The following is a 55,976-nucleotide window of genomic DNA, read 5'->3' as shown; positions in this document are numbered from 1 at the left end:
ATCGACCAGGCCGTCACGAGGAACTTGTAGCCCGGCGCGTTGGCCGGGTTCCCGTGGTGCTCGTGGACCGCCTCGTTGGCGTTGACCGCGGCGTTGGCGAAGAGCCGGTCGACGAGGACGTCGACCGCGCCGGCGATGCCGTAGACGCCGCCGAGGCGCTCGTACAGGGACTGCTCGGCCATGGGGACCCCCTCCGTCGTCGCCGCCGGTGACGTGGTGGGTCGGCGGCGTGATCACGTTCACTCTGGCGGGCCCGACGCGCCGCGGTCAATGGCGCACAACCGATCAGCCGGGCACGACCCAGCCCTTGACGAACGCGAAGTGCTCGTCGAACCGCAGGACCGGCTCGTCGCGGTAGGCGTGCCGGAACTGGGCGATGCCCTCGCGGAGCTCGTCCTCCGAGAACTCCCCCAGCACGGAGAGGTAGCGCGCCTCGAGCAGCCGGACGTAGCGCTCGCGGTCGATGGTGGTGTGGAAGGTCCGGTAGCTGACGCTGGTGCGCAGGCCCACCGCCGCGGCCGTGTCGACGATCTCCGCCGGCTCGGGCTGGAGCTGCGCGAAGCGCTCGTGGGCCTCGCGGAACAGCGGGTGGTTGATCGTCCGCGGGAGCATCACCACGAGGATCCGGCCGTGGCGTGACAGCAGTCCGACGAGCCCGTCGAGGGTCGCCCGTGGGTCGCGGACGTGGTGGATCGACTCCTTCATGACGATGGCGTCGAGCTGCTCGCCGCCGGGCAGCGGGACCACCCCGGTCGCGAGGTCCTCGGCCCCCGCGACGAGGGGCTGCAGGGCGGCCAGCTTCGGGAGGCGCTCGAGCATGGCCGGCACGGGGTCGACGCAGAGGATCGGCCGGGTCGGTCGGACGGTCTCGGCGATGCGCCGGGTGTAGAGGCCGGTGCCGCAGCCGACGTCGGCGATGGCGTCCGAGGACGTCAGCCGCAGCGCGTCGGTGATCGCGTCGGCGAAGCGGCGCACGTAGTCCGGGTCGTAGGACCAGTGCTCGTCGTAGTCGGCGGCGACGCGCTCGTAGTGCTCGGCGGTCCGGTCGGTCATGGCGGCCTCCCCGCGTGCGCTGTGACGGCGGTCTCGTCGTCGCGTCAGGGTGGCACGCGTGGACCGGACGGAGCAGGGGTGGTGGAGATCGGATTCGTCGGCCGGCGCCCGTGTCGGTGCCGCGGTCGGTGGGGTGATCCCCGTCCCGGAGCGGCCGAGCGGGTGGTGTCGCCGCCGTCTCCTCCCGCGGAGGCCTGCTCGTCTGGTGCCGGGACGCCGGACGTGCCAGCGTTCCCGTCATGGACATCGGCCCCGTCCGCCGCCGCCTCACCGCCGAACCGATCAGCTCGCCCGTGCCGGGTGACGCCGTCGAGGTCGACGGGTCCGACGACGTCGTCAGCACCACCGTCCCCGGCGACACCACCGCCCCCGACGACTCCGTGCCGCAGCCCGCTCGGTGACGACCCCGGTCGACCCGCACCGCCCCGGGCCCGCCGAGCTCCTGGGCGTCCCGGACCTGCCCGCGCCGATCCTCGGGTGGCGGACCTGGCGCGTGGGGCGCCGGGCCCAGCGCCGCGCCGATCTCATCGCGCCGCTGGCCGGCGTCGTGTGGCCGGCACGTCGGCCGATGATCGCCCACTGCGGGTCGGCGGGGCACTCGCCGCCCGGCGACCGCTGCCGCTGCGGCCTCTACGCCGTCGCGGACCCCGGCACGCTGGAGTGGGGCCCGTCCGACGTCGAGGTGCTGGGTGTCGTGGCGCTGTGGGGGCAGGTCGTCGAGGGGACGCGCGGCTGGCGGGCGTCGCACGGCTACCCCCGGGTGATCGTCGCGGGCCCCGGCGTGCCCCCCGAGCAGCGGGCCGCGCTGGCCCGCCGCTACGGGGTGCCGGTGCACGGCGCGGACCTGCCGGCCAAGGCGCTCGCCACGCAGCTCTCCGGCGACCGGGCCGTCGCCGACCGCCTCCGCCACCGCCCGGTGGACGAGACCGAGGCCCTGCTCGCCGAGCGGATGCCCGAGTGGACGCGACGCTGGCAGGCACGGCAGGCCTGCACCGCGCGGCGTCCCGGGACCCTCGGCCGGCTCTGGCGACGGCGCTGACGCGCTCTGGCGCGGACGGCGCGGCCGGAGAGAAGTGAGACCTCTTCGTGACCTCCAGCAGGCCCTCGTCGGCCCTCGACGGGGCCGCCACTGTCGGAGGGCACCTCTAACGTCGTCCCCGTGAGCATCGACCACGACCTCCGGCCCGGCCTCGCCGCCGAGCTGGACGCGCTCGCCCCGGGCGCGGAGCTGGTCGCTGCTCTCGAGCGCCTCTCGCCGGCCGCGCTCACGGGCGAGGACCTCGCGGCCTACCTGCGGGCCTGCCAGCGCGCGACCAGCCGCGGCGCCGCCCGCCTGCTCGACGCGATGCACCACCTGGGCCGCGCGCAGGCCGACCGGGTCGACCGCCGTGCCGGGCTCGACGAGTTCTCCGGCGACGAGGTCGCGGCGGTGCTCGGGTGGGGCCGCACCATGACCAGCCGGAGGCTGGAGCTCGCCGACGACCTGCAGGATCGCCTGCCCGACCTCGGCGACGCCCTGTGGCACGGGGTCGTCGACGAGCACAAGGCGACCCGCTTCAGCGAGGGCACGCGCGACCTCGCCGACGACCTCGCCCGCCATGTCTGCCAGGTGCTCCTGCCCGAGGCCGCCGAGCTCCCGCCCGCCGAGCTCGTCCGGCGCATCGAGCAGGTGGCGACGGCCCTCGACCCCGAGTGGGCGGCGCGCCGCGCCGCGCGGGCGGAGAAGAACGCCCGGGTGATCCTCACCCCCAACCCCACGGGCACCGCGACCTTCTCGGTGTGCGACGTCGCCGCGCCCAGCGGGCTCGCCATGCGCGACCGGTGCGACGCCCTGGCCGCCGCCGTGCGCCACCTCGGGGTGCTGACGCCCATCGGCGCCCTCCGGGCGCAGGTCGCCGAGCGTCTCCTCGACGGGTCGGTGGCGGGTCTCGACGACCGGGAGGTCGCCCTGCTCCTCGCCGCCGAGTTCCACGAGCACAACCGCCCCGACGCGGGCACGACCGGCGACGAGGCCGGCCCGGGTGACCGCTCCGGCCGGGGCTCGGACGACCCGGACGGCTCCGACGGCTCCGACGGCTCCGGCGGCTCCGGCGGCTCCGGCGGCTCCGGCGGCTCCGGCGGCGCCGACGGCGCCGACGGCGCCGACGGCGCCGACGGCTCCGACCAGGGACCGGACGACGACCCCGACGACGACCCCGACGACGACCCGGACGACGACCCGGACGACGACGGTGGCGGCCGGGCCGACGACGGTCTCGACGGCCCCGATGACCGGCCGGGCGGTCCGGCGGGCGGCGCACCCACACCCGCGGACCACCCGAGCGAGCAGGGCGTCCTCGACCTGCCGGACCTCCCCGACGAGCACGAGCCGGCCTCCCCGCCGACGATCGCGGGGGCGGACCCGGGGTCCGGGCGTCCCCGGTGCGGCACGTCCGAGCTCCGGCTGCGGCTCACCACCGCGCTCGGCCTCGACGACCTGCCCGCCACCGTCCCCGGCTACGGCAACCTGCTCGCCCACCACGCCCGGACCATGCTCACCGGCTACCGGAGCGGCGAGTGGCGCATCGTCCTCACCGACGACGAGGGCCGCCTCCAGCACGTCCTGCTCGCCCGACGACGACCAGGGCCACCACGACGATCTCCACGACCAGGCGAGCCCCCGGAGCCACCGGACCGGGGGCGGGTCGAAGCGTGCACCGCGATCGTCGAGCTCCAGGTCCCGACGACGCTGGCGGCCGCCCTCGACCCGCGCGCCCACCCCGGCTGGTCCGGTCTGATCGCCGAGATCCAGCGCCGCCTCGACGAGCTCGGCGCGCAGCCCGACGCGCCCTCACCCGCCCGCCCCCACGAGACCCTCGCCGACCACCGACGGCGGCGTCCTCGGATCGAGATCGACCGGTGGGTGCGGGTCCGCGACCGGCACTGCGTGGCGCCCTGCTGCCGGCGATCCGCGCGCCGGGCCGACCTCGACCACACCCGCGACTGGGCCCTCCTCGGCATCACGTCGCACACCAACCTCGGGGTCCTCGACCGACACCACCACCGCGCCAAGCACCTCGCCGGCTGGCAGGTCGCCCAGCCGTCACCCGGGTTGTTCACCTTCCGCACCCGCGCCGGCGTCCGCCACACCACGCGCCCGAAGAAGATCATCGAGCCGCTCCCCCGCCCCCGCCCGGCGGCACGGCCCCGACCGCTCCCCTTCGACGGCCCGGTCGTCGACCCCGACCCGGAGGCCGATGCCGCCGAGGAGGACGCCTGGCGCCGGAGCTTCCTGCGCCGCACCGGGATGATCACCGAGACCACGCCGACCCCGCCCTCGCGGTACGCGGACGACGGCCCGCCGCCCTTCTGAGCAGGCCCGGGCACCGAAGAGGTCAGTCCTGTCAGGACGAGCCAGCCCCCGGCCGCGCCCGCAGGTGCAGGAACAGCGGCACCCGCTGCCAGCGCCGGTCGGCGCCGTCCCGCACGAACGCTCGCGTGTCGTCGCCGAGCGGGTGGTGGAGCGAGCGGAAGGTCATCCCCAGCCCGGCGCGCTCGATCGCACCGGCGTGCCGTCCACGCCCGCAAGTCTCAGCCATCGAAGAGGTCGCCGGCGAGGTACTTGATCCCCGTGTCCACGGCCACCGTCACGACCGTGCCGCCCGGGCCGACCTCCCGCGCCAGCTCCAGCGCGCCCGCGACGTTCAGCGCCGACGACGTCCCGACGAACAGCCCCTCCTCCCGGGCCAGCCGCCGGGCCAGCTCCCGCGCCCCGTCCTCGTCCAGCGCCCGCGCGTCGTCGTACGCCCCTGGGTCGTCCGGAGAGGAGGGCGCCAGCAGCGGCGGGACGAATCCCGGTCGCCGTCCCCTCCACCCGGTGCGGCCCGCCCGTCCCGGCCGTCAGCGTCGGCGAGCTCGCCGGCTCCAGCGCCACCACCCGCGTCGGCCCCGCCCCGTGCAGCACCCCGGCCACGCCGGCGAGCATCCCGCCCGTCCCGACGGCCGCGCAGAAGACGTCCACCGCCGGAGCCTGCGCCAGGATCTCCCGCCCGAGCTCGGCGTAGCCGACGAGGGCGTCGGCGTTGTGGAACTGGTCGGTCCAGAAGGCGTCCTGCTCGGCGACGATCCGGTCGACCTCGGCCCGCATCCGCACGAACAGGTCCGGCGTGATCCGCCCCTCGCGGCTCGGCACCACCGTCAGGTCCGCGCCGAAGGCCCGCATCGTGCGCAGCTTCTCCGGCGAGAAGGCATCGGAGGAGACCACCGACAGCGGGTGCCCGAGGACCGCGCACACGAAGGCCAGCGACGACCCGGTGCTCCCGCCCGTGAACTCCACGACACGCCGCCCCGGCCGCAGCTCCCCCCGCGCCCGCGCGCCCGCCACGATCGCCGTCGCCATCCGGTCCTTGTAGCTGCCCGTCGGGTTCGCGCCCTCGAGCTTGACCAGCACGTCCGCGGCCCCCGCGGGCACGACCCGGCGCAGCCGCACCATCGGGGTGCCGCCGACCGCGTCGAGCACCGACGGCGCCACCCCCGCGTGTCCGGCCACGCCCGACAGCATGCTCCGGGAACGGCCGGTCCTGCGACGACGGACCTGCGACGATGAACCGATGGGCTCCGACCGGCTCGCCGCGCTCCCGCCCGTCCGCGAGGTCCCGGCCGAGCGGGTGCGGGAGGCGCTGGTCGGCACCCCGACCGTCGTGGTGCTCGACGACGACCCCACCGGCACCCAGACCGTCCGCGACCTCCCCGTCCTCACCCGGTGGACCGCCGAGGACGTCGACTGGGCCCTCGCCCAGGACACCCCCGCCGTCTTCGTCCTCACCAACACCCGCAGCCTCGGCCCCGACGACGCCGCCGCGCGCACCCGCGAGGTCGTCCGTACCTGCCTCGCGGTGGCCGGCCGCCGCGGCACCGACGTCGTCTTCGCCAGCCGCAGCGACTCCACGCTGCGCGGGCACTTCCCGCTCGAGACCGACGTGATCGCCCGGGAGGCCGGCGCCTCCGACGCGGTGATCCTCGCGCCCGCCTTCCCCGACGCCGGGCGCATCACCCTCGACGGCATCCACTGGCTGCGCGACGCCGACGGGCTCACCCAGGTCGCGGACAGCGAGTTCGCCGCCGACGCCACCTTCGGCTACCGCTCCTCGCGCCTCGCCGCCTGGGTCGCGGAGAAGAGCGGCGGCGCCGTCCCGGCCGCGGACGTCGCCGAGGTCGGCATCGAGGAGCTCCGCAGCAGCACGATCACCCTGCCGCGCGGACGGGTGATCGTCCTCGACGCCGTCGTCGACGACGACCTGCGGGCGGCCGTCCTCGCGATCCTCGCCGCCGAGCGGGCCGGCGCCCGCTACGTCTACCAGGTCGGGCCCTCGTTCGTCCGCGCTCGCGCGGGCCAGGACGCGCAGCCACCGCTGACCGACGCCGAGCTCACGCAGGCGATCGGAGACGGCCACGGCCTGCTCGTCGCCGGCTCCCACGTCGGGCGGACGAGCCGCCAGCTCGAGCGCCTCGCCGCCCGCCGCGACCTCGCGCGCGTCGAGCTCGACGTCGCGGCCGTGCTGGACGGCGAACCCCTGGACGACGTCGTCACCCGCACACAGGAGGCGCTCGCGCACCGCACCACCCTCGTCAGCACCTCCCGCACCCTCGTCACCGGCCGCGACGAGGCCGAGAGCCTGGCCATCGCCCGCCGGGTCAGCGCCGCGCTCACGACCGTCGTCGGGCAGGTCGTCGGGGCGCTGGAGCCCGCCTACGTCCTCGCCAAGGGCGGCATCACCTCGTCGGACGTCGCCACCGGGTCCCTGCGCGCCGACCGCGCCTGGGTGCGCGGCTCGATGCTCCCCGGGCTCGTGTCGCTCTGGGCCCCGACCAGCGGCCCGCCGCTGGTCGTGTTCCCCGGCAACGTGGGTGACGACGAGGCCCTCGCCGACGTCGTCGACCGCCTCGAGGAGGCCGCATGCGCGTGATCGTCACCGGCGGGTCGGGGTTCCTGGGGACGCTGCTGTGCCGTCGGCTGCTCGCCGGCCCGGTCGGGATCGGCGGCGCGGCGCCGGCCGACGTCGAGCGGCTGGTCGTCGTCGACCTGGTCCCGCCCGCCGACGACGTCGCCACCGACCTCCGCGTCGAGCACGTGCAGGGCGAGCTCAGCCGCACCCTCGGCGAGGAGGCCGACGCCGTCTTCCACCTCGCGGGGGTGGTCAGCGGCGCCGCCGAGGCCGACTTCGACGCCGGTATGCACACCAATCTCGACGGCACCCGCGCCGTGCTCGAGTACACCCGCGGCCACGCGACGCCGCCGGTGCTGGTGTTCACCAGCTCACTCGCGGTGTTCGGGAGCGACCCGGCGATCGGGCCGGTCGGCACCGTCGACGACGACACGCTCCCCCGCCCGCAGTCCAGCTACGGGATCCAGAAGTTCATCGGCGAGCAGCTCGTCGCCGACTACACCCGCAAGGGCTTCGTACGCGGCCGCTCGGTGCGCCTGATGACCGTCTCGGTGCGCCCCGGGCGTCCCAACGCCGCGGCGTCGAGCTTCCTGTCGGGCATCGTCCGCGAGCCGCTCGCGGGCGAGCGCGCCGTCTGCCCGGCGCCGCCCGACATGGCCGTCGCGCTGTCGTCGCCGCCGCGCACCCTCGACGGCATCGTGCGCGCCGCCGAGGTCGACGACGCCACCTGGGGCAGCCGCACCGCGATGAACCTCCCCGCGTTGACGACCACCCCCCGCGCGATGCTCGCCGCCCTCGATCGCGTCGCCGGGCCCGGCACCAGCGACCTCGTCGACTGGGCCGAGGACCCGGCGGTCGTCGCCGTCGTCGGCAGCTGGCCCGACCGCTTCGAGACCCCCCGCGCCCACACCCTCGGCCTCACCGCCGACTCCTCGTACGACGACGTCGTCCGCGCCTACGTGAGGGGCTGACGCGGACGACGTCGCCGGGGCCGGGGAGCCCGTCTCAGGCGCGCGACACCGGCACGCCCTGGCCCGGGTCGATCCTCGTGGGCCCGTCCTTGCCGGGCTTGACGTCGAAGTCGAAGATCCCGGTCGGCAGGTAGACCGTCGAGCACGAGTTCGGGATGTCGACGACGCCCGACAGGCGCCCCTCGATCGGCGCCGCACCCAGGATCATGTAGGCCTGGATGGGCGAGTAGCCGAAGGTCGTCAGGTAGTCGATGGCGTGCAGGCAGGCCCGCTGGTACGACAGGTGCGAGTCGAGGTAGCGCTGCTCGCCGTCGAGGGTGACCGACGTGCCGGAGAAGGCGATCCACTCGCTGTACTGCGGGTCGGTGTTGCCCGGGACGAAGATCGCGTTCTCGGAGACGCCGTACGTCTGCATCCCGCCCTTGATCAGGTCGACGTGCAGGTCGATGAACCCGCCCATCTCGATCGCGCCGCAGAACGTGATCTCGCCGTCGCCCTGGGAGAAGTGCAGGTCGCCCATCGACAGGTTCGCGCCGTCGACGAACACCGGGTAGAAGACGCGGCTGCCCTTGGTGAAGTTCTTGATGTCCTGGTTGCCGCCGTTCTCGCGTGGCGGTGCGGTGCGGGCCGCCTCGTTGCGGGCCCGCTCGAAGTCGTCGCCCGACAGGGAGCCGAGGATCGCCGCTTCGGGCTGGGGCGGCAGGGCCAGCGGCGGCACCCGCTGCGGATCGGTGTCGATGAGGGCCTGCTCGCGGGCGTTCCACTTGCCCAGCAGGTCGTGCGACGGCGCGGTCCCCATGAGGCCGGGGTGGACGATGCCGGTGAACTCGACGTGCGGGACGTGGCGCGAGGTGGCCTTGCCGCCGCGGAAGTCCCAGATGACCTTGTAGGCGTCCGGGAAGTGGTCGGTGAGGAACCCGCCGCCGTTGGTCTTGGCGAACACGCCGGTGTAGCCCCAGCCCTGGCCGGCCAGTGGGCCGGAGTCCTCCTGCGGGATCGGGCCGACGTCGAGGATGTCGACGATGAGCAGGTCGCCGGGCTGCGCGCCCTCGACCGCGATCGGGCCGGAGAGCACGTGCACGTTGTTGAGCGGGGCGTGGAGGATGTCGTCGGCCGAGTCGTCGTTGACGATCGCGCCGTCGAACCACTCCCGGCAGTCGACCCGGAACACGTCCCCCGGCTTGACGTGCACCTGGGCGGGCACGTCGGGGTGCCAGCGGTTGTGGCCGACGATCTGCTGGTCGGTGAACTTCTTGCTGCTGTCGAGCGGGAAGATCTTCTTGGGCATCGGGCTCTCCTCGGGATGTGGGTGGTCAGGCGGGGACGCGCTCGCCGGAGGCGGCGGGCGCGGGCGGGGCGGGCTGCTGCCGACGCGCCCACGGGACCAGGGCGGCGTAGACGACGACCCCGAAGATCGCGAGGCCGGTGGCCAGCGGGACGCCGATCTCGGCGTAGACCCCGGTCAGGAGCAGGAGCGCGGGGATCCAGGCGGTCACCCACCCCTGGATGGCGCAGACCGCGCCGGTGTAGCGCCCGATCCCGTCGCGCCGCCGGCCCAGCAGCACGAAGAAGAGCGACCAGAGGAACGCCCAGTGGAGCCAGATGACACCGAAGGCCGGGTCGGCGAAGCGGGTGAAGTTCAGCGCGGAGAAGACGAGCGCGGTGATGGCGACGAACAGGCAGAAGTAGCCGAGCCCGGTGCCGTCGAGGTCCCAGGTGAGGTTCACCGCGACGTAGAGGTAGGTGAACGAGAACAGGAACAGGCCGGACGCCGCCAGGATGACGTCGGCGTCACCGTCCGCCGTGAAGATCAGGTAGAGCGGCGTGATGATCTGCAGCCCGCCGACGAAGAAGTTCATCGGTGCGGCCGAGCGGGCGTCGATCCACCCCAGCAGCATGACGCCGTTGATGAACAGCACGGCGCCGACGAAGAGCAGGCCGACGCTAGCCACGGGGCGGCGCCGATCGGGGTCGCAGCACGGGACGTCCTCTCTGTCGTGGTCCCGCCCGAGGAGGAGGGCAGGAGGCATCGCGGCCCCGGGACGACCGGGGCGGACGGGGTTGCGGTCAGGGACGGCGGTCAGGAGCGGCGGTGAGGGCCGCGGTCAGGGACGGCGGTCAGGGGCCGGTCAGGGGCGCGGTCAGGGGCGCGGTCAGGGGCGCGGTCAGGGGCGCGGTCAGGGGCGCGGCAGCGCCGCGGTGCGGGGGTCGAGGGGGCGCGACGGCCCGACGGGCCGGGGTGGTGGCGCGCTGACGACGGCGGGCTCGGTGCGCGAGGCCTCGGCGCGGTCGATCGCCGCGACCTTCCCGCGGTCGGCGAGCGCGAGCCGCGGCGCAGTGATCATCTTGGCGGCGTCGGCGCCGCAGGTCGGGCACGGGACGACCGCGGGCGCCGTGCCCATCGGCCGCATCACGTCCACGGGACCGTCCGCACCGCAGCGGTACGCGTAGAGCGGCATCGCCGGGCTCCTCCTTCGTCGAGGCCTCGACGGCGAGGCGGGTGTGACCCAGGAATTCCTTTCCCAGGAAACTAGCGACGCCCCGGTCGGGCGTCAACAGTCAGAGCTGCTGCACGACGTCCCAGGTCAGGCCGTCGGCGACGGCGAGGAAGACCCGCTGGCGCAGGTGCCGGTCGCGCAGCTCGACCGTGCCGCGCGGGCTCTCGTAGGCCAGGCCGTCGGCCACCGACATCATCGCCGGCACCTGCGTCGACCCGGCCCGGCGCATCAGCTCGGCGAGCAGCCGGACGCCCTCGTAGCAGGACTCGCCGAGGCTGTTGAGCACCGGCGCGTCGTCGCCGAACTCGCGGAAGTAGGTGGCGGCGAACTCCAGCCCGGAGCTCGTCGCGAGGTCCTCGAAGTAGCCCGCCGACGTCATGAGCCCCCGGGTGCTCTCCGGCCCGGAGGCGAGCAGGACGTTCTCCTCGATGAGCGAGCTGAAGCGCAGGATGTCCCGGTCGAGCCCCGCCGCGGCGAAGGCCCGGTTGAAGGCGACGGCGTCGTCGCCGATGAGCAGCATCAGCACCGCGTCGCAGCCGCTGGCCTCGACGCGACCCAGGACGGCCGAGAAGTCGGAGGTCCCGAGCGGCACGAACATCTCGTCGCAGACGGTGCCGCCGATCCGGCGGAGATAGCGCGCCGCCGTCGTCGCCGAGCGGCGGGGCCAGACGTAGTCGTCGCCGACGATCGTCCAGCGCTGCACGCCGGCGGTGCCCGCGAACCAGTCGAGCGTCGGCCCGAGCTGGAGGTCCGGCGTCTCGCCGGTGAGGAAGAGGCCCGGCCGGTCCTCGCCGCCCTCGTAGAGCGCCGTGTAGGCGTAGGGGACGCGGCCGCGGATGCGCGGGGCGACCGCCTCGCGGACCGCCGAGATGTGCCAGCCCGTGACGGCCTGGACCGCGCCGGCGCTGACCAGCGCGTCGACCTCGATCGCCACCTCCTCCGGGCCGCGGCCCCCGTCGACCGGCACGAGGTTGAGCTCCCGGCCCAGCACCCCGCCGTCGGCGTTGATCTCCTGCACCGCGAGCGCCGCGCAGCTCTCGCAGGACGGCCCGAAGATCCCGGCGGGGCCCTGCAACGGGATCACGAGGGCCATGTCCAGCACGTCGCGTCCGCGGGCGCGGTATAGCGACTCGGCCATGAGAAGACGCTAGCGACCGCGGCCACGCCTGGTGCTCCTCCGATCGGACGAGCCGCGCAGGCCTCCCCGCCGAGACCGGTCCCGCGGCTACGATCGAGCGGTGCCGACCAGTGCCGGAAGGCCCTCCGGGGAGGGCGACGAGGCCCTTCGGCTGCTCTCGCTCGTCGAGCGCACCCTCACCGGACGGCTCGAGGAGGCGCTGCGCGCCTGCGGGTCGAGCCTCGACCAGTGGCGGATCCTCAGCCTGCTCGCCGAGCGCGGCGGCTGCCCCATGAACGTGGTCGCCGACCACGTGCTCCTGCTGGCGCCCAAGCTCAGCAAGCTCGTGGACCGCATGGTGTCGGCGAACCTCGTGCTGCGCCGCCGCGACCACGCCGACCGCCGGCGCGTGCTCATCGTCGTCTCCCCCCGCGGGCGGCAGGCCCTCGCGGAGTGGGACGCGGCGACCGCCGGCATCCGCGGCCAGTTCCGGGACGTCCTCGGCGCGGACGCCGAGCTCTTCGACGCCCTGCTGCGGCGCCTGCAGGAGGGCCTGACCCCGGCCCGGCTCGAGACGCCGCTCCAGGCCTGACGCTCAGCAGCTCGCCACGTACCTCTCGTCGTCGGGGACGGCCGTGGCGATGACGGCGTCCAGCCCGTCGCGGGCGGCGGCGAGCTCGTCGATCATGGCGGTGAGCCGGTCGCGCTCGCGGTGCAGGTCGTCGAGCAGCTCCGGGCAGCTCGCCACCAGCCGCGGGCCGTCGGCGCCCATGCACGGCAGGAGCTCGGCGATGGTGGCCGTCGAGAGCCCGGCGGCGAGCAGGGTGCGCACGTGGTGGACGACGTCGACGTCCGCCTCGGCGTACTCCCGGTAGCCCGACGCCGCCCGCCGCGGGCGCAGCAGGCCCTGCTCCTCGTAGTAGCGCAGGAGGCGCGGCGCCACCCCGACCCGACGCGCCAGCTCACCGATCCGCACGTCCCCGACCTCCGGGCTTGACCTTCACACCGGCGTCAGACTCTAGCGTCCCGGGCCATGGAGCACGACGCCGTCACCGTCCTGGGCCTCGGCGCGATGGGCACCGCCCTCGCCCGCGCCCTCCTCGCCGCCGGACACCCCGTCACCGTCTGGAACCGCACGCCCGCCCGCGCCGACGCCCTGCTCGGCGAGGGCGCCCGCCCGGCCCCCGACCCCGCGAGCGCCGTCGCCGCGAGCCCGCTGACCATCGTCTGCCTGCTCGACGACGACGCCGTGCGCACCGTCCTCACCGGGGTCGACCTCGCCGGCGCCACGCTGGTCAACCTGACCTCGGGGACGCCCGAGCACGCCCGGGCCACCAGCGCGTGGCTCACCGATCGCGGCGCCGAGGTCCTCGCCGGGACGATCATGGTGCCGACCCCGCTCGTCGGCCCCGACGAGGGCCTGGTCCTCTACAGCGGGGCGGCCGCGGTGCACGAGCGGCACCGCACGACGCTCGAGGCGCTCGGGCGCACCGACCTCCTCGGGGACGACCCCGGGCGCGCCGCCCTGCTCGACCTCGGGATGCTCGACGTCTTCTTCGCCGGCCTGGCGTCGTTCCTGCACGCCGCGGCCGTGGTGGGCCGGGACGGCGTCCCGGCCGGCGAGTTCGTGCGCTACGCCGAGGAGGTCGTCGCGATCCTGCCCGCCACCTTCCGCGGGCTGGCGGAGGACGTCGACGCCGGGACCCACCCCGGCGACGAGGACAACCTCGTCATGGACGCCGCCGCCCTCGCCCACGTCGTCGCGACGAGCCGGGCGCGGGGCGTCGACCCGGCGCTGCCGGAGCTGGTCCACGGACTGGCGCGGCGGGCCGTCGACCGGGGCCACGGCGGGGACGGGTTCTCGCGGGTGGTGGACGAGCTCAGGTCGCCGCGTCGCCCGGATGGCGCGGTCGTCCCCGCAGCCGCCGGCGGACGTTGACCACCAGCTGCGTCGTCGCCAGCAGGGCCAGCACGGCCCACAGCGCCGCGGCCGCGGTCACCACGAGCACCGCCACCGACGGGACGGTGCCCGCGGCCGCGAGCGCGACGCCGCCGATGACCAGGCGGCTGGGGCGCTCGGCGATGGTCACCACGCCGGTCTCGGCCATCCCCGCCGCGCTCGCGCTCGCGCGGATCGACTCGTCGAGCACGGTGAGGACCGCGGCCGCCGCGCACACCGGTCCGGGCGCACCGAGCAGCCACAGGGCGGTGACCATGCTGACGTCGCCGACGCGGTCGACGATCTGGTCGAGCACCCGGCCCCACGCGGTCGCGGCGCCGGTGAGCTCGGCGACCGCCCCGTCCACGCCGTCGAGCAGCGCGACGAGCACGACGAGCCCGGCCGCGAGCAGCGCCCACCGCCCGCCGAGCGCGGCGACACCGGCGATCGCGACCGCCCCGACCCCGCCCACGCCCGTCACCCACGACGGCGGCACCCCGCGGCGGGCGAGCGGCGCCGCGAGGACGTGCGACACGCGCAACCAGGCGCGCGCCGGGCGGGAGCCGGCCACGTCGTAGTCGCCGTGCGCCCGCGACCAGCGCGCGACGTAGTCCTCGTGGTCTTCCTCGTGGTCGTCCACGTGCACCCCGAACCCCCCGGCCGACGGTCGACAGGTCCGAACAGCCTACTGGCGATCAACCCCCGGACCGGGCCGTGGCGACGAAGCAGTAGCGGTTGACGCTGAAGAGGTAGTCGGTGCCCCGGGAGCGGAGGTCGTCGGTCCAGCGCGCCGCGTCCTCCGCGGTGAGTCCGTCGCGCCCGGTCACGTAGTCGGCGATGGTGAACATGGTGTGCGCGCTGTAGGTGTCCTCGGCGAGGACCGGGTTGAACAGCGGCACGAGCACGCGCTCGGCGACGTCGAACCCCGCGCGCTCGAGCAGGCCCGGCAGGGCCCGGGGCAGGTGCGGATCGACGAGGTGCTCGTCCCACGCCGCCATCACCCGCCGGTGCAGGTCACGGTCGGCGGCGTGCCAGACCACCGAGTCCCAGTCGGTGTCGAGGACGACGACCCGCCCGCCGGCCCGGAGCACCCGGTGCACCTCGCGCAGCGCCCCGAGGACGTCGGCCACGTACTCGTACACCTGGGTCGACACCACCGCGTCGAAGGACCCGTCGGCGTACGGCAGGGCCTCGGCGCCGCCCTCGTCGATGCCGACCCACGGGAGGTCCGCGACGTGCTCGGCGGCGACGGCGTTCATCGCGGTGCTGGGGTCGACGCCGCGGACCGAGCCCTCGGGCCCGACCGCCTCGGCGATCGACCGGACCAGGAAGCCCGGCCCGGACCCGACGTCGAGGACGTCCTCGCCGGGCAGCGGGCGGAGCAGCGCCAGCACCCGCTCGCGCTGCCCGACGACGTCCGGCGTGGCGTAGACGGCCTGGATGCGGCGGGCGGCCTCCTCGCCGAACGGCAGCATCCGTCGAGCCTCCCGCGGCGCCGGGCCCGGGACAAGGACGTCGCCGCGGCCGCGCTGTCGGGGGTCGGTGCCATCCTCGGCGCATGGCGAGGTGGCGCGAGGTCGAGGCAGCGGTACCGGAGTTCGCGGCGCGGGTGCGGGCGCTGTTCGACGCCCACCGGCACAAGACCCTCGCCACCCTGCGCGCCGACGGGTCACCGCGGATCTCCGGCATCGAGACCGTGTTCGACGACGGCGAGCTGGCGTTCGGCTCCATGCCCGGCGCGCGCAAGGGCGCGGACCTGCGCCGCGACCCCCGCTTCGCCCTGCACAGCGCCACCGTCGACCCCGTCGAGGGCGAGGAGGCGCGGTGGCCGGGCGAGGGGAAGATCGCGGGGCGGGCGGTCGCGGCGGTAGCGGCGGGCCCGGTCGGCGGGGAGGCCGAGGGCGACCTGTTCCACGCCGACGTCACCGAGGTCGTCCACACCCACCTCGACCCGGCGGCGACGCTGCTCGTCGTCGAGTGGTGGACCCCGACGGCCGGGCTGCGCCGCGTGGAGCGGGCGTGACCCGGCTCAGACGGCCCGGAAGTCCGCGGGCCGCTCCGGCGACGCCGCGGCGAGGGCCCGCCGCACCCCGTCGGCGTCGAGGTCCGCGGCGTAGACCGGCGTGCCCGGCTGCTGGCGCCAGGACTCCTCGAGGGGTCCGGCGTCGACCGGGTCGAACCCGAGCTCGTCGACCAGCGCCATGACGGTGTCCTTCGCCGGGCCGTCGGCGCCCGCGACCGGCAGCGCGATGCGTCCGGCCGTCCCCCGCGACGCCCCGCGCTCGAGGAGGTGCCGCCAGTGGATGCCGTTGAACACCTTGTAGACCGGCGTCCCGAGCTGCTCGGCGACCCAGACGCTTTCCGGCGTCCCGCCCTCCAGGGCGTCGATCCGCCCGTCGCGCTGCCGCGGGTAGTAGTTGTTCGTCTCGATGACCGGGGCGCCCGGCTTCGCCCCGGCGACGAGGCCCGGCCCCAGGTCGGGGGTGTTCCTCTGCGGGATGCTGACGATCACCACGTCTGCGTCCGCCGCCGCCTCCCGGGCCCACACCGGCGTCGCGCCGGTCTCCGCCGCCAGCTCCGCCAGCGTCTCCGGGGCGCGCGAATTGGCGACGCGGACCTCGTGCCCCAGCGCCGTCAGCCGCCGCGTCAGCGTGGCGCCGATCAGGCCCGTCCCGATGATCCCGATCCTCATGCGCGGAGCAACCCCGGGATGCTCGACGGTGTTCCGGCGTGCCGCCGCGCCTCCCGCCCGGATGGCGGTACACTCGATGACGAACCGTGGCACGCCGCGCGGGAACCTTCCTGCTGCGGCCGCTCGACGTGGACCGTTCGGTGTCCGCGACGGCGTTCTGCCGTTCCCGCCGCGGCTCAGCTCGCCGTGCGCGGGGCGCGTCCGCCCCGCCGGCGACACCAACACACGCCGCACGCAGGCCCGGCACCACCGCCGGGCGTCCCGGAGGAGGTCCATGGCTCGTCGAGGCCAGCCGCAGAACAGTGCTCGCCGTGGTGGTGCCCCCGGGCCCCGCCGGCGGGGCGGGCGGCGGCGCGAGGACGTGACGGCGGTGCTCACGCGCGCCGTGCAGGAGGTCCGCTCCGCGCTGGGCAACGGCCGGGTGACGTCGTCGACCCGGACGAAGTTCCAGGCCGTCGCCCTGGCGCTGCGCGACGAGCGCGCTCGGGTGCGGGCCGACGAGGAGCTCACCGACGCCCGCCGGAACGACCGCCTCAAGCGCCTCGACGACATCGCGACCGACCTCGCGAAGACCGCCGTCCGGCACCCGGCGCTCCTGGCGCTGCTCAGCGAGGACGCGGTCGTCTCCGACGACGCCCGCTCGCTCGAACGCGAGATGCTGCGCCGCGCGGGGATCGAGGCCCCCGCCGAGCCGGAGCCCGAGGCCGAGGAGCCCGAGGCCGAGCCCGCCAAGCCGGGCGTCGTGCCGCAGTCGGTCGTCTCGCGCCGGCTCGCGAACCCGTTCCTCGAGCCCGACTTCTCCGCCGCCCGCCCGGCCCCGGCGCGCCCGACCCCGCTGAGCAGCTGGGAGCTGCTCGACCCGTTGCTGCGCTCCTTCGAGCGCGCGAGCGACGGGGTCTCGACGAGCATGGCCCTGCCCGGGCCCGGGAACGTGCGGGTCCCCGGCGGCCGCGAGCTCATGCCGCACCAGGCGAAGCTGGTCGCCGCCGCCTCCGACGGCCACCGGACCTTCCTGCTCGCCGACGAGCCCGGCCTCGGCAAGACCGCCCAGGCGCTGCTGGCCGCCGAGGCGGCAAAGGCCTATCCCCTGCTGGTCGTCGTGCCCAACGTCGTCAAGACCAACTGGGTCCGCGAGGCCGGGCTCTGGTCGACGCGGCGCACCGCCACCGCGGTCCAGGGCAACGGCGAGTCCGTCGACGGCTTCGCCGACATCGTCGTCGTCAACTACGAGGTCCTCGACCGGCACATGGGCTGGCTGCGCGACTTCGGGTTCCGCGGGATGGTCGTCGACGAGGCCCACTTCATCAAGAACAAGACCTCGCAGCGCTCCCAGCACGTCCTGGCCCTGTCCGAGCGCATCCGGGCCTTCACCGCGCGCCCGCTGCTCATGGCGCTGACCGGCACCCCGCTGATCAACGACATCGAGGACTTCCTCGCCATCTGGGAGTTCCTCGGCTGGATCGACGAGAAGAAGCCGCTCGCCGAGCTCATGGACGCGCTGACGGCCACCGGGCTGACGCCGGCCGACCCCGGGTTCTCGTCCGCGGCCCGCCAGGCCGTCGTGGACCGGGGCATCGTCCGACGCCGCAAGGTCGACGTGGCCGCCGACATCCCGGCGCGCCGCATCGCCGACCTGCCCGTCGAGCTCGACGGCCCGACCGGCCGCTCCATCCGGGCCGCGGAGCGCGACCTCGCCCGCCGCATGGTGGCGCGCTACCGCGACGCCCTCGCGGCACGGGGCTCCGACCCCGGCGAGGGCCCGGACGGTGTAGACCACGAGCTGGTCGCGCGCGTCGCCACGTGGGAGCAGAAGGACGCCGCCAACTCCCCGGGCGGCGACAACGTGTTCTCGATGATGCGGCGCATCGGCCGGGCCAAGGCCACGCTCGCCGCCGACTACGCCGTCCAGCTCGCGCGCAGCGCCGGCAAGGTCGTCTTCTTCGCCAAGCACATCGACGTCATGGACGCCGCCGAGGAGACGTTCGCCCAGGCCGGCGTGCGCTTCTCGTCGATCCGCGGCGACCAGCCGCCCGGCGTGCGGCAGCGCAACATCGACGCGTTCGTCGAGGACCGGGGCGTGTCCGTCGCGGTGTGCTCGCTGACCGCGGCCGGGGTCGGCATCAACCTGCAGGTCGCGTCGAACATCGTGCTCGCGGAGCTGCCGTGGACCGCGGCGGAGCAGACGCAGGCCATCGACCGCAGCCACCGCATCGGGCAGACCGAGCCGGTCACGGCGTGGCGCATCCTCGCCGCGCAGACGATCGACGCGCGGATCGCGGACCTCATCGACGACAAGGCGGGCCTCGCCGCGGCGGCGCTCGACGGGTCCGACGAGCAGGTCGGCTCGTCCACCGACGCGCAGCACGCGACCCTGGTCGCGCTGCTGACGGAGGCGCTCCGGGCCGGCGATTAGGGTGGCCGCCGTGCCGATGACCGCCAAGTACGCGACCACCTGCGGGGTCTGCGCCGCGCCCGTCACACCCGGCGAGGAGATCGCGCGGTCCGGGGAGCGGTGGGCGCACGCGGGGTGCGCGTCGACGGCGGGGAACGGATCCTCCTCGAAGGCTGCCCCCAAGCCTGCGGCCAAGGCCAAGAAGCCCCCGCGCCCCGACATGCCCGCCGCCGAGGGGGCGCTCGAGGTGTGGACCGACGGCGCGTGCTCCGGCAACCCGGGGCCCGGCGGCTGGGCCTGGGCCACCCGCGACGGCCGGCAGGCCAGCGGTGGCGAGCCCGCCACCACCAACCAGCGCATGGAGATCCGCGCCGCGCTCGAGGCGGTGCGCGCGCTGGACGGCCCGCTGGTCGTGGTCAGCGACTCCACCTACGTCGTGAACTGCTTCCGCGACGGCTGGTGGAAGGGCTGGCTCGCCCGCGGCTGGGTGACCAGCGCGAAGAAGCCGGTGGTCAGCCGCGACCTCTGGGAGCCGCTGATCACGATCGTCACCGAGCGCGGCGACATCTCCTTCCGGTGGACCAAGGGCCACTCGGGCGACGAGATGAACGACCTCGTCGACCGCCTCGCGGTGGAGCAGTCGAAGGCCGTCGCGAGCTGACGCGACCCCCCGGGCGACACCGCAGGGTCGGCACGTCTCCCCCTCGCCACGCGGGCCGGCCTGCTTTCGGGTGAACATCGCCCACGAGCAGCGGCAGTGGCGTGACGATGCGCCGGTGACTTCCTCAGCACCGACGGCCCGGCGGCTCGCGATCGCGGTCGGGGCCGCCCTGGCGTCGGTCCTGACGCTCGCCGGCTGTGGCGGCAGCAGCGGGCCGCAGTCGTACCCCGACCTCAGCGGGGTCATTCAGAACGGCGGCCTCGTCGTGTGCTCCTCGCAGCCCGTCCCGAACCCGCCGGAGACCCAGGCCCAGGAGACCCAGGCCCTCACGGTCGGCTCGACCGACGCGGGCGAGCTCTCCGCCCAGGGCCAGGACGGCGACGGCGACCTCACCTGCGCCCCGAGCGCGGTCACCGTCGCGACCGCGTCGCGCTACGACGACCAGGACGCCCGTGACCAGGCCGCCCAGTCGCTGCAGGGCACGGTGCCGCCCGGGAGCGGCACGACCGTGCACAGCACCGGCTCCTTCGTGGTCGTCGTCGCGAACCCGAACAACGACGGCCCGACCGACCGCCTCAACGAGGTCCTGACGCAGGCGTCGTCGTGAGCGGCGACACGTAGGCTCCGGGCGGCCCCGGTCGACCAGCCCCTGGAGGAGCCCGTGTACCTCGCCATCGCCACCGACGGTGTCGAGCTCCAGCAGCCCGAGAGGACCAACGAGTTCTACGCGTCCTACTGGGAGCGGCTCGGGCCCGACGAGATCACCAAGCTGCTGGCCGAGCACGACGCCGGCGTGCTCCTCGACGACTTCAACCACGTCATGGTCCCGGTGGCCACGCTGCGGCGCCTCGCCGCCGGCCGTGTGCCCGAGGGCTGGGAGGACGACTTCGCCGGCATGCTCGCGTACGCCCGCGAGAAGGGATGGCTCAGCGAGGACGGCGAGGCCGTCCGCGCCCACCTCGAGCGCGAGCGCTGACCGTCACCGGCTTGACCATGCCGCGACGGCACGGTGTTGCGTGGTCTCCGTGACCCCCGAGCCGGAGCCGAGCATGACCGCCGCACCGCTGATCGACGTCGAGGAGTTCTTCGCCGACCCGGAGTTCGCCGCCCCGACGATCTCCCCGGACGGCACGCGGATCGCCTACCTCGCGCCGCACCGGGGCCGGCGCAACGTCTGGGTGCGCGGGGTCGACGAGACCCACGACGACGCCGTCCCCGTCACCCACGACGAGCGGCGCGGGATCACCAGCTACTACTGGACCGACGACCCGCGCTGGCTGCTCTACCGCCAGGACACCGACGGCGACGAGGCGTGGCACCTCCACCGCGTCGACCTCGGCGATCCGGACGCGCCCGCCGTCGACCTCACCCCGCTGGCGGCAGGCTCGCGCGTCTTCGCCGTCGACCCCGAGACGTCGGTGCCCGGCACGGTCATCGCCTGGATGAACCCGCGGCCGCTGTTCGTCGACGTGTTCCGCATCGACGTCGCCACCGGCGAGACGACGCCGCTGGTGGAGCGGACCGACCCCGCCGAGACGTTCCTGGTGGACCGGACCGGACGCGCGACCTGGTTCATCGCGCAGGACGACGACGGGACCCACGAGATCTCCGCCGCCGACCCCGACACCGGGGACCGGCGGCTCGTGCACCGGGCCGGCGGGCCGGAGCACCCGATGGGGGTCTTCCTGCTCCCCACCCCGGACGGCCGCGGCGTGCTGCTCGGCGACTACCAGGACTCCGACGACCTGCGGTTGATCCGGGTCGACCGCGACACCGGGGAGCAGACGGTGGTCGCGGCGGTGGACGGGCACAGCCTGGACACCTCGAGCGCGGTCGCCGAGACCCTGCCGCCCACCGTGTTCGTCAGCCGGCGCACCGGCGAGGTCATCGCCGCCCGCTTCACCGGCGACCGGCCGCGCGTCGTGCCGGTCGAGCCCGGGTTCGCCGACGTCGCGGCGGCCCTGGAGAAGCTCTCCGACGGCGTGCTGGACACCGTGTCCTCCGACCTCGCCGAGCAGCGCTGGGTCGCCACCTTCGTCCACGACCGCGAGCCGGGCACGGCCTGGTTCTACGACCACGCCACCGGCGAGGCCCGCCTGCTCCACCGCGCGACGCGCCCGGACCCGTCCCTGCTCGCGCCGATGACCTCGATCGCGCTCACCGCCCGCGACGGCCTGCCGCTGCACGGCTTCCTCACGCTGCCCGTGGGGGTCGAGCCGTCGCGCCTGCCGCTGGTGCTGCTGGTGCACGGCGGGCCGTGGTGGCACGACAGCTGGGGCCACCTCGCCGCCGTGCAGTTCCTGGCCAACCGCGGCTACGCGGTGCTGCGGGTCAACTTCCGCGGCTCGACCGGGTACGGCCGGCGTCACCTCACGGCCGCGATCGGCCAGTTCGCCGGGAAAATGCACGACGACCTCATCGACGCCGTGGACTGGGCGATCGCGCAGGGCTACGCCGACCCCGACCGCGTCGCGATCGTCGGCGGGTCCTACGGCGGCTACGCGGCCCTGGTCGGCGTCACCGTCACCCCCGACCGTTTCGCCGCCGCCGTCGACTACGTCGGTATCTCCGACCTCGCGAACTTCCTGGCCGCGCTGCCACCGTTCGTGCGCGCGAACATGACCAACAGCTGGATCCGCTACGTCGGCGATCCCGACGACCCCGCGCAGCTCGCCGACATGCGGGCCCGCTCCCCGATCACCATGGTCGACCGCATCCGCACCCCGCTGCTCGTCGCCCAGGGCGCCAACGACGTGCGCGTCGTGCAGGCCGAGTCCGACAACATCGTGGCGCCGCTGCGGGCGCGCGGGGTACCGGTGGAGTACCTGGTGGCCGACGACGAGGGCCACGGCTTCGAGAACCCGGAGAACCAGGTCCTGCTCTTCCGCGCCATCGAGCGGCACCTCGCCGAGCACCTCGGCGGGCGGTCCGGGCAGGCCTGACCGAGCACGGCGGAAGGGGACACCGATGGACCGGCCGACGACCGCGGTCACGGGGGCGACGGGGCGTCTCGGCGGACGGGTCGCGCGCCTGCTCGCCGGGCGCGGCGTCGCCCAGCGCCTGGCGGTGCGCAGCCCCGACCGCGCACCCGCGCTGCCCGAGGCCGTGCCCGTGCGCTGCGCCTACGACCGGCCCGACCAGGTCGCGAGCGCGCTCGACGGCGTCGAGACCGTCCTCATGGTCTCCGGCTCCGAGACCCCTGACCGCGTCGAGCAGCACCGGACCTTCATCGACGCCGCCGCGGCCGCCGGGGTGCACCGGCTCGTCTACGTCTCGTTCTACGGCGCCGCACCGGACGCCACGTTCACGCTCGCGCGCGACCACCACGCCACCGAGGAGCACCTGCGCGCCAGCGGCCTCGTCACCGTCGTCCTGCGCGACAACTTCTACCTCGACTTCCTGCCCGAGCTCGTCGAGGCCGACGGCGTCATCCGCGGGCCCGCCGGCACCGGGCGCGTCGCCGCGGTGGCGCAGGACGACATCGCCGAGGCCGCCGCCGCGGTCCTCACCGAGCCCGGCCCCCACGACGGCGCGATCTACAGCCTCACCGGACCCGAGGCCCTCACCCTCGCCGAGGCCGCCGAGGCCATCGGCCGGCGCACCGGCCGGTCGGTGCGGTTCCAGGACCAGACCCTCGACGAGGCCTACGCCTCCCGCGCCGGCCAGGCCCCGGACTGGCAGCTCGACGCCTGGGTGAGCACCTACACCGCCATCGCCGCCGGCGAGCTCGCGAGCGTCACCGACGACGTCCCCCGGCTCACCGGCCACCCGGCCCGGTCACTCGACGACCTGCTCGCCGCGCAGCGCTGACTCCTTGCCCGCCGCGACGCCCCGGGCCGATGATCTCGGGGGACCCGGGGTGAGGAGCAGCGGATGGACGATCGCGACCGGCACCCGCGACCGCCGACGGTGAACCGGCGCAGCGCGCTGATCGCCACCTCCGCTGCGCTGGGGCTGGCGGGATGCGGTGCCCCGGAGCCCGAGCCCGCGCCCCGCCCCCGCGGCGGCGGCCTCCCCTTCACCGCCACGCCGGGCCCCGGGTCGGGGGCGACCGGCACCGTGGTCGGCCCGGCCGCGGAGGTCCCGGTGGGCGGCGGGAAGGTCTTCCCGGCGCTCGAGGTCGTCGTCACCCAGCCGAGCCCGGGGCGCTACGAGGGCTTCTCCGCCGTGTGCACCCACACCGCGTGCATCGTCGCCGAGGTCGCGGACGGGACCATCAACTGCCCCTGTCACGGCAGCCGCTTCAACCTCGACGGCTCCGTGGCTCGCGGTCCCGCCGAGCGGCCACTCACCGTGAGATCGGTCCGGGTCGACGGAGGACAGCTACTGCTCGAATGATGTAACGTCCTCACCCAGAGTGGCGACGATCACGGTGTCGGCGTCGGTGTGGCGAGACACCGCGGGCGCTCGGGGGGAGAAATCGTGAAGCGGTTCGGCCAGTACGAGATCCAGTCGCTGATCGGCCGCGGCGGGATGGGCGAGGTCTACCTCGCCCACGACGGCCGGCGCGACCGCGAGGTCGCGCTGAAGCTGCTCCCCGAGGCGCTCGGGAAGGACCCCGACTACGAGCGTCGCTTCCGCCGCGAGTCGTACCGCGCCGCGCGGCTCCGCGAGCCGCACGTGATCCCCATCCACGACTACGGGGAGGTCGACGGGCGCCTGTTCATCGACATGCGCCTGGTCGACGGCCAGGACCTCGCGACGCTGCTGGCCGCCGAAGGTGCGCTGCCCCCGGAGCGGGCCGTCGCGCTCGTCGGCCAGGTCGCGGACGCGCTGGACGCCGCCCACGAGGCCGACCTCATCCACCGCGACGTCAAGCCGGCCAACATCCTCGTGACGCCGAACGACTTCGTCTACGTCGCCGACTTCGGCATCGCGCACAGCGTCGGCCAGACGCAGTCCACCGCCACCTCGAACGGCGCCGCCGCCGGCACCCTCGACTACATGGCGCCCGAGCGCTTCACCAACGGCACCATCGGGCCCCGCACCGACGTCTACTCGCTGGCCTGCGTGCTGTTCGAGTGCCTGACCGGGACCAAGCCGTTCCTCGGCGGCGACTTCCCCACGCAGGTGTACGCCCACGTCTACCTCGAGCCGCGGCGCCCGAGCGAGGTCACCCCCGGGCTGTCCACCGCGCTCGACGACGTCGTCGCCCGCGGCCTGGCCAAGGACCCCGACGAGCGCTTCGCCAGCGCCGGCGAGCTCGCCCGCGCCGCGCGGGAGGCCCTGCACGGCGGGCAGACGGTCGGGTTCGCCACGGCGGCGCCGACGACGGCCGCGACCACGGCGGCTCCGGTCGCACCGCCGGCCGCGGCCACGACGGTCATCGCCGCGCCCGCGACGCCGGCGACCGCCGCCGTGCCCACCACGACCGTCCCGGCGCCGCGCACGAGCGACAGCAACCCGAACCACGGGGCGCCGTCGGGGTCCGCCCCGGCCGCGCCCCCGACCCCTCCGCCCCCACCGCCCACACCGCCGACGCCGCCCGCGCGCCCCGAGGGCGAGGGCGCCGGGGGCCTGGCGCCGAAGCGCCGGACGCGGACCCTCACGACGGTGCTGGTCGCGGCCGTCGCGGTGCTCGCGGTCCTCGCGACGGTCGGCGTGGTGGCCCTGCTCGGCGGCGGCTCGAGCTCGCCGGGCGGGGCGTCGGTGGGCGTGCCGTTCGACCCGGACGCGGGTCCGCGCCCCGTCGCCAGCAGCGTCGCCCGCCCGACGGTCGGCCCGACGGTCCAGGTGGGCTCGACACCCGGGTACATGGAGATCGCCCCGAGCGGCGACTACGGCTACATCGCCAACCGCGCGGCCGGCGTCCTGACCGTGTTCGACACGACGCGCAACCAGCCCACCGGCGTGATCCCCGTGCCCGACGGCGGCCCACAGTTCATCGCGTTCTCCCCCGACGGGACCCGCGCCTACGTCAGCATCTTCAACCAGGACTACAGCCTCAACGAGGTCGGCGTCCTGGACACCGAGAACGGCACGTTCGTCGCCCGCGTGCCCACCGGCAAGCGTCCCTTCGCGCTCGACGTCAGCCCCGACGGGCGCAAGGTCTACGTGCCCAACCACGACTCGGGCTCGCTGACGGTCATCGACACCGAGACCAACACCGTCGTGAACACGATCGCGCTCGCGCCCAACCCGCACTGGGTCGACTTCTCCCCCGACGGCACCCGGCTCTACGCGGCCAACCACGAGTCCAACGTCATCACGACGATCGACCCCAGCACCGACACCATCCTGGGCACGGTGGCGGTCGGCAAGAGCCCGCACTCGATCATCCGGCACACGACCCGTCCGCTGGTCTTCAACGCGAACTACGACGACAGCAGCGTCTCGGTGACCGACGTGGACACCAACCGGGTCGTCGCCACGATCCCGACGGCGAGCCACCCGCAGGACATCACGCTCAGCGCCGACGGCAAGCACGCCTACCTGGCGACGGTGGACGCGAACTTCATCCAGGTCATGGACACCACGACCTTCCGGATCACCGCGGAGGTCCCGACGGGCCGGGGCCCGACGAGCATCGCGGTGTCGCCGGACGGGCGGCAGGGCTACGCCACCAACCTGCTCGACGGCAGCGTCACGGTCATCAACCTCGCCAGCACGGCCTGAGCCGGTGAGCGTGCTCAGCGCCGAGCGTGCCGTGGCCGCCCGTCGCCCGCTGCCGGCGGCGGGACGGCTCGTCGTCGTGACCGGCGCCCCGCGGTCCGGGCGGACGGCCGTCGTCAACGCCCTGCTCGGCGCGCCCGCCGTGCCGGAGGGCCGGCTGCCGTGCACCGACCCCACCGTCCTGGTGCGGTGGGGCGACCGGCCGGGCGGCCACCTGTACCGCAGCCCGGACGACCGTCCCGACTGGTTCAGCCTCGACCAGCTCGCCGGGTGGGCCGCGGCCTCGGTCGCGCCGTTCATGGCGTTCGCCGACGTCCTCCACCCGAGCGAGCTGCTCCGGGAGGTCACCCTCGTCGACGGCGGCGACCCGGCCGCGGTCGCCGGCGGGGCGCGGGTGCACGTCGTCGACGTGACCGCGGGTCCCGGCCCCGACGCGGGCGCCGCTCCGGGGCTCCTGGTCCTCACCAAGCTCGACCTCGTGGCCGACGACGAGCGCGACGCGCGCCGCGCCGCGGTCCTCGAGCCGTGGGGGGACGTCCCGCACGTGGTCGTCGACGCCCCGCGGACGCTGCGGGCGCTCGCGAAGCGCAACGGCCGGGCCTACGTCGCGTCCGGTGGCGCCGGCCTGCGCCACGCCGTCCGGCGCGTCGCGCAGGGCCAACGGGCCGTCTGACCGGGGCGGGTCACCGGTGGAGCCGCGGCGGTTCGGGCCCTACCGCCTCGAGCGCCTGATCGAGGCCGGGGGCACGGGCGAGGTCTACGAGGCCGTCGACGTCGAGCGGGACCGCCCGGTCGCCCTGAAGCTCTCCCCGGACGATCCCGACCTGCAGGAGCGGTTCCGTCGCGCCTGCCGCCTCGCCGCCCGCCTGCGCGACCCGCACGTCATCCCGATCCACGACTACGGCGAGGTCGACCGCCGCCCGTACCTCGAGATGAGGCTCGTCGAGGACGGGGTCACGCTCGCCTCGCTGCTGCGGGCGGACGCCCCGCTCGACCCGGGGCGCGCCGTGCGGCTCGTGGCCCAGGTCGCCGAGGCCCTCGACGCCGCCCACCAGGACGGCCTCGTGCACGGGGACGTCCGGGCGGAGAACGTGCTGGTCACCCCGGACGACTTCGTCTACGTGCTCGACTTCGGCGCCGCCGGCGCGCCCGAAGACGTCGACCCCCACGCCGACGTCACGGCGCTCGCGCGGCTGCTCGGGACGTGCGTGGCGGGGGCCGGCGGCCCGCTCGTCACCGTCGTCGCCCGGGGCACGGCGGGCCACTACCCGAGCGCCGGTGCCCTGGCCGCGGCCGCGCGGCAGGCCCTCGAGGCCTCGCCGCCGGCCCCCGCTCCACGGCCCGCAGGGCTGACCCTCGTCGAGCGCGGCGCCGGCGCCCTCGTCCTCGCCGTGGCGGCGGCCCTCCTCGCGGTCACGCTGGTCGGGCAGCCCGAGGTCGTGGCGGCACCCCGTCCGGGCGGGAGCGAGCCGATCGGCGTGGGGCACAGCCACGCCGTCCCCGAGATCACCGACCTGGTCCCGACGGCGCCGACGCCCTCCGCCATAGCGATCACGGGCGACGGGCGCTCGGCCTGGATCGCGCACCGGGACCTCCGCACGGTCACGGTGCTGGACCCGTTCTCCCGGTCCACGGTGGCGACGATCCCGGTGCCCGCCCCGCCGCGGGCGATCGTCCTCGACCCGGCGGGGCAGCAGGCCGTCGTCACCTGCCGGGACGAGGGCGGCGCCGTCGACCGGGTCGTCACGGTGGACGTGCCGACCCGCACCGTCACGCGCACCGAGGAGCGTCCCGCGGGCCCGGACGACGTCGCCGTCGCGGCCGGGCGCGCCTACGCCGTGGACAGCGGATCGGATCGCGTCGCCGTCCTCGACCCCGCGACCGACGCCGCCCTCTCCACCATCCCGGTCGGGCGGAGCCCGGTCGCCGTCGCGGTGTCCCCGGACGGGTCGCGCCTCGCCGTGGCGAACCGGGGCGACGACACCGTCTCGGTGGTCGACGTCCGGTCCGGGCGGGTGGCCGCGACGGTGCCGGTCGGCGACGGGCCCGCGGACGTCGCGTTCGCCCCCGACGGCGCGTACGTCTACACCGCCGACGCCGCGGGCCGCACCGTCACGTCCGTCGACGTCGGGACCGGCCGGGTCAGCGCCACCGTGCAGGTCGGCGGCTCCCCCGCCGCCGTGGCGCCCGAGCCGCACGGCCGGCTCGCCTACGTGACGCTGGTCGACGAGTCGCGGCTCGCGACCCTCTCGATCGGCCACTGATCGGTCACTGAACCCTCTGTCCACCGGCGGCTACTCGCCGAAGGCCACCCGGACGTCGTCGGTGGTGGTGCGGTCCCGCTGGGTCGGGAACACGTGCTCGGTCTCGACGGGCTCGAGCACCACCTCGTCGGCGACGATCGCGGGGTCGACGCGCAGGACCGCGTAGCCGCCCACCGCCCCGGCGCCGAAGCCAGGCGCGAAGATCCGCTGCGGGCGGGTGATCACGCCGTCGCGGACCGCGTCGTGGACGGCGATCGGGATGCTCGCGGCCGAGACGTTGCCCATCGACTCGATGTTGAAGTAGAGCTGGTCCTCCGAGAGCCCGGCCTTCGCGGCCAGGTCGAGGATCATCGTCTTGTTGGCCTGGTGCGGGACGATGAGGTCGATGCTCTCCAGCAGCGTGCGGCCGGGGTCGTCGGGGTCGGTCTGGTCGCGGAGCTCGCCGAGCATCTGATCGAGGTAGCGCTGGACCAGCGACTTCACCTCGGGCCCGTAGACGGTGATGTCGTTGTCGAACTCCGGATTCGGCCAGATGATCGAGTTGACCTCCGACGCCGGCCCGCTCGCGTAGGTCTGCAGGACCTCGACGTCCACCGGGGCGCCGTCCCGGGCCGGAGCGACGACCATCGCCGACGCGCCGTCACCGAAGATCATGCGTGACGTGCGGGCGCTCCCGATCTTGTCCGAGAACTTCTCGACGCACACCAGCAGCACCGGCCGCTCGACCTCCTGGATCTGCCGCACCGCCTCGGCGAGCCCGTAGGGCAGGCCGGCGCAGGCCGCGACCATGTCCATCGAGGTGTGGGTCTGCGCCAGCCCCAGCTCGCCGGACACCCAGCAGGCGATGGACGGGATCTGGCGGTTGCTGGTGCACGTGCTGACCAGGACCGCGCCGATCTCGTCGCGGTCCCGGCCGGACTTCGCGAGCGCGGCGCGAGCGGCGTCGAGCGCGAGGTGGTGGGGGTCGCGCGTCGAGTAGCGTCGCCGGCGGATGCCGGTCTTCTTCGCGATCTCCTCGGCGCTCATCGGCGACCAGGAGAAGCTGGTGTTGCGGATGACGTCGACGTTGTCGCAGACGTGCTCGCCGCGCACCACGGCCAGGGCCTCCAGCGCCGGGCGCACCGCGAACGCCTCGCGCACCCGCACCGGCGGGTAGGGCGTCCGGGGCGCCACCGGCTCGGCCGGGACCGTGGCGGCGAAGGGCGACGGGGTGTCGCGGGCCTGTTTGACCCGCTCGATGAACGCCCGCACGTCGCGGTCGCGGGGGTGGAAGGTGACGACGAAGTCGTCGGGGCCGATCTCGGCGGCCGGGCGCAGCGTGGTCCGCGAGCCGTCCCAGGGGTAGAGGTTGTGCAGCACCATCGCCCAGCGCGTGAGGGCCTCGAGCTCGGGCACCTCCTCGTCGGCGTCGAGGATCTCGTCCATCGTGAAGCGGTGGTGGTCGGGGTCGTGGTCGGGCATCACGAAGGTCAGGGCGTCGGGCTGCGCCGTGAACTCGGCGACGGTCGGCTTGATCGCGGGCAGCTCGGTGGCGTGGTGCAGCTTGTGCCGGAACACGTCGAAGAGCAGGGCGAACACCCGGTCCTCGGTGTCGGCGGCCCACCGCGCCGGCAGCTCCTGGTAGGCGCGCTCGACCGCCGCGACCTTGCGCTCGCGGTCCTCCCACGGCGTCAGCACCGGCAGGAAGACGTCGTCACGCTGCCGCGGGACGTCGCGCCACCGCATCGGACGCTTGTCGAACATCGTCATCGAGTACCGGTTGACCCAGAACAGGTTCTGGCCGAGGTCGCGCAGCAGCTCGAAGCGGCTCGGGTAGGAGCCGCTCTCCACCCGCTGCAGGATGTCGGTGCCCGTCGGGGCCTTCGCCTCGAAGTCCCGCTCGATGACCGCGGTGAACTGCTCGAGCGTGTCGAGGACCGTGAAGTCCAGCTCGCCGAAGAAGTTGGCCGGGAAGACCAGCCGGCCATGTCGGTTGATCACGAACGGCTTCACCGAGCCACCTCCGGCGTCCTGCGCGAGCGATGGCCGGGTCAGCCATGTGGGTGTCCACTCTAGAAGAGCGGACGGCCTGTCGGGGCGGCCGCACGTGCGGCACGTGGTTCCCCCTCCTCGTCGACAGCCGGCGAGGCAGTGGTGACGCCGGGCGGGGTCCGTCGCGGGAGCGCCGACGGCGATGTCCAGGGGCTCCCGGGTCGTCGAGGCAACTCGGCGCCGGCCAGCCAGGTTCGCTGCGGCACGACGTGCGAGGACGCGGGGGCGACGAGCGGTACGGCTGACGCGGTTTACGACGGCGTCCTCGAGGAACGGCGGGGGCGGCCGTGGTCCGCGTTCCAACGACTGAAGCGCCGGATTCCGCACGGTCGGCGATCACCGTCGGCCGACGAGCTCGCCACCCTGGCCCCCGAGAGCCGACCTCCGTCACCACCGGCGGTTGAGCGGGCGTCCGGGCCGCGCTCCCCCAGCAGCGTGCTGCGCACCCCGCCCCGACCGCGGTGTCCGACCACGAGCATGTCGGTGTCCCGGGCGGCCTCGACGAGCACCGGCGCCGCCCGACCGGCCACCGCCTCCCCGGAGATCGGTACGGCGCGCAGGTGCTCCGGGAGACGTTCGCGTAGCCGCTCCACCTCGGCGCTCGTCTGGCCCGCCTCTGGGCGCGGATCACGTCGGAATCGGGCACCGGTTCGACACCGGACGCGAACGCCCAGATCTCCCGAGGGGGTCCAGGGCGGTGCGCACCCGCACCTGCGCGTCACGGAGCGCGGCCTGACGAGGACGGGGCAAGGCGCGTGCAGCACACAGCTCAGCCCGACCGACCCCAGCGCCACACTGCGCAGTCTCCGCGGCCCCGGTGCCCCACGACCAGCAGGTGGGCGCCCGGCCTCGACGAGCACGTCGGCCGGGCGCCCGACCTGGGGCCGGACCTCGACCGGCACCCCCGCGACCTCGGAGTCGTCGGCCATCACCCGGTCGACGCGCTCGCGGGTGTCCTGCTCGTGTGCTGCCTGGATCTTGGCCTCGTCGTGCATCGGCAACCCGTAGAACTCGGAGAGCGTCAGCTCCGGGCGCTCCCGGGCCGACACCGCCAGGAGTCGCCCTCCCCGGCGGGCGGCCTCCTGCAGGGCATACCGCAGGGCCACGTCCCCGTGGGCAGAGCCGTCGACACCGGCGATCACGAGGGGACCTCTCTCTCTCCTCGGACATCGCACACTCCCGTTCCTGTCGTCCGGACGCGGCTGCGCCGGAGCCGGGCCCGCGCCAGGCGCATCGAGCGTGCTCCGCCCCACACCACGACCACAGGGGCGAACGGCCACCCGGCGGCACCGGAAGACCCGGGACCTCGGTCAGGCCACCTCCAGGATCCGGGGTGACGTGGAGCGGCGTCCCGGCGATCCCCGTGCGGAGGGCCGGCCCGGCCAGCTCCTGCGCGAAAGGGCCGCCCCGCTGGTGTACACCGACCAGCTCCGTCGAGCCGATGGGCAACGTCTCGGCCGCGAGTCCAGCGCCGTGGCGCATGGCCCGGGGTCACGCCCGCCTGCTGCACGACCACGAGGAGCTGGTGTTGCGGATGGGCCTCGACATCCCCTCACCCGACACCTACTCTCGTTCTGTGAGTCAGCACGCTGTTCCGTCTCATGGTACGTCCGAGGGATGGGGCTCGTCCCCGTTGAGCGACGTGCTCCGACGCGCGCGGGTGCTGCCGGTGCTGCGGTCGGCGTCGGCCGAGGACGCGCGGCGCAACGTGGCGTCGCTCGCGGGTGCGGGGCTGCCGGCGGTGGAGCTGACGACGACGACCCCGGGCTGGAGCGAAGCACTCGCGGCGGCGATCCTCGAGCACCCCGAGCTGCGGCTCGGGCTCGGCACGGTGCGCGACGTGGACGACGTGCGCCGCGCGGTGGACGTCGGAGCGCACTTCCTCGTGACGCCCTGGCCCGCACCGGCGGTGCGCCGCGCGGCGGAGGTCGCGGGCGTCCCCGTGATCGAGGGCGGCCTGACCCCCGGCGAGCTCGCCTCCGGGGCGCGGCACGGCCCGGTCAAGCTGTTCCCGGCCTCGACCGTCGGTCCGCACTACCTCCGGACGGTGCGCCCGGTCCTCGCCGGGGCCGAGGTCGTGCCGACCGGGGGGATCGGTCTCGACGACGTGGAGGAGTGGCTCGCCGCCGGTGCCCTTGCCGTCGGGGTCGGCAACGACCTGCTGCGCGCCCTCGCCGCGGACCCGGGCCGGACCGTCGAGCGGCTCTCCGCGGTGTGCGGAGCGAGCCGGTGATGCCCGGCGCCCGCCCGCCGGTCGGCCTCGACGTCCTGGTCGTGGGTGAGCCGCTGATCGAGCTCACGTCTCCCGAGCCATTGCCCAGCGCCACCACCTTCACGATGTCGTTCTCGGGCGATGCCCTCAACGCCGCCGCCGCCGCGGCCGCTGCCGGGGCCCGCACGACGCTGCTGACCCGCGTCGGCGACGACGCCCTCGGCGCCCGGCTCGTTCGCCGGATCGCGGAGCTGGGGGTGACACCGGTGGCGGTCGCGGTCGACGCCCCGACCGGCGCCTACCTCTCCGCCCTCGACCCGGGCGGCACCGCGGAGTTCGTCTACCTCCGACGCGGCAGCGCGGCCTCCGGCCTGTCGCCCTCCGACCTCGCCGCGGTCCCCCTCGGCCACGTCGGAGCCCTGCTGTGCAGCGGCGTCACCACGGCGCTCTCGCCCGGCGCCGCCGACACCGTCCTCCACGCCGCCCGCGCGGTCGCCTCCCACGGCGGCAGCGTGGTCTACGACCCGAACTACCGCTCCCGCCTGACCACCCCGCACGACGCCCGCGCGGCGCTCGAGCGCATCGCCCCGTCGTGCCGTGTCGTCACCCCGTCCTGTCCGGGCGACTCGGTGCCCCTGCTCGGGGTGGACGATCCGGAGGAGACGGCCCGCCGGATCATGGCGCTGGGCGCGGACGCGGTCGTGGTGACGCTCGGCGAGCACGGGCTGCTCGTCGCCTCCGACCGCGACACCGCGCCGGTCCGGCTGGCGCCGGTCCCGGCGGCGCACGTCGTCGACCAGACCGGGGCCGGCGACGCGCTCGCGGGGACGCTCGCCGCCCGGCTCGCCGCCGGCGATCCCGTGCTGGACGCGGCCCGGCTGGGCGCCGCCGCCGCCGCGCTCTCGCTCGCCGGTGCGGGGGGCACCGGGCGGGTGCCCACCCTGGCCGAGACCCGTGCCGCGCTGTCGGGGGTCCCGGCGGGCTGACCGGCGCCGATCAGCGCGGGGCGCCGAGCAGGGCGGAGATCTCCCGTGCCGTCTTCGCCGCGATCGGGCCGACCTCGTCGGGCGCCCGGCTCGTCGGGTCGTTGGTCAGCTGGGAGACGCTCACCGCGCCGACGGCCCGACCGGTGTGGTCGAAGACCGCGGCCCCGACACAGCGCACCCCGGCCTCGTTCTCCTCGTCGTCGACCGACCATCCGCGTGCCCGCACCCCGGCGAGGTGCTCGAGCACGTCGCCGGCGTCGGTGATCGTGCGCGGCGTCCGCGGCTCGAGGCGCACGCGGTCGAGCAGGGCGGCGGCCTCGGCGTGCGGCAGCGCCGCGAGCAGGGCCTTGCCGATCGAGGTGCAGTACAGCGGGATGGCCATGCCGACCCGAGAGGCCATCCGGTACGGCTTGCTGCCCTCGACCTTGGCCACGTAGACCGCCTCGTGGCCGTCGAGCAGGGCCAGGTGCACCGTGCCGCCGGTCTGCTGCTGCAGGGCGGCGAGCTCGGGCCGCGCCCGCTCGGCGGCGTCGGTGCGCGCGAGCACCCGCCCCGCGAGACCCAGGATGCGGGGCCCGCCCTGGTAGGTGCCCTGCTCGGTGACACGGGCGAAGCCGAGACGGGTGAAGTCCTGCAGGATGCGGTGCACGGTCGACTTGTGGATGCCGGTGGCGTCGGAGATGTCGGCGATGCGCTCGTGCTCGCCGAGGGCGTCGAGCACCGCGAGCGTCTTCTCGACCGCGTTGCTACCGGACGGGCGGGGCACGACGACAGCCTAGGCTGCGTCAGTAGCGCAACCAGGTCCCGGCGTCGACCACGACGTCCTCGCCGGTGACCAGGTCCATCGCGAGCAGCCCGAGCACCGCTTGCGCCACGTGCTCGGGCTCGACGGTGCGCCGCAGCGGCGCCCGCTCGCGCTCGGCGGCCGCGAGGGCGTCGAACCCCTCCTGCCCGTGCAGCGCGGTCTGCCAGCGGGTGGCGACGGTGCCGGGCGTGACGGCGTTGACCCGCACCTCGGGCGCGAGCGCCCGGGCCAGGTCGCGGGTGAGCGCGAGCAGGGCGGCCTTGCTGACCCCGTAGACGATGGAGGACCCGATCGCCCGGTAGGCCGAGATCGACGAGACGTTGACCACGGCCCCGTCGGCCGCGCGCAGGGCGGGGCCGAGCGCCCGGGCGCACCGGAAGGCGCCGACGCAATTGACGTCCAGGACGTCGTGCCACAGATCGTCGGTGGCACCTTCCAGATCCTCGAACGCCACCGTCCGCGTCGTGCCGGCGTTGTTGACCAGGACATCGACACGACCGTGGCGCGCCACGGCATCACGGGCGACCGCCCGCACGGTCTCGTCGTCGGTGACGTCGAGCAGGACGGCCTCCGAGCCGCGAGCGCCCAGGGCGTGCAGCCGCTCGACCACCGCCCGCGCCTCGTCCGCCGAGCGCGTGTGGCCGACCAGCACGGCCGCGGCCCCCGCGTGCGCCAGTCGCTCGGCGACCGCGGCCCCGATCCCGGTGCCGCCCCCGGTCACCACCGCCACCGTCCCGATCAGATCCATCCGTCCTCCTCGGTCTCCGCCGCTGGGGTCACCCGTGGTCCCGTACGACGGCACCCACGCCGTCGACGCCCAGTCGCCGAGCGATCTCGGCGACGACGGTGACGAGCTCGTCGTCGGCTCCGAGCTCGCCGGGCACGAGGTCGCCGAGCGACAGCACCGCGCGCACCGGCTCCGCGGAGGTCGCGGCCCGGGCGAGCCGGGCGGCGTGGGCGTCGCGAGGCGCCCACCGGAGCTGCTGAAGGGAGCGCACCCACGCCGCGAGCACGACCGCCGCGCGGCGTGGCATCCGCCCCGCCCGGCGGTGCTCGAGGACGGGGGCGAGCAGCCGTGGCTCGATCTTCAGCGAGGTGTCGGCCGCGATCTGGTCGAGCGGATGGACCAGGCCGCGCTCGGTGAAGCGCGCCATCGAGGTCTGCGCGACCTCCACGGGCCGCAGGCCGGGCACCGCGGGCACGGTCGGCACGAGCTCCTCGTGGAGCAGGGCGCCGACGAAGGCGGCGAGACCCTCGTCGGCCATCGCCCCGGCGACCGTCGCGTGCCCGGTCAGGCGCCCGAGCAGGGCGAGCGCGGTGTGCGGGGCGTTGACCAGCCGCAGCTTGGCGCGGGCCCAGGGCGCGACGTCGGGCACCACGAGCGCGCCGGCACGTTCCCAGGGGGGCCGCTCGGGAGGCAGGTCGTCCGCGATCACCCAGAGCCGGTGGCGCTCGGTGGCGACCGTGGCGTCGTCGACGACGCCGAGGAGCCCGGCGGCCTGCTCGCGGTCGGACGGCGAGGGCGGGGGCACGATGCGGTCGACCACGGTGGAGGGGAAGCGCACCAGCTCGCCGACCCAGTCCGCCACGTCACCGCGGTCGGTGCGCCGGCAGTACTCGTCGACCAGGCCGGCGAGCAGGCCCCCGCCGTCGTCGACGTTGTCACAGACCAGGACCGCGAGGTCCGGCGCGCCGCGCGCGGCCCGGGCGGAGAGCCCGTCGACGAGCCGCCCGACGAGGCTGTCGGCGGGACGGTCGGGGTGGGCGAGGTCCGCCGCGAGCACCGGGTCGTCGACGCGCAGCCGGCGGGTCGCCGGATCGTGCCGGTACCCGGCCTCCGTGACGGTCACCGTCACGACACCCACCTCGGGGTCGGCGATGCGCTCGCGCAGCGCCACGGGCTCCTCGGCGGCCACCAGGACCTCGCGGACCGCCCCGACCACCCCGGCCCGGACGCCGCGCGTGGAGCGCTCGAGCACGCTGTAGAGACCGTCCTGGCGGCGCAAGGCGTCCGCGATCGTGCGGGAGGAGCTGGCCACCGCGCAGATTCCCCACCCCTCTCGCCCCGGGGCCGCGTCCTCCGTCAGTGGTGCCGTGTGCGCCCGGAAGAACGCTCCGGCCCCCAGGTGCACCATCCGGACCCGGTCGGGGCGGGCCGAGCGGGGGCGCAGGCCGGCCCCGCCGGGTGCCGGGCCCGTGGTGATCAACGGTTGGGGGCGAGCGCCACCGGGCCCGCCTCGTTCATGTCGCGGTCCTTCATCTCCGGCGCGGCCAGGAACGCCACCAATGACACGGCGCACAGGGCGATCATCAGCGCCGCCACCCAGACCGCGCTTCCGTCGTCGGTGACCAGCGCCGCCGCCACCAGTGGCGTGAACCCGGCGAGGGCGGCACCGACCTCGCGAGAGGTCGCGAATCCGCTGTAGCGGACCCGAGCCCCGAACAGCTCGCTGTAGAACGCCGGCTGCACGGCGATCATCGGCGCCACCCCGAAGGCGGTGGCCACGACGAGCGCGAGCACGACCAGGGCCGGCTGGCGGGTCTCGAGGAGCAGGAAGAAGGGGTAGATGAACGCGGCGAGGAACACCACCGAGAACACGTTGAGGGGTTTCCGCCCGATGCGGTCGGACAGCGCCCCGTACACCGGCTGGAGCGCGATGACCACCAGCCCGAAGAGGATCACACCGGTGAGCACCGTGGAGCGCGGGATGTCGAGCCGCGTGGTGGCGTAGGAGACCGTGAACGTGGCGAACAGGTAGATCCCGGCCGTGTCGGCGATGTGGGCGCCGATCCCGATGAGCATGTTCCTGGGGTAGCTGCGCAGCGCCTCCAGCACCGGCAGCTTGATCACCTGTTGCTGGGCCGTGAGGTTCTTGAACGTCGGCGACTCCTCGACGCGCAGGCGGACGTACAGCGAGACCGCGATCAGCGCGAAGCTGACCAGGAACGGGACCCGCCAGCCCCACGAGAGCAGGTCCTCCTGGGGCAGCAGCGCCACCAGCAGGAACGACACCGTGCCGAGCACCAGGCCGATCTGGACGCCGGTCTGGGCGTAGGAGGTGTAGTAGCCGCGCCGGGCCGGCGGGGCGTGCTCGGCGAGCAGCGTCGACGCGCCACCGAACTCCGCACCGGCGCCGAGCCCCTGGAGCACGCGCAGCAGCACGAGCAGGACCGGCGCCGCGGCGCCGATGCTGGCGTAGGTGGGCAGCAGGCCGATGACGCCGGTGGAGACACCCATGATCAGGGTGGTGAGGATCAGCGTCTCCCGCCGACCGATGCGGTCGCCGATGTGCCCGAAGACGATGCCGCCCAGCGGGCGGAACACGAACCCGACCCCGAAGGTGGCGAACGCGGTGAGGGTGCCGACGACCGGGTCGGCCTGCGGGAAGAACAGCACGTTGAACACGAGCGCCGCGGCCGTGCCGTAGATGAAGAAGTCGTACCACTCCAGCGCGGTGCCGACGACGGCGCCGAACACGACCCGGCGCAGGGCCTCGGGCGACGTGGCGGCGACGGACCCGTCAGGAGCGTCGCCGGGAGTCGGGGGCGCGGTCCGGTCGGGCTGCGGGCCGGGCGAGGGCAAGGTCATGTCGGCTCTCCTGCGGTGTGCGGGACGAGGTTGGTGAGGTCGGCCCAGGTGGCCGTGGGGAGGGGAACGCCGTGTTCGAGGCGGTGGTGACGCGCGCGCTCCTCGGGCTCGCCCGGCAGCAGGACGCCGTCGGAGCCCGCGGCCGCCGGGGTCGCGTGCAGCTCGGCGCGCAGGTCCTCGACGCGCGCGCGGAAGGTCGCCAGCGACGTGAACCGCTCGACGTCCAGCGCCGAGATCACGGTGCCGTTGGTGCCGTCGTACCCGGTCAGACCGGCCGGGCCCGCCCCGCTGAGCAGGCCACCGACGACGTCGATCATCACGGCCAGCGCGTAGCCCTTGTGGCCGCCGAAGGGCAGCAGGGCCCCGCCCTCGTAGAACGCCGACGGGTCGGTGCTCGGGTCGCCGTCGGCGTCGACCAGCACGCCCTGCGGGATCGCCTCGCCGCGGGCGCGCGCCACGGCCAGCTTGCCCTCGGCCGAGGCCGACGTCGCCCAGTCGAGGACGAGCGGCGGAGCGCCCTCGCCCGCCGGGGCCGCCCAGGCGAGCGGGTTGGTGCCGAGCCGGCGTCCGCGTCCGCCCCAGGGCGCCACCGTGGCGTCGGCGTGGCAGTACGCCGTCCCGACGAGACCCCGGTCGGCGAGCGTCGAGACGTACTCGCCGAGCCGGCCGATGTGGTTGCAGCGGCGGATGACGACGGTTGCGGACCCGTGCTCGCCGACCAGCCGCGCGACCTCGTCGGCGGCCAGCCGTGCCGCCGGCTGGCCGAACCCGAAACCCGCGTCGACGGTCGCCGTGGCTCCCGAGCGCTCGACGACCTCGGGGCGTGCCGCCGGACGGATCTGGCCACGGGAGACGAGCTCGAGGTAGGGCGCGACCCGGCGCACCCCGTGGGAGTCGTGCCCGACCAGGTTGGCGGCGACCAGGGAGTCGGCGACCACGCTCGCGAGATCCGCGGGCGTGCCCGCCCCCTCGAGGGCCCGACCCGCGACGCGGGCGAGCTCCTTCGCGTCCACCAGGACGACGTCGTCCATACCGCCTCTGTTTCGCCACATGGAATCACGTTTTGTTCCACGCAAAGACTACGAGTGGGGCCGGGACGAGGGAAGGGCTCGGGCCGAGATCGACGAACGGGCCGTCGCCTGCCCGGCACGCGCCCGACACGCGGGGGGCGGGTGCACCCCTGGCCGGGCGATGCGTGGGCAGATGTCGACGTGTGCGCTAGCGTTCCCGGGCGTGGAGGCGAACGAGAACCTCGCGTTCGACGCGTTGTCGGACCGCGTCCGCCGCCGCATCCTCGCCGTCCTGGGCGAGGACGGGGAGCTCAGCGTCGGCGAGATCGCCGCGCGCGTCGAGGCCGTCGGCCGGACAACGGTGTCGAGCCACCTGCGCGTGCTCCGCACCTCGGGCGTGGTCACCGAGCGCCGCGACGGGCGCCACCGCCTCTACTCGCTCGACGTGGACGGCACCGTCCGCGACGCCTTCGTCTACCTGCAGTCGATCCTGCGCGACGCGGTGGACGCGATCGACCCCGCCGACTCCGCGGACCCGGAGGGTTCCGTCGAGCACGCCGGGTCCGGGCGTGACGAGCGTGGGGTCGGCTGACCCACGCGGCACCGCGACGACCGGCACGACGGTCGCCGCGGAACGCACCGTTCACCTCGAGCCGCACGAGGTCTTCGCGCGCTTCGGCGACGCACAGGACGCGGGCTGGCTCTTCGGCGCTCGCTGCGACCGTGTCGCGGAGGGTGCGCCCGTGAGCATGCGTCTGCCCGTCGACCGGCGCGGAGCCCACGACGGCCTCGACATCCTCGGGCGGTTCTCCCGGGTGGTCCCGGACTCGCTGCTCGTCGTCGAGCACACGCAGCCCTGGCACGGCCGGTTGTGCGTCCGGCTCGCCGGCGCCGGGAGGGGACGCACGCGGGTGCGGGTGCGGGCGACGATCCCCCCGGACGGCCTGCAGTGGTTGCTGCACCGCCGCGGTGTCCCGCTGCCCGAGCCCCCCGACGACGGGTCCCTGCGCATCGGCGTGATCACGTCGATGTCGGGCACCGGCGCGGTGTTCTCGATGGCGGCCGGGGCGATGGCCGAGATGGCGGTCGACGAGGTCAACGCCGACGGCGGCGTGGCCGGACGCCGGCTGTCCCTGCTGAGCGCCGACGACGCCACCGACGCCCAGCAGGCCGCCGTCGAGGCGCGCCGCATGGTGCGCCTGGGCTGCCGTGCGGTCTTCGTCAACGGTACGTCGGCGAGCTTCGACGCGGTCCGCGGCGCCGTGGAGAGCAGCGGCGGCCTGCTCGTCCACTGCGTCATCAACGAGGGCGGCGGCGCCTCCCCCACCGTCCTGCGCCTCGGCGAGCGTCCCCACGCGCAGGTCGACGCCCTCGTCGCCCCGACGATGCGGAGCACCGGGGGGCGGCGGTGGTTCCTCGTCGGCCAGGACTACGTCTGGTCCCACGGCGCCCACCGGGACGCGCGCCGGTCGGTCGAGGCCGCCGCCGGCCACGTCGCGGGCGAGGTGTTCGTGCCGCTCGGCACCACGGACTTCGCCGCCCTCACCGCAGCGATCCACCGGTCGTCGGCCGATCTCGTGCTCAGCTCGCTGGTCGGCGCGGACGAGGTCGCCTTCGAGCGGGCCAGCCTCGCCGCCGGCCTGCGCGACACGACGCGCACGGTGTCGCTGGTGCTCGACGAGGCGACGCTGGGGCACGTCGGCGAACGTGCCGCCGAGGGCCTGCGGACCGCACTGGGGTACTTCCAGCACGGGCCCGTGACCGGCAACGCCGAGCTGCTCGCCCGGTACCGCGCGGCGCGCGGCCCCCTCGCCCCGCCGATCACCGCGCTCTCCGAGACGGTCTACGAGGCGATCCACCAGTACGCGCGCGTCCTGCACCGTGACCCGGACGGTTCGGCGGCGACGCACGCACGCGCCTGGCGTGAGCAGCGCTCGGGCCGCGACGACGTGGTCGGGTCCCGGGACGTCCTGGCACCGCGGCTCTACACCGCGCGGGCCCGTGGCACGTCGCTGGTCGTCGACGACCTCGCCCCCGCTCCGACGGGCCCGTCACGACCCACGCGTTGACATGTCGGCGTCCATTGACATGTTGAGCTCGGGCTCCCTACCGTGCGCCGGGTCACACCCGTCGGCCGCCGGACCGAGCGGCCCGCCCGACCCGACCCGAGGAGCCCGCCCGTGCCACTCCCCCACCCTGACCGAGCCGCCCTGCAGAAGGTCACCGAGCACTACGGGCTCGGGCTCTCCGACGGTGAGCTCGACGAGTACGCCCCGGTCGTCGACGGCCTGCTGGGCTCGTGGACCGCGGTGGAGGAGCTCTACCGGGCCGAGGTCGCCCCGAGCACCCCGCAGCGCCGTTGGTCGCGGCCCGAGCAGGCGGACAACCCGTACAACGCCTGGTACGTGACCACGTCGATCGCGGGAGCCGCCGACGGCCCGCTCGCGGGGCGCACCGTGGCGGTCAAGGACAACACCGCGGTCGCCGGTGTACCGATGACGAACGGGTCCGCGCTGGTGGAGGGCTACGTCCCCTCCGAGGACGCCACCATCGTGCAGCGCCTGCTCGGCGCCGGCGCCACGATCACGGGCAAGGCCGTCTGCGAGGACCTCTGCTTCTCCGGGGCGTCCATCACCGCGAACACCGGTCACGTCGAGAATCCGTGGGACACCAGCCGGACCGCCGGGGCGTCGTCCAGCGGCAGCGGCGCACTGGTGGCCGGCGGCCACGTCGACATGGCCACCGGGGGCGACCAGGGCGGTTCGATCCGCATCCCGGCCGCCAACTGCGGTCTCGTCGGGCACAAGCCCACCTGGGGCCTCGTCCCCTACACCGGCGGCTTCCCGATCGAGGCCACGATCGATCACCTCGGCCCTATCACCCGCACCACCACGGACGCGGCGCTGATGCTCTCGGTCATCGCGGGCCGCGACGGTCACGACCCGCGCCAGCCCGCCGACCTCGTCCCCGGGGACTACGTCGGCGCGCTCGAGCAGGGCGCGAAGGGCCTGCGCGTCGGGATCCTGCGCGAGGGCTTCGGGCGCCCGGAGTCCGAGCAGGCGGTGGACGACGCGGTCCGCCGGGCGACGACCGCGCTCGCCGACGCCGGGATGGTCATCAGCGAGGTCTCGGTGCCGTGGCACCGGCACGGATCGGCGATCTGGGACGTCATCGCGAGCGAGGGAGCGTGCTCGCAGATGATCGACAACTTCGGGTACGGCCTCAACTGGAAGGGCCACTACGACCCCGAGCTCATGGACCACTTCGGCCGGCGGTGGGCCGAGGACGGCGGCAGGTTCGCGACGACGGTGACGCTCGTCCTGCTCGCGGGCAAGTACGGGCTGACGACGTCCCACGGCAAGCACTACGCCATGGCGCAGAACCTGGCCCCGAGGCTGACCGCGGCCTACGACGAGGCACTCGCGGAGGTCGACCTGCTCGTGCTGCCGACGCTGCCCATGCGCGCCACCGTCCGGCCGGCGCCGGACGCGCGCCCGCCGGAGGTCCTGGCCCGGGCGCTGGAGATGCTCGGGAACACCGCTCCCTTCGACGTCACCGGCCACCCGGCGTGTTCGGTGCCGGCGGGACTCGCCGAAGGCCTGCCCGTGGGGATGATGATGGTCGGCCGCCACTTCGACGACGCGACCGTCCTGCGGGCGGCGCACGCCTTCGAGCAGTCCGTCGGCGGCTTCCCCGCGCCCGCCGGCGCAGCGGCATCCGCCTGACGCCGAACCACGGTCCGGCCGGCCGCGGAGCGAGGCCCCGCCACCGCGTGGCGGCTCCCGGCCCCGCACGGCGTCGAGGACGTCCTCGACGCCGTGCGCCGCGACATCGCGATCACGTCCCGCACCCGCCCCTCGAGGAGCAGCGATGAGCACCGGTTACCTCTGGCACGAGATCTTCGGCTGGCACGACACCGGGAGCGGCGCCCTGTTCCCCGCCGACCCCGCCGCCGGTCACCAGCCGATCAGCCACCACGTCGCCCACCCCGACACCAAGCGCCGGATGCACGAGCTCATCTGCGTGTCCGGGCTGATCGACCACCTCACGCGCATCGAGGGCCGCGAGGCCACCCGCGAGGAGCTCACCCGCGTCCACGCGGCCGCCCACGTCGACCGGATCGCGGCGGAGAGCGAGCAGCCCAAGGGCGGCGACGCGGGCGACGGCATCTCCCCGTTCGGCAAGGGCGCATACCGGATCGCCGCGCTCGGCGCGGGCAGTGCCGTCGCGATGACCGAGGCCGTCGTCGACGGCCGCGTCGACAACGGCTACGCGCTGGTCAACCCCGCCGGCCACCACGCCGTGCCCGAGACCGGGATGGGCTTCTGCCTGTTCAACAACGTCGCCGTCGCGGCCAGGCACGCCCAGGCCGCGCTCGGCGTCGAGCGCCTGGCGATCGTCGACTGGGACGTCCACCACGGCAACGGCGCGCAGGCGATCTTCGGCGACGACCCGTCGGTCCTGACCGTCTCGCTGCACCAGGACCGTTGCTTCCCGCCGAACTCAGGGCTCGTCGAGGAGCGCGGCACCGGGGCCGGCCAGGGCTACAACCTCAACATCCCCATGCCCGTCGGCTGCGGCGACGGCGCCTACCGGTACGCCGCGGAGACGGTCATCGGCCCGGCGCTGGACGCCTTCCGTCCCGAGCTCGTGCTCGTCGCCTCGGGCTTCGACCCCAACGCGATGGATCCGCTGGCCCGCCAGCTCGTCACCACCCGGGGCTTCACCACCCTGACCCGCACGGTGATGGAGGCCGCCGAACGGCACGCCGGGAGCCGACTGGTGCTCGTGCAGGAAGGCGGCTACAGCCCCGTCTACGTGCCCTTCTGCGGCCTGGCGACGATCGAGACCCTGGCCCGCGTGCACGTCCTCGAGGACGCCGTCCTGCCCGTCGTCGGCGGCATGGGCGGCCACGACCTCGAGCCGCACCAGCAGGCGCTGGTCGATCGCGTCGCCACCCACGTGGCCGACATCGCCGCCCCGGCCGGGCGACGCTGACGCCGCCCCGGGGGCGAGACCGCACCGGCGCCCCACGCTCGCCTCGCGGCTCGCCGCGAGCGCCGTACCGAGTGTCCAGTTTCCGCACACCGCAGCGCGGGACACCGGCGGCATGCTGACGCGACCGGACAGCGCGGTCGGGTCCACGGCCGCGGATCGAGACCGTTGGAGCCTCCGTGAGCCGTCTGCGTTTCGGCACCTTCCTGGCGCCCTTCCACAAGCCCGGCCAGAACCCGACCCTGGCCCTGCAGCGCGATCTCGAGCTGGTCGAGCACCTCGACCGCCTCGGCTACGACGAGGCCTGGATCGGGGAGCACCACTCCGCGGGGTCGGAGCTCATCGCCTCGCCGGAGATCTTCATGGCCGCCGCGGCCGAGCGGACCCGTCGGATCAAGCTGGGCACCGGCGTCACGTCCGTCGCGTACCACAACCCGCTGTGGGTGGCCGACCGGATGGTGATGCTGGACCACCTCACGCGCGGGCGGGCCATGCTGGGCTGCGGGCCGGGCTCGCTGCCGACGGATTCGTCGATGATCGGTCTGACCCCCACCGACACGCGCGAGCTGCTCGACGAGAACCTCGACATCATCATGCGTCTGCTGCGCGGGGAGTCGGTCACGCGGCAGACGAAGACGCACAACCTCGTCGACGCCCAGCTCCAGCTGCGTCCGTTCAGTGATCCGTGCTTCGACATCGTCGTAGCGGCCGTGGCCTCGCCGACGGGCCCGCGCATGGCGGGGCAGCACGGTGTCGGTCTGCTGTCGATCGGCGCGACGCTGACCCAGGACGGGTTCGACGCGCTCGCCCACCACTGGAACGTCGTGGAGGAGCGTGCGGCGCACCACCGTCAGCCCGCACCCGACCGACGCGACTGGCGCCTGGTCGGCCTGATGCACATCGCCGAGACCAAGGAGCAGGCCTACCGCGACGTCGAGTACGGCATCGAGCACTGGTTCAACTACTTCCAGAAGGTCGCCGCGTTCCCGCAGATGGCCGTCGGTGACAGCTCGGACGTCAAGGGCATGATCGACTTCATCAACGAGGCCGGCATCGGCGCCATCGGCACCGTCGAGGACGCCCAGGCACAGGTCCAGCGGCTCGTCGAGCAGTCCGGCGGCTTCGGCGGCTTCATGCTCCTCGGCCACGAGTGGGCCAACCCGGAGGCGACCCGTCGCTCCTACGAGCTGATCGCCCAGCAGGTCTTCCCGGAGTTCCAGGGGCAGCGCGCGAGCACTCTCGCCGCGAAGGACCGGGCCTCCCGGACCCGCGAGGGCCACGCGCAGACCCAGCTCGACGCCGTCGAGACCATGACCAAGCGCTACGAGCAGGAGAAGGCCGGCACCGGCTAGCCCGCCAACGGGACGGGCCCGCCGCCTCGGGCCCGTCCCCCGGCGCGCGGGACGGCAGGATGGAGCGGGGACAGGAGGATCGAGGATGGGCGCAGAGGGCCCCTGGGAGCTGTTCCAGGCGGGTCACGAACCGCGTGACGTCCCGCGCGAGGTGCTCACCTCCTGGCGCCGTTCCCGGTTCAGCGGGGTGGACCCGGAGTACGTCGAGGTCCCCTTCGTCGAGACCGACCTGGACTCCCAGTTCTCGCGTGTGGCGACGCCGATCATGGCGGGGATGGCCGAGCTCCTGGTCGGGGACCGCTCGTGCCTGGCCCTCTCCGACGCGAGCGGCAGCGTCATCTGGCGCTGGGTGTCCGAGCCGATGCTCAGACACGTCCTCGACGACCTGTCGGTCAGCGAGGGCTTCAACTTCGGCGAGGAGGTCGTCGGCACGAACGGCCTCGGCACCGCGCTGGAGACCGGTGGGCTTGCCGTGGTCCGCGGCTCCGAGCACTACGTCCACCGCTTCCACGACGTCACCTGCGTCGCCGCGCCGGTGCGGCACCCGATCACGCGGCGCACCGTCGGCGCGGTCAACGTCACGTGCCGGGCCGCCGACACCAACTCGCTGCTCACCGTCGTGGTGCGCAAGCTCGCCGCGGAGATCCGGACCGCCCTCCACGACCGCTCCACCCGGCGGGAGCGCCAGCTGCTCTCGGCGTTCCTGCGGGCACAGCGCCGGGCGAGCGGGCCGGTCGCGGTCGTCGGTGACGACCTGATCATCACCAACCAGGAGGCGGCCGACCTCGGGCTGGACCGCCGCGCCATCTGGGACGAGATCCGCTCCCGCCGCGGCGGCCCGGACCGGAGCTGTCTGGCGCTCCCCGCCGAAGCCACCGCCGACCTCACCCTGGAGGTCACGATCGTGCGGGACGGCAACGCGCCGGCGGGTGCCGTGCTCACGGTGCCGGGTCCTGCCGGGGAGACACCACCGGCGGCCACCCGCAGTACCACCCGCAGAGCCGTTCGCGGTGCCCCCCGCAGTGCCGTTCGCGGTGCCCGCCGCAGTGCCGTTCGCGGTGCCCCCCGCGGTGCTCCCGAGGTGGCGGACACCGACGGCCATCACCGCCTCGCCGAGCAGGCGCGCGCCGCGTTCCCCGCCTCCCCGCTGGCCGTCATCGGCGAGAACGGGACGGGCAAGGCAACAATCCTGCAGGACGCCCTCGACGAGGACCCCGGCACCCTCGACGCGGCGACCTACGCCCTCGACCCGGCCGGGTGGCTGGCGGAGCTGCGGTCGGGCGGGGACCACCCCGTCGTCCTGCGGCACCTCGAGCTGCTCGACACCGCCGGTGCCCGCGCCGTGGCGTCGGCCCTGACCGATGCCCCGCGCCGGGCCCCGCTCGGGCTGACGATCACCGTGGCGGAGGGCGAGACGCCGCCGGCACCCGCGCGGCTGCTCGTGGACGCGCTGACCGCGGCCACTCTGGCGGTGCCTCCCCTGCGCCGGGCCCCTGACACCGTGGTCTCGCTCGCCCGCGCCGAGCTCGGGCGCCACGATCCCGCTCTGCGGTTCGCGCCCGACGCGCTCGCGGCCCTGCGCCGGCACCACTGGCCGGGCAACCTCGCCGAGCTCGTCCGCGTCGTGCGCGACGCCGCCCACGCGGCGACCGGGGACACGCTGGGGCTGGCCACGCTCTCGGCGGACGTGCGGGACGCCCACGGTCGCCGGGCGCTCACCCCCCTCGAGCACGCCGAGGCCTCCGTCATCGCCTCCGTGCTGCGCGAGCACGACGGCAACAAGTCCACCGCGGCCCGCACGCTCGGCATCTCGCGGACCGCTCTCTACTCGAAGATCCGTCGTTACCGCCTCTGACCCGGCGGCCACGCGCCGCGTCGACCGGCACCCCGCACGTCGCCCGCGCGCCCGGCGGCCCGAGGAGGAGTCCTGCCATGAGGATCGACAGCGCCCGGGTGGACCGGGTCGCCCCCGCCCTCGAGGCGCTCGCGGCCGGTCGCCCCGCCGTGCTGGTCGACGACGAGGCCGGCGCCGGTGACCTGGTGATCGCCGCCGCGGGCGCCACCGGTGCGCCGGTCGCGTTCGTCGTGCGGCACTCGACGGGCTTCCTGGAGGTCGCCCTCGACGCCGGGACGTGCTGCCGACTGCGGCTGTCCGCCGCGACCGGGGACGACGGCTCCGCGCAGCGGGTGTCGGTCGACCGGCGGGGGCGCGGCACCGGCATCTCGGCGGCCGACCGGGCCGCGACGCTCGGTGCCCTCGCCGACCCGGCGTCGACCCACGACGCGTTCACCAGACCCGGGCACGTGGTCCCCCTGCGCGCCGAGCCCGGGGGCGTCCTCGTCCGGCGCGGGCGCGTCGAGGCGGCCGCCGACCTCGCGATCCTGGCCGGGCTGCCGGCCGCGGCGGCGCTGGCCGGGCTCGTGTCGCCGGCCCGTCCGAGCGAGATGGCCGGCCCGGACGAGCTGGAGGCGTTCGCGGCCGAGCACGACCTCCCCGTGGTGACGATCGCCGAGGTGCACGCCCACCGCCGCGCCACCGAGCCCGCCGTCGAGCGTGCCGCCGTCGTGGCCCTCCCCACCGACCGCGGCGCCTTCGCCGTCACCGGCTTCCACGAGGTCCTCACGGGCGCGACCCACCTCGTCCTGAGCGCCGGCGACCTCACGGGCTCGACGCCCGTGCCGTTGCACGTGCGGCGCGAGTGCCTGAGCGGGGACGTCCTGCGCTCGACGGCGTGCTCCTGCGCGGCGTCCCTCGCGTGGTCGATGGCCACCATCGAGGACCAGGGCCGCGGGCTCCTCGTCTACCTCCGCCCGCGCGGCGCGGTGCGGGCCTGCGGGCTCACCGACGTCGCGGACGACGAGGCCGCCGCCAGCGCCGTCGTGGTGGGCGCCCTGCGCGACCTCGGGATCGAGCAGGTCCTGCTCGTGGACGCGACCCCCGGCCTGGCCACGGCCCTGCGCACCGCGGGCGTCGCCATCGGCGACGCCGCGACGAGGACGCTGGCCGGCTGACGGCCGACCGGCCCCGGGGCGGCCGGCATGACCGGGGCACGAAAACGACGTGTCCGGCGCGTGGAAGACACCCGCCCCGGGTGCGGGCTGGAATGCGTCACGTCCCTCACGGCGACTCCACCACCCTCGGAGGACCTGATGCCCGAGATCCCCACCACCGAGTTCTGGCGCGACCTCAAGCCGATCGTCGACTCCCTCAAGCCCGACGCGCAGCCCGAGGTGTTCCACCAGCTCGCCCCGATCGACGACGACCGGTACTACGTGCCCTTCAGCGACACCGTCGCCTCCCGCCCGCTGTGGATCTCCCCGCGCGACAACCGGTGGGCCGACGTCCTGCTCGCGCGATCGGCGGGCCTGGTCAACCGGCACTACCACCCCCACGAGGTGTTCGCCTACACGATCAGCGGCAAGTGGGGCTACCTCGAGCAGCCGTGGACCGCGACGGCGGGCTCGTTCGTCTTCGAGACGCCCGGCGAGGGGCACACGCTCGTCGCCTACGAGTCCGAGGAGCCGATGCGCTGCTTCTTCGTGGTCAAGGGCCCGCTGCTCTGGCTCGACGAGAACGGTGAGAGCGCCGGTCACTTCGACGTGCACGACTACCTCGCGCTGTGCCGCGAGCACTACGACCGCGTCGGCATCGGCGCGGACTACGTCGACACCCTGATCCGCTGACGGACCGGGGATGACCGACACCTCGCCGGGCGCGCCGAGCGCCTACACCCCGCCCCCCCGCGGCGGCCGTTACCAGAACGTGCTGCTCGCGATCCTGTTCGCGACGTTCGGGTTCGTGTTCTTCGACCGGCTGATGCTCAACTACCTGACGCCGTTCTTCAAGGACGAGCTCGGGCTGAACAACACCGCCGTCGGCCTGCTGGGCGGCATCCCCGCCCTGACCTGGGCGCTCGCCGGGATGTTGATCGGCTACCTCTCCGATCGCCGGGACCGGCGCAAGCCCCTGCTGATCGGCGCGATCATCGCGTTCACGGTGTTCTCGGCCATGTCCGGGCTGGCCGGCGGCGTGGCGAGCCTGATCCTGCTGCGGGCCCTCATGGGGGCCGCGGAGGGCGCGGTCCTGCCGCTGGCCCAGCCGATGATGATGCACTCCTCCGAGGTACGTCGCCGCGGGCTCAACATGGGCCTGCTACAGGGGTCCTCGGCCGGGCTGCTGGGCGGCATCGTGGGCCCGCTGGTCACGGTATGGATCGCCGAGACCTACGGGTGGCGCACCGCCTTCTTCGCCACCGTGATCCCCGGCGCGGTCCTCGCGGTCCTGGTGCTCGTGTTCGTTCGGGACCTGCGCCTGCGTCACCCCGCCACCGTCGCGATGGACGAGGGCCGGCCGGGAACGCCCGAGGCCACCCCCGACGCCGGCCGCAGCCTGCTCGCCCAACGCAACATCGTGGTCTGCCTGCTCGTCGCGGTCTTCTTCCTCACCTGGTTCGTCACGACCCAGACGTTCACCCCGCTCTACCTGACCGAGGTCAAGGGCTTCGACCCGGGCACGATGGGGTTCGTCATGAGCGGTATCGGCATCGCCTGGGTGCTGTGGGGGGCGCTGGTCCCCGGCATCTCCGACCGGTGGGGCCGCCGGCCCACCATGATCGCCTTCTCCGGGCTCGCCGCGCTCTCCCCGCTGGCGATCATCGTGCTCGACACCCCCTGGGTCCTCTGGCTCGCGCTCATCGTGACCTACACCGGCCTCGGGTGCTTCACCCTGTTCATGGCGACCATCCCGGCCGAGACGGTCTCGCGGGCCCGCATGGCGACCGCCCTCGGGCTGATCATGGGTACCGGCGAGATCGTGGGTGGTTTCGTGATGCCCACCGTCGCCGGGGCGCTCTCCGACGCGTTCGGACTCGGCACCTCGATGGCGATGGCCTCGCTGGCCGCCGTCGTGGTCGTCGGGCTCTGCTTCGGCCTGGTCGAGACCGCACCGTCCCGGCTCCGCGCCGGCGGGTCGGCGCCCACCGAGACAGCGCGGGAGCCGGCGTGAGCACCGCGGTCGGTCGCGCCCGCGTCGGAACGGCGACGCGGACGCGGACGGGCCGCGCGCTGCGGTGGCACGGCGCGGGCGACCTGCGCCTCGAGCACATCGAGGTCCGGGCGCCGGGGCCCGGCGAGGTGCTCGTCGCCGTCGCCTACTGCGGGGTGTGCGGCAGCGACCTCCACGAGATCGCCGACGGGCCGCACGCCATCCCGACCGCGGTACCGCACGCACTGTCGGGGGCGCGGGCGCCGGTGGTGCTCGGGCACGAGTTCTCCGGGACGGTGCTCGAGGTGGGGGCGGGCGTGACCCACGTCCGCCCCGGCCACGCGGTGGCCGTCGAGCCCAACTACCGCTGCGGGACGTGCACCGCCTGCCGCGAGGGCCGCTACGAGGTGTGCGACCACTCCGGCTTCGCGGGGCTGATGGGCGACGGGGGCATGGCCGAGATGGCCGTCGTCCCGGCCTACATGCTCCACGTGCTCCCGGACGGGTTCGACCTGGCCGCGGCCGCGGTGCTCGAGCCGGCCGCGGTCGCCCTGCACGCGCTGCGCCGTGCGGGATGGTCGTCAGGCGATCCGGCGCTCGTCCTGGGACTCGGACCGATCGGCGCCCTGCTGTGTGCCCTGATGCGGTCCGGCGGGGCCTCGCTCGTCATCGGGGTCGATCCCCAACCGGCCCGCCGGGCGTGGGCCGAAGGACTCGGGACGATCGCCCTCGACCCCGCCGAGGACGTCGCTGCCGCCTGCCGGGAGCACACCGGCGGCGACGGTGTCGCCGTGGCCTTCGAGGCGGTCGGCGCGCAGCGAGCCACCGACACCGCCGTGAGCGCTGTGCGCCGCGGGGGCGACGTGGTGCTCCTCGGGCTCGTCCCGTCGCTGTCCCTGCCCGCCTTCGCCATGGTGAACGCCGAGATCGGGCTGATCACCAGCGTCGGCTACCGCGACTGCCACGCCGAGCTCATCGACCTCGTCGAGCAGAGCCGCCTCGATCTCGCCGGGCTCGTGAGCGAGTCGGTGCCGCTGGCCGAGGCCGCCGAGCTGTTGACGGCTCGAGCGGCCGGAGGTGCGCCGGGGCTCAAGACCCTGGTGCGCTGCGGCAACGGGGACGACGCATGAGCTGGGACCCGGTGCTCTTCGCCGGGGCGACCGTGCTCGTCACCGGCGGCACCTCCGGCATCGGCGCGGGCGTGGCGTGCCGCTTCGCCGAGCTCGGCGCCCAGGTCCTCGCGGTGGGGCTCGACGCCGACGGGCCGGAGGCCCCCCGTGCCGAGCGCGTCCGGACCCGCGAGGTCGACGTGACCGACCCGGCGGCCTGCGAGGAGCTGGTCGCGGGCCTGGACCGGCTCGACGTCCTCGTGCACTGCGCCGGGATCAGCCGCGATCGTGCCGAGTACGACATGGCCGCCTTCGAACAGGTCCTCGCCGTGAACCTCACCGCGACGATGCGGCTGTGCACGCTCGCGCGCAGCCTGCTCGCGGCGTCGGGCGGCAGCGTGCTGACGACGGCGTCGATGTACTCGTCGGTCGGGGCGGGCGACCGTCCGGGCTACGGGGCCAGCAAGGGTGGTACCGCCGCCCTGACCCGCGCGCTCGCCGTCGAGTACGCGGTCGACGGTGTGCGGGTGAACAGCGTCGCCCCCGGCTGGATCGCCACCCCGCTGTCGAGCGGCCTGCGGGCCGACGTCGCCGCCTCGGCCGCGGTCCTCGGCCGGACCCCGCTGGGCCGGTGGGGCACGCCGGAGGACGTCGCGGACGCCTACGTCTTCCTGGCCTCGCCCGCGGCCCGTTACGTCACGGGCGTCGTCCTGCCCGTGGACGGTGGCTACCTCACCGTTTGACGAGTCACCGTTTGACGAGTCAGCGTTTGACGGGGCACCGTCTGGCGAGGCGGTGCCCACCACGTCGCACGCGTGACAGCGTCCGTCCTCCGGTGAAGTGGGATGGCTCATGACCCTGGTGTGTCGCACGTCGGTCTCCACGGTGGCGGTCCCGGTCCGGGATCGCCTGGCCTACTGGGAGCAGTACAACGCCGAGGCGCTGGTCGGGCTGACCTGCACGACCTACGACGAGCGCGGGCTCATCGCCCACCAGGTCAACCTGGACCTGGGCGGGGTGCGCGTCGCCGAGATCTCGGGCAACCCGCACGTGATCGAGCGGGCTCCGCGCACCGTGGCCTCCGCGCCGAAGGGCTCCACGTTCGTCACGCTGCTCACCGCGGGGGACGCGTTCTTCTACCACGAGTCGGGCTTCACGCGGCTCGAGCCGGGGGACGCGATCGTCTACGACACCGACCGGCCCTACCTGTTCGGGTTCGGCACCGACATGCGCCAGTTGCTGGTCGACCTGCCCTCGTCGTCCGAGCTCGGCCTCCTCCCGCCGTCCGCGCCGCTGCTCGTGCAGGGGCGGGGCCCGGGGTCACGGCCCGCGGCCGCCCGCCGCCTCGTTCGGACGCTGGAGACCGTGGTCGCCGAGCTGGGCGAGCGCGGAGCCGCATCCGGACCCGGTCCGGGCGCCGCGGTCCAGGAGGCCGTGAGCGCGCTGGTGCTCGATCCGAGCACCGCCGGTCGGGCCGCCGTCCTCTCGGCCTTCGAGTCGTTCGTCGACGAGCACCTCGCCGAGCCGTCGTTGAGTCCCGACGAGGTCGCAGCCGCCCTGGGCTTCTCCACCCGCCACCTCAACCGCCTCCTGCGCGAGGAAGGCACCTCGGTCGGTCGCCGGATCGCCGACCGCCGCCTCCGGCAGGCGCGCGCGGACCTGTCCGACCCGGCGCTGGCCCACCGCTCGATCGGCGAGATCGCCCACCGATGGGCCTTCGCCTCCCAGGCCCACTTCGCGACGTCGTTTCGCCGCGCATTCGGCGTCACCCCCTCGACCTGGCGCAGCGATGCCCACGGTGGGCGGACCCCGGACTGACATCCGGGCTGGCCGCCCGACCACCCGCGAGGCCAGGACCTCGGCGTCCCGCCCCGCGTCGGGGCTCCCCGCGGGGCGCGGCCCTCGTGGCCGAGTGTGCGACCTGCGTGGGCGCGGCAGTGTGCTGGTTCAACACGTCCCGGACCGGTGTCTCGCGACATGCCGGACAGATGTCGCAGGTGATCCCGGGCAGCAGCGAGACGCTCGCTCATGTCGTCCAAGGCGCGTCTGGTGATCACCGCGGTCGTCATCGAGAAACGGCCGGTCGCACAAGTCGCCCGCGACTACGAGGTGTCCCGCTCCTGGCGGGCCACGGTCTACCGGATCTTGGTCCGTCACGCCCAGGTCGTCCCCACGCCGGCCGAACGGCCCACATCGTCCTACCTGCGCTTCGAGGCCACCTACGACAACGAGTGCTGGCAGTCCGACTTCACCCACCACCGCCTCGCCGACGGCTCCGACGTCGAGATCATCACCTGGCTCGACGACCACGCCTGCTACGCACTGAGAGTGAGCGCGCACCGCCGCGTCACCGCCGGGATCGTGGCCGCCACCCTCACCGACGCGGCCGCCCGGCACGGGGCTTCCCGGCGGCGACCCTGACCGACAACGGCATGGTCTACACCGTCCGGCTGGCCTCGCGCCGTGGTGGGCGCACCGCACTCGAGCACGAACTCGCCCGCCGCGGCATCACCCAGAAGAACAGCCGCCCCTCACACCCCACCACCTGCGGCAAGGTCGAACGCTTCCAGCAGACCCTGAAGAACTGGCTGCGCGAGCAACCCCACCCGCCGGTCACGACCGTCGAGCTCCAAGCCCTCCTCGACCGCTTCGTCGAGATCTACATCCATCACCGACCGCACCGCGCGCTCGCCCATCGAGCCACCCCGGCCACCGCCTACACGACCCGACCCAAGGCCGTTCCCGGCTCCGGGACCACGCCCGACGACCACCACCACGTCCGCACCGACAAGATCGACAAGTCCGGGACGGTCACCCTGCGCGTCGCCGGGCGGCGCCTGCGCCACATCGGCATCGGCCGACCCCACGTCCTGCTGCTCATCCAGAACCACCACGGACGCGTCATCGACGGCACCACCGGCGAACTCCTGCGCGGGCTCGACATCGACCTCACCCACGAGTACCAGCCCGGACGACCAACAACCCCGACATGACAAACGCCCGAACCCCCACAACGTGGGTTCGGGCGTCCGGGATGTCCTGAGACATCACAGCGTGGGCGCGGCAGGATTCGAACCTGCGACCGACGGCTTGTAAGGCCGTTGCTCTTCCGCTGAGCTACGCGCCCGGTCCGGAGCGAACGGGGAGTTCGTGCGCCGAGAAGCCGCGAACCGCCCGTTCGCTCCGACGAGGAACTAGGCCGCGAGCTTCTCCAGCTGGTCGCGCCAGCCCTGCTGGTCGCGGGCGTCCCCGGGACCGTTGCGCTCGAGGAACTGCACGACGCCGTCCTTGTCGACCAGGAACGTCCCGCGGAACGAGAAGCCCAGGTCGGAGCTGAACACGCCGTACGACTCGCCCACCGCGCCGTGGGGCCAGAAGTCGCTGAGCAGGGGGAACTCGTAGCCCTCCTGCTGCGCGAAGACCTTGAGCGACCAGGTCGTGTCGCAGGAGACGGCGAGGATCTGGACCTGGTCGTTCTGGAACGCCGAGAGGTCGTCGCGCACCGAGCAGAGCTCGCCGGTGCAGATGCCGGAGAACGCGAAGGGGTAGAACACCACCAGGACGGCCTTCTGGCCGCGGAACTCGCGCAGCGAGATCTCCTGGCCGTCCTGGTTCTTGAGCGTGAAGTCGGGGGCCTGGGAGCCCACCTCGACGGTCATCTCGACCTGTCTCCTGTCCGTCCGGGTCACCGAGCCCGGCCAGCCTAACGACCTGCAGGCCCCGGCAGGACCACCCCGCCGCAGGTCACCGGCGGCTCACCGGCGGCTCACCGGCGGCGCTGCGCGGCCTTCGGCGGCACCAGGCGGGTGGCGACCCAGCCCTCGGACAGGCTGATGTTCGAGGTCTGCGAGAGCCCGGCGGTGGGGGCGGCCTCGGCGATCTCGGAGGGCTCGACGTGACCGTCGTTGCCGGTCTTGGGCGTGAGCACCCAGATGACCCCGTCGTCGGTCATCGGGGAGCGCGCGTCCATGAGGGTGTCGACGAGGTCGCCGTCCCCGTCGCGCCACCAGAGGAGCACGACGTCGACGACCTCCTGGGCGTCCTCGTCGAGCAGATCCTCGCCGCAGCGTTCCTCGATCGCCGACCGCACCTCGTCGTCGACGTCGGAGTCCCAGCCCAGCTCCTGAACGATCATGCCCGGTTCGATGCCGAGCTTGCCGGCGAGATCGGACTTGTCCGAGTCTCCCGTGGCCGCGACCACGCGTACTTCCCCCTTCTCACGCCTCGGGGCGACGTGCGAGGTGCACGTCACCCGTGTGAAGCGCCCAGCGAACACGGCCACCGCACGGCGCGCAACCAGCCACGCGGGTCGGGTGGTCCCGTCCGTGCCCGGATGCCGCCCCGACCGTCCGCGTCCGGGCTACCCGTCGGTAGACGTGACGCGCAGGAGATGGCGGGTGACGATGGGGTGACCGCGGAGCACCAGCGGGACGGCGCCACCACGGACGACCGGGCAGAATCGGTTCCGAAAACCGGCCAGGAGCCCGCGATCCGGACCCGGCCGCGCGCCGTCGACGACCAGCGACAGGGAGAGCCATCCGTGACCACCCAGAAGGGCAGCGCTGGCAGGGCCACCGCGGACACCGGCCGGGTCCACATCATCCGCGACGGCCTCTCGTCGCACCTGCCGGACATCGATCCGGACGAGACCGCCGAGTGGATCGAGTCCTTCGACGCCATGCTCGCCGGGCAGGGCGAGCAGCGTGCGCGCTACATCATGTTGCAGCTGCTCCAGCGGGCCCGCGAGCGCCGGGTCTCGGTGCCGTCGCTGTACTCCACC

56 protein-coding genes and 1 tRNA gene (2 of these 57 cut by a window edge) are annotated in these 55,976 nt (G+C 74.6%); 35 read left to right on the top strand and 22 right to left on the bottom strand.

What is annotated here, in order from left to right; translation table 11 throughout:
* Positions 1 to 182: the 5' end (the start) of a group I truncated hemoglobin gene (locus tag ACYX4T_RS02135; protein WP_476012931.1), read on the bottom strand. The gene continues 205 nt to the left of window position 1, outside the view; only the first 182 of its 387 coding nucleotides appear in the window; its start codon is at positions 180 to 182; the stop codon falls past the left edge of the window.
* A 103-nt stretch (positions 183 to 285) separates the two neighbouring features.
* Positions 286 to 1,053: a class I SAM-dependent methyltransferase gene (locus ACYX4T_RS02130; protein ID WP_476012930.1), complete on the bottom strand. Its 768-nt coding sequence runs from the start codon at positions 1,051 to 1,053 to the stop codon at positions 286 to 288.
* A 239-nt stretch (positions 1,054 to 1,292) separates the two neighbouring features.
* Here ACYX4T_RS02130 and ACYX4T_RS02125 point away from each other — a divergent pair, with 239 nt between their 5' ends.
* From ACYX4T_RS02125 to ACYX4T_RS02115, 3 genes are all read left to right on the top strand, one after another.
* Entirely contained in the window at positions 1,293 to 1,454 is a 162-nt protein-coding gene (locus ACYX4T_RS02125) for a hypothetical protein (protein WP_476012929.1), read from the top strand.
* Positions 1,451 to 2,092 carry a hypothetical protein gene (locus ACYX4T_RS02120; RefSeq protein ID WP_476012928.1) on the top strand — a complete coding sequence of 214 codons (642 nt, stop codon included), beginning with the start codon at positions 1,451 to 1,453 and terminating at the stop codon, positions 2,090 to 2,092. Before ACYX4T_RS02125 ends, ACYX4T_RS02120 begins: the two co-directional genes overlap by 4 nt.
* Before the next feature lie 120 nt (positions 2,093 to 2,212).
* Entirely contained in the window at positions 2,213 to 4,405 is a 2,193-nt protein-coding gene (locus ACYX4T_RS02115; RefSeq protein WP_476012927.1) for an HNH endonuclease signature motif containing protein, read from the top strand.
* A gap of 31 nt (positions 4,406 to 4,436) precedes the next feature.
* On the opposite strand, the gene ACYX4T_RS02110 is transcribed toward ACYX4T_RS02115, so the two are convergent.
* Together ACYX4T_RS02110 and ACYX4T_RS02105 are read right to left on the bottom strand one after the other, a co-directional pair.
* Positions 4,437 to 4,571, bottom strand: a complete 135-nt coding sequence (locus ACYX4T_RS02110; protein WP_476012926.1) for a hypothetical protein — start codon at positions 4,569 to 4,571, stop codon at positions 4,437 to 4,439.
* Positions 4,568 to 5,581, bottom strand: a complete 1,014-nt coding sequence (locus tag ACYX4T_RS02105) for a PLP-dependent cysteine synthase family protein (RefSeq protein ID WP_476012925.1) — start codon at positions 5,579 to 5,581, stop codon at positions 4,568 to 4,570. The genes ACYX4T_RS02110 and ACYX4T_RS02105 overlap by 4 nt, the downstream gene beginning before the upstream one ends.
* A gap of 61 nt (positions 5,582 to 5,642) precedes the next feature.
* Here ACYX4T_RS02105 and ACYX4T_RS02100 point away from each other — a divergent pair, with 61 nt between their 5' ends.
* Together ACYX4T_RS02100 and denD are read left to right on the top strand one after the other, a co-directional pair.
* Entirely contained in the window at positions 5,643 to 6,998 is a 1,356-nt protein-coding gene (locus tag ACYX4T_RS02100) for a four-carbon acid sugar kinase family protein (RefSeq protein WP_476012924.1), read from the top strand.
* On the top strand, positions 6,989 to 7,948 hold the full coding sequence (gene denD / locus ACYX4T_RS02095) for a D-erythronate dehydrogenase (RefSeq protein ID WP_476012923.1): 960 nt from the start codon (positions 6,989 to 6,991) through the stop codon (positions 7,946 to 7,948). The genes ACYX4T_RS02100 and denD overlap by 10 nt, the downstream gene beginning before the upstream one ends.
* A gap of 34 nt (positions 7,949 to 7,982) precedes the next feature.
* Here the strand turns inward: denD and fmdA are convergent, their stop codons facing one another.
* From fmdA to ACYX4T_RS02075, 4 genes are all read right to left on the bottom strand, one after another.
* Complete coding sequence (gene fmdA / locus ACYX4T_RS02090; protein WP_476012922.1) at positions 7,983 to 9,236, bottom strand: formamidase; 1,254 nt, start codon at positions 9,234 to 9,236, stop codon at positions 7,983 to 7,985.
* Positions 9,237 to 9,261: 25 nt separating this feature from the next.
* Complete coding sequence (locus ACYX4T_RS02085) at positions 9,262 to 9,900, bottom strand: AmiS/UreI family transporter (RefSeq protein WP_476012921.1); 639 nt, start codon at positions 9,898 to 9,900, stop codon at positions 9,262 to 9,264.
* Between the two features lie 225 nt (positions 9,901 to 10,125).
* Positions 10,126 to 10,407 carry an FmdB family zinc ribbon protein gene (locus tag ACYX4T_RS02080; RefSeq protein WP_476012920.1) on the bottom strand — a complete coding sequence of 94 codons (282 nt, stop codon included), beginning with the start codon at positions 10,405 to 10,407 and terminating at the stop codon, positions 10,126 to 10,128.
* 100 nt (positions 10,408 to 10,507) lie between these two features.
* Positions 10,508 to 11,584 (bottom strand): substrate-binding domain-containing protein, encoded by a 1,077-nt coding sequence (locus ACYX4T_RS02075; protein WP_476012919.1) that lies wholly within the window; start codon positions 11,582 to 11,584, stop codon positions 10,508 to 10,510.
* 100 nt (positions 11,585 to 11,684) lie between these two features.
* On the opposite strand from ACYX4T_RS02075, the gene ACYX4T_RS02070 reads away from it, so the two are divergent.
* Complete coding sequence (locus ACYX4T_RS02070) at positions 11,685 to 12,155, top strand: MarR family winged helix-turn-helix transcriptional regulator (protein ID WP_476012918.1); 471 nt, start codon at positions 11,685 to 11,687, stop codon at positions 12,153 to 12,155.
* Between the two features lie 3 nt (positions 12,156 to 12,158).
* Here ACYX4T_RS02070 and ACYX4T_RS02065 read toward each other — a convergent pair whose 3' ends face one another.
* Positions 12,159 to 12,539 (bottom strand): MerR family transcriptional regulator, encoded by a 381-nt coding sequence (locus ACYX4T_RS02065; RefSeq protein WP_476012917.1) that lies wholly within the window; start codon positions 12,537 to 12,539, stop codon positions 12,159 to 12,161.
* A gap of 57 nt (positions 12,540 to 12,596) precedes the next feature.
* Here ACYX4T_RS02065 and ACYX4T_RS02060 point away from each other — a divergent pair, with 57 nt between their 5' ends.
* Entirely contained in the window at positions 12,597 to 13,502 is a 906-nt protein-coding gene (locus ACYX4T_RS02060) for an NAD(P)-dependent oxidoreductase (RefSeq protein ID WP_476012916.1), read from the top strand.
* Here ACYX4T_RS02060 and ACYX4T_RS02055 read toward each other — a convergent pair.
* Positions 13,444 to 14,142, bottom strand: a complete 699-nt coding sequence (locus ACYX4T_RS02055) for a CDP-alcohol phosphatidyltransferase family protein (RefSeq protein WP_476012915.1) — start codon at positions 14,140 to 14,142, stop codon at positions 13,444 to 13,446. The two genes, ACYX4T_RS02060 and ACYX4T_RS02055, sit on opposite strands and share 59 nt — an antisense overlap.
* 55 nt (positions 14,143 to 14,197) lie before the next feature.
* Complete coding sequence (locus tag ACYX4T_RS02050; RefSeq protein ID WP_476012914.1) at positions 14,198 to 14,977, bottom strand: methyltransferase domain-containing protein; 780 nt, start codon at positions 14,975 to 14,977, stop codon at positions 14,198 to 14,200.
* A gap of 83 nt (positions 14,978 to 15,060) precedes the next feature.
* Between ACYX4T_RS02050 and ACYX4T_RS02045 the strand changes: the two genes are divergently transcribed.
* Positions 15,061 to 15,525: a pyridoxamine 5'-phosphate oxidase family protein gene (locus ACYX4T_RS02045; RefSeq protein WP_476012913.1), complete on the top strand. Its 465-nt coding sequence runs from the start codon at positions 15,061 to 15,063 to the stop codon at positions 15,523 to 15,525.
* Positions 15,526 to 15,531: 6 nt separating this feature from the next.
* Here the strand turns inward: ACYX4T_RS02045 and ACYX4T_RS02040 are convergent, their stop codons facing one another.
* A complete protein-coding gene (locus tag ACYX4T_RS02040; RefSeq protein WP_476012912.1) occupies positions 15,532 to 16,194 on the bottom strand; it encodes an NADPH-dependent F420 reductase in 663 nt (220 codons plus the stop codon).
* Between the two features lie 361 nt (positions 16,195 to 16,555).
* Between ACYX4T_RS02040 and ACYX4T_RS02035 the strand changes: the two genes are divergently transcribed.
* The 10 genes from ACYX4T_RS02035 (at position 16,556) to ACYX4T_RS01990 (ending at position 28,123) form a co-directional block, all read left to right on the top strand.
* A complete protein-coding gene (locus tag ACYX4T_RS02035; RefSeq protein WP_476012911.1) occupies positions 16,556 to 18,607 on the top strand; it encodes a DEAD/DEAH box helicase in 2,052 nt (683 codons plus the stop codon).
* Positions 18,608 to 18,623: 16 nt separating this feature from the next.
* Positions 18,624 to 19,247: a ribonuclease H family protein gene (locus ACYX4T_RS02030; RefSeq protein ID WP_476015165.1), complete on the top strand. Its 624-nt coding sequence runs from the start codon at positions 18,624 to 18,626 to the stop codon at positions 19,245 to 19,247.
* Between the two features lie 115 nt (positions 19,248 to 19,362).
* Positions 19,363 to 19,854 (top strand): hypothetical protein, encoded by a 492-nt coding sequence (locus tag ACYX4T_RS02025; protein ID WP_476012910.1) that lies wholly within the window; start codon positions 19,363 to 19,365, stop codon positions 19,852 to 19,854.
* 54 nt (positions 19,855 to 19,908) lie between these two features.
* Complete coding sequence (locus ACYX4T_RS02020; RefSeq protein ID WP_476012909.1) at positions 19,909 to 20,223, top strand: hypothetical protein; 315 nt, start codon at positions 19,909 to 19,911, stop codon at positions 20,221 to 20,223.
* 73 nt (positions 20,224 to 20,296) lie between these two features.
* Complete coding sequence (locus ACYX4T_RS02015) at positions 20,297 to 22,189, top strand: S9 family peptidase (protein WP_476012908.1); 1,893 nt, start codon at positions 20,297 to 20,299, stop codon at positions 22,187 to 22,189.
* A 25-nt stretch (positions 22,190 to 22,214) separates the two neighbouring features.
* Positions 22,215 to 23,057: an SDR family oxidoreductase gene (locus ACYX4T_RS02010; RefSeq protein ID WP_476012907.1), complete on the top strand. Its 843-nt coding sequence runs from the start codon at positions 22,215 to 22,217 to the stop codon at positions 23,055 to 23,057.
* A 63-nt stretch (positions 23,058 to 23,120) separates the two neighbouring features.
* Complete coding sequence (locus ACYX4T_RS02005; RefSeq protein ID WP_476012906.1) at positions 23,121 to 23,585, top strand: QcrA and Rieske domain-containing protein; 465 nt, start codon at positions 23,121 to 23,123, stop codon at positions 23,583 to 23,585.
* Positions 23,586 to 23,669: 84 nt separating this feature from the next.
* A complete protein-coding gene (locus ACYX4T_RS02000; RefSeq protein WP_476012905.1) occupies positions 23,670 to 25,862 on the top strand; it encodes a protein kinase domain-containing protein in 2,193 nt (730 codons plus the stop codon).
* A 4-nt stretch (positions 25,863 to 25,866) separates the two neighbouring features.
* Complete coding sequence (locus ACYX4T_RS01995; RefSeq protein ID WP_476012904.1) at positions 25,867 to 26,532, top strand: P-loop NTPase family protein; 666 nt, start codon at positions 25,867 to 25,869, stop codon at positions 26,530 to 26,532.
* Between the two features lie 16 nt (positions 26,533 to 26,548).
* Positions 26,549 to 28,123: a protein kinase domain-containing protein gene (locus ACYX4T_RS01990; RefSeq protein ID WP_476012903.1), complete on the top strand. Its 1,575-nt coding sequence runs from the start codon at positions 26,549 to 26,551 to the stop codon at positions 28,121 to 28,123.
* A gap of 30 nt (positions 28,124 to 28,153) precedes the next feature.
* Here the strand turns inward: ACYX4T_RS01990 and ACYX4T_RS01985 are convergent, their stop codons facing one another.
* Both ACYX4T_RS01985 and ACYX4T_RS01980 read right to left on the bottom strand, forming a co-directional pair.
* Positions 28,154 to 30,115, bottom strand: coding sequence for a 3-oxoacyl-[acyl-carrier-protein] synthase III C-terminal domain-containing protein (locus ACYX4T_RS01985; RefSeq protein WP_476012902.1), 1,962 nt, complete (start codon positions 30,113 to 30,115; stop codon positions 28,154 to 28,156).
* A gap of 290 nt (positions 30,116 to 30,405) precedes the next feature.
* Positions 30,406 to 31,296 (bottom strand): universal stress protein, encoded by an 891-nt coding sequence (locus tag ACYX4T_RS01980; RefSeq protein ID WP_476012901.1) that lies wholly within the window; start codon positions 31,294 to 31,296, stop codon positions 30,406 to 30,408.
* A gap of 500 nt (positions 31,297 to 31,796) precedes the next feature.
* Between ACYX4T_RS01980 and ACYX4T_RS01975 the strand changes: the two genes are divergently transcribed.
* Positions 31,797 to 32,387 (top strand): bifunctional 4-hydroxy-2-oxoglutarate aldolase/2-dehydro-3-deoxy-phosphogluconate aldolase, encoded by a 591-nt coding sequence (locus tag ACYX4T_RS01975; protein WP_476015164.1) that lies wholly within the window; start codon positions 31,797 to 31,799, stop codon positions 32,385 to 32,387.
* The gene (locus tag ACYX4T_RS01970; protein WP_476012900.1) at positions 32,387 to 33,352 is read left to right on the top strand and encodes a sugar kinase; all 966 of its coding nucleotides are present in this window, start codon (positions 32,387 to 32,389) and stop codon (positions 33,350 to 33,352) included. The genes ACYX4T_RS01975 and ACYX4T_RS01970 overlap by 1 nt, the downstream gene beginning before the upstream one ends.
* A gap of 10 nt (positions 33,353 to 33,362) precedes the next feature.
* Here ACYX4T_RS01970 and ACYX4T_RS01965 read toward each other — a convergent pair whose 3' ends face one another.
* From ACYX4T_RS01965 to ACYX4T_RS01945, 5 genes are all read right to left on the bottom strand, one after another.
* Entirely contained in the window at positions 33,363 to 34,118 is a 756-nt protein-coding gene (locus ACYX4T_RS01965; protein ID WP_476012899.1) for an IclR family transcriptional regulator, read from the bottom strand.
* A 19-nt stretch (positions 34,119 to 34,137) separates the two neighbouring features.
* Entirely contained in the window at positions 34,138 to 34,905 is a 768-nt protein-coding gene (locus ACYX4T_RS01960; protein ID WP_476012898.1) for an SDR family NAD(P)-dependent oxidoreductase, read from the bottom strand.
* Between the two features lie 28 nt (positions 34,906 to 34,933).
* Entirely contained in the window at positions 34,934 to 36,292 is a 1,359-nt protein-coding gene (locus ACYX4T_RS01955; RefSeq protein ID WP_476015163.1) for a mannitol dehydrogenase family protein, read from the bottom strand.
* A gap of 68 nt (positions 36,293 to 36,360) precedes the next feature.
* Complete coding sequence (locus ACYX4T_RS01950; protein WP_476012897.1) at positions 36,361 to 37,746, bottom strand: MFS transporter; 1,386 nt, start codon at positions 37,744 to 37,746, stop codon at positions 36,361 to 36,363.
* On the bottom strand, positions 37,743 to 38,777 hold the full coding sequence (locus tag ACYX4T_RS01945; RefSeq protein WP_476012896.1) for an Ldh family oxidoreductase: 1,035 nt from the start codon (positions 38,775 to 38,777) through the stop codon (positions 37,743 to 37,745). The genes ACYX4T_RS01950 and ACYX4T_RS01945 overlap by 4 nt, the downstream gene beginning before the upstream one ends.
* Positions 38,778 to 38,979: 202 nt before the next feature.
* Here ACYX4T_RS01945 and ACYX4T_RS01940 point away from each other — a divergent pair, with 202 nt between their 5' ends.
* The 14 genes from ACYX4T_RS01940 (at position 38,980) to ACYX4T_RS01875 (ending at position 54,189) form a co-directional block, all read left to right on the top strand.
* Complete coding sequence (locus ACYX4T_RS01940; RefSeq protein WP_476012895.1) at positions 38,980 to 39,348, top strand: ArsR/SmtB family transcription factor; 369 nt, start codon at positions 38,980 to 38,982, stop codon at positions 39,346 to 39,348.
* Positions 39,349 to 39,505: 157 nt separating this feature from the next.
* The gene (locus ACYX4T_RS01935) at positions 39,506 to 40,825 is read left to right on the top strand and encodes an ABC transporter substrate-binding protein (protein ID WP_476015162.1); all 1,320 of its coding nucleotides are present in this window, start codon (positions 39,506 to 39,508) and stop codon (positions 40,823 to 40,825) included.
* A gap of 111 nt (positions 40,826 to 40,936) precedes the next feature.
* A complete protein-coding gene (locus tag ACYX4T_RS01930) occupies positions 40,937 to 42,481 on the top strand; it encodes an amidase (RefSeq protein WP_476012894.1) in 1,545 nt (514 codons plus the stop codon).
* A gap of 145 nt (positions 42,482 to 42,626) precedes the next feature.
* Positions 42,627 to 43,754: a class II histone deacetylase gene (locus tag ACYX4T_RS01925; RefSeq protein WP_476012893.1), complete on the top strand. Its 1,128-nt coding sequence runs from the start codon at positions 42,627 to 42,629 to the stop codon at positions 43,752 to 43,754.
* 176 nt (positions 43,755 to 43,930) lie between these two features.
* Positions 43,931 to 45,103: an LLM class flavin-dependent oxidoreductase gene (locus tag ACYX4T_RS01920; protein ID WP_476012892.1), complete on the top strand. Its 1,173-nt coding sequence runs from the start codon at positions 43,931 to 43,933 to the stop codon at positions 45,101 to 45,103.
* Positions 45,104 to 45,188: 85 nt separating this feature from the next.
* Positions 45,189 to 46,958: a sigma-54-dependent Fis family transcriptional regulator gene (locus ACYX4T_RS01915; protein WP_476012891.1), complete on the top strand. Its 1,770-nt coding sequence runs from the start codon at positions 45,189 to 45,191 to the stop codon at positions 46,956 to 46,958.
* A gap of 77 nt (positions 46,959 to 47,035) precedes the next feature.
* On the top strand, positions 47,036 to 48,115 hold the full coding sequence (locus ACYX4T_RS01910; protein WP_476012890.1) for a 3,4-dihydroxy-2-butanone-4-phosphate synthase: 1,080 nt from the start codon (positions 47,036 to 47,038) through the stop codon (positions 48,113 to 48,115).
* Positions 48,116 to 48,253: 138 nt separating this feature from the next.
* On the top strand, positions 48,254 to 48,787 hold the full coding sequence (locus tag ACYX4T_RS01905) for a 2,4'-dihydroxyacetophenone dioxygenase family protein (protein WP_476012889.1): 534 nt from the start codon (positions 48,254 to 48,256) through the stop codon (positions 48,785 to 48,787).
* 10 nt (positions 48,788 to 48,797) lie between these two features.
* A complete protein-coding gene (locus tag ACYX4T_RS01900; RefSeq protein WP_476012888.1) occupies positions 48,798 to 50,108 on the top strand; it encodes an MFS transporter in 1,311 nt (436 codons plus the stop codon).
* On the top strand, positions 50,105 to 51,217 hold the full coding sequence (locus ACYX4T_RS01895) for an alcohol dehydrogenase catalytic domain-containing protein (RefSeq protein WP_476012887.1): 1,113 nt from the start codon (positions 50,105 to 50,107) through the stop codon (positions 51,215 to 51,217). The genes ACYX4T_RS01900 and ACYX4T_RS01895 overlap by 4 nt, the downstream gene beginning before the upstream one ends.
* Complete coding sequence (locus tag ACYX4T_RS01890) at positions 51,214 to 51,939, top strand: SDR family NAD(P)-dependent oxidoreductase (RefSeq protein ID WP_476012886.1); 726 nt, start codon at positions 51,214 to 51,216, stop codon at positions 51,937 to 51,939. The genes ACYX4T_RS01895 and ACYX4T_RS01890 overlap by 4 nt, the downstream gene beginning before the upstream one ends.
* 109 nt (positions 51,940 to 52,048) lie before the next feature.
* Positions 52,049 to 53,014, top strand: coding sequence for a helix-turn-helix domain-containing protein (locus ACYX4T_RS01885; protein ID WP_476012885.1), 966 nt, complete (start codon positions 52,049 to 52,051; stop codon positions 53,012 to 53,014).
* Between the two features lie 210 nt (positions 53,015 to 53,224).
* Positions 53,225 to 53,617, top strand: coding sequence for a hypothetical protein (locus ACYX4T_RS01880; protein ID WP_476012884.1), 393 nt, complete (start codon positions 53,225 to 53,227; stop codon positions 53,615 to 53,617).
* A gap of 11 nt (positions 53,618 to 53,628) precedes the next feature.
* The gene (locus ACYX4T_RS01875) at positions 53,629 to 54,189 is read left to right on the top strand and encodes an integrase core domain-containing protein (RefSeq protein WP_476012883.1); all 561 of its coding nucleotides are present in this window, start codon (positions 53,629 to 53,631) and stop codon (positions 54,187 to 54,189) included.
* 62 nt (positions 54,190 to 54,251) lie between these two features.
* Here ACYX4T_RS01875 and ACYX4T_RS01870 read toward each other — a convergent pair.
* The 3 genes from ACYX4T_RS01870 to ACYX4T_RS01860 form a co-directional block, all read right to left on the bottom strand.
* Positions 54,252 to 54,323 (bottom strand) — tRNA-Val (locus ACYX4T_RS01870).
* Between the two features lie 67 nt (positions 54,324 to 54,390).
* Positions 54,391 to 54,855 carry a peroxiredoxin gene (locus tag ACYX4T_RS01865; RefSeq protein ID WP_476012882.1) on the bottom strand — a complete coding sequence of 155 codons (465 nt, stop codon included), beginning with the start codon at positions 54,853 to 54,855 and terminating at the stop codon, positions 54,391 to 54,393.
* A 107-nt stretch (positions 54,856 to 54,962) separates the two neighbouring features.
* A complete protein-coding gene (locus ACYX4T_RS01860) occupies positions 54,963 to 55,397 on the bottom strand; it encodes a DUF3052 domain-containing protein (protein ID WP_274234242.1) in 435 nt (144 codons plus the stop codon).
* Positions 55,398 to 55,736: 339 nt separating this feature from the next.
* Between ACYX4T_RS01860 and aceE the strand changes: the two genes are divergently transcribed.
* Positions 55,737 to 55,976 carry the 5' end (the start) of a pyruvate dehydrogenase (acetyl-transferring), homodimeric type gene (gene aceE, locus ACYX4T_RS01855; RefSeq protein ID WP_476012881.1) on the top strand. 2,553 nt of this gene lie beyond the right edge of the window, so only the first 240 of its 2,793 coding nucleotides appear in the window; it begins with the start codon at positions 55,737 to 55,739; the stop codon falls past the right edge of the window.

Source organism: Actinomycetospora sp. ABD4_176, assembly GCF_056311855.1.
This window is presented reverse-complemented; position numbering and strand designations above follow the sequence as displayed.

What these genes read in the sequence shown, in the direction of transcription:
- ACYX4T_RS02080 (WP_476012920.1), bottom strand. Translation starts at nt 10,407, where the DNA reads ATGCCGCTCTACGCGTACCGCTGCGGTGCGGACGGTCCCGTGGACGTG.
- denD (WP_476012923.1), top strand. Translation starts at nt 6,989, where the DNA reads ATGCGCGTGATCGTCACCGGCGGGTCGGGGTTCCTGGGGACGCTGCTG.
- ACYX4T_RS02040 (WP_476012912.1), bottom strand. Translation starts at nt 16,194, where the DNA reads ATGAGGATCGGGATCATCGGGACGGGCCTGATCGGCGCCACGCTGACG.
- ACYX4T_RS01890 (WP_476012886.1), top strand. Translation starts at nt 51,214, where the DNA reads ATGAGCTGGGACCCGGTGCTCTTCGCCGGGGCGACCGTGCTCGTCACC.
- ACYX4T_RS02050 (WP_476012914.1), bottom strand. Translation starts at nt 14,977, where the DNA reads ATGCTGCCGTTCGGCGAGGAGGCCGCCCGCCGCATCCAGGCCGTCTAC.
- ACYX4T_RS02045 (WP_476012913.1), top strand. Translation starts at nt 15,061, where the DNA reads ATGGCGAGGTGGCGCGAGGTCGAGGCAGCGGTACCGGAGTTCGCGGCG.
- ACYX4T_RS01935 (WP_476015162.1), top strand. Translation starts at nt 39,506, where the DNA reads ATGCGTCTGCCCGTCGACCGGCGCGGAGCCCACGACGGCCTCGACATC.
- ACYX4T_RS02030 (WP_476015165.1), top strand. Translation starts at nt 18,624, where the DNA reads ATGACCGCCAAGTACGCGACCACCTGCGGGGTCTGCGCCGCGCCCGTC.
- ACYX4T_RS01955 (WP_476015163.1), bottom strand. Translation starts at nt 36,292, where the DNA reads ATGGTGCACCTGGGGGCCGGAGCGTTCTTCCGGGCGCACACGGCACCA.
- ACYX4T_RS01970 (WP_476012900.1), top strand. Translation starts at nt 32,387, where the DNA reads ATGCCCGGCGCCCGCCCGCCGGTCGGCCTCGACGTCCTGGTCGTGGGT.
- ACYX4T_RS02005 (WP_476012906.1), top strand. Translation starts at nt 23,121, where the DNA reads ATGGACGATCGCGACCGGCACCCGCGACCGCCGACGGTGAACCGGCGC.
- ACYX4T_RS01880 (WP_476012884.1), top strand. Translation starts at nt 53,225, where the DNA reads ATGTCGTCCAAGGCGCGTCTGGTGATCACCGCGGTCGTCATCGAGAAA.
- ACYX4T_RS02110 (WP_476012926.1), bottom strand. Translation starts at nt 4,571, where the DNA reads ATGACCTTCCGCTCGCTCCACCACCCGCTCGGCGACGACACGCGAGCG.
- ACYX4T_RS02075 (WP_476012919.1), bottom strand. Translation starts at nt 11,584, where the DNA reads ATGGCCGAGTCGCTATACCGCGCCCGCGGACGCGACGTGCTGGACATG.
- ACYX4T_RS01885 (WP_476012885.1), top strand. Translation starts at nt 52,049, where the DNA reads ATGACCCTGGTGTGTCGCACGTCGGTCTCCACGGTGGCGGTCCCGGTC.
- ACYX4T_RS02010 (WP_476012907.1), top strand. Translation starts at nt 22,215, where the DNA reads ATGGACCGGCCGACGACCGCGGTCACGGGGGCGACGGGGCGTCTCGGC.
- ACYX4T_RS02060 (WP_476012916.1), top strand. Translation starts at nt 12,597, where the DNA reads ATGGAGCACGACGCCGTCACCGTCCTGGGCCTCGGCGCGATGGGCACC.
- ACYX4T_RS01900 (WP_476012888.1), top strand. Translation starts at nt 48,798, where the DNA reads ATGACCGACACCTCGCCGGGCGCGCCGAGCGCCTACACCCCGCCCCCC.
- ACYX4T_RS01905 (WP_476012889.1), top strand. Translation starts at nt 48,254, where the DNA reads ATGCCCGAGATCCCCACCACCGAGTTCTGGCGCGACCTCAAGCCGATC.
- ACYX4T_RS01960 (WP_476012898.1), bottom strand. Translation starts at nt 34,905, where the DNA reads ATGGATCTGATCGGGACGGTGGCGGTGGTGACCGGGGGCGGCACCGGG.
- ACYX4T_RS02130 (WP_476012930.1), bottom strand. Translation starts at nt 1,053, where the DNA reads ATGACCGACCGGACCGCCGAGCACTACGAGCGCGTCGCCGCCGACTAC.
- fmdA (WP_476012922.1), bottom strand. Translation starts at nt 9,236, where the DNA reads ATGCCCAAGAAGATCTTCCCGCTCGACAGCAGCAAGAAGTTCACCGAC.
- ACYX4T_RS01950 (WP_476012897.1), bottom strand. Translation starts at nt 37,746, where the DNA reads ATGACCTTGCCCTCGCCCGGCCCGCAGCCCGACCGGACCGCGCCCCCG.
- ACYX4T_RS01865 (WP_476012882.1), bottom strand. Translation starts at nt 54,855, where the DNA reads ATGACCGTCGAGGTGGGCTCCCAGGCCCCCGACTTCACGCTCAAGAAC.
- ACYX4T_RS01945 (WP_476012896.1), bottom strand. Translation starts at nt 38,777, where the DNA reads ATGGACGACGTCGTCCTGGTGGACGCGAAGGAGCTCGCCCGCGTCGCG.
- ACYX4T_RS02100 (WP_476012924.1), top strand. Translation starts at nt 5,643, where the DNA reads ATGGGCTCCGACCGGCTCGCCGCGCTCCCGCCCGTCCGCGAGGTCCCG.
- ACYX4T_RS02125 (WP_476012929.1), top strand. Translation starts at nt 1,293, where the DNA reads ATGGACATCGGCCCCGTCCGCCGCCGCCTCACCGCCGAACCGATCAGC.
- ACYX4T_RS01910 (WP_476012890.1), top strand. Translation starts at nt 47,036, where the DNA reads ATGAGGATCGACAGCGCCCGGGTGGACCGGGTCGCCCCCGCCCTCGAG.
- ACYX4T_RS02015 (WP_476012908.1), top strand. Translation starts at nt 20,297, where the DNA reads ATGACCGCCGCACCGCTGATCGACGTCGAGGAGTTCTTCGCCGACCCG.
- ACYX4T_RS01875 (WP_476012883.1), top strand. Translation starts at nt 53,629, where the DNA reads ATGGTCTACACCGTCCGGCTGGCCTCGCGCCGTGGTGGGCGCACCGCA.
- ACYX4T_RS01925 (WP_476012893.1), top strand. Translation starts at nt 42,627, where the DNA reads ATGAGCACCGGTTACCTCTGGCACGAGATCTTCGGCTGGCACGACACC.
- ACYX4T_RS01915 (WP_476012891.1), top strand. Translation starts at nt 45,189, where the DNA reads ATGGGCGCAGAGGGCCCCTGGGAGCTGTTCCAGGCGGGTCACGAACCG.